The organism is Streptomyces sp. NPDC034099, assembly GCF_055575415.1.
In genome coordinates this window covers 1-57,532 of sequence record NZ_JBVISR010000023.1, presented here as the reverse complement: position 1 = coordinate 57,532, position 57,532 = coordinate 1, and the positions used below count along the sequence as shown (strand labels likewise).

Annotated in this window: 43 protein-coding genes, 3 tRNA genes and 1 riboswitch (1 of these 47 cut by a window edge); of the genes, 16 read left to right on the top strand and 30 right to left on the bottom strand. The window is 73.3% G+C overall.

What is annotated here, in order from left to right; translation table 11 throughout:
- A protein-coding gene (locus ACZ56V_RS37600) for a sigma-70 family RNA polymerase sigma factor (RefSeq protein WP_468948171.1) crosses the window boundary here: on the top strand, window positions 1-346 show its end. Its footprint begins 1,682 nt before the window's first position; the window shows 346 of its 2,028 coding nt (coding positions 1,683-2,028); its start codon lies beyond the left edge, outside the window; the stop codon is at window positions 344-346.
- On the opposite strand, the gene ACZ56V_RS37595 is transcribed toward ACZ56V_RS37600, so the two are convergent.
- Both ACZ56V_RS37595 and ACZ56V_RS37590 read right to left on the bottom strand, forming a co-directional pair.
- Window positions 333-3,635 (bottom strand): BTAD domain-containing putative transcriptional regulator, encoded by a 3,303-nt coding sequence (locus ACZ56V_RS37595; protein WP_468948169.1) that lies wholly within the window; start codon window positions 3,633-3,635, stop codon window positions 333-335. The genes ACZ56V_RS37600 and ACZ56V_RS37595 overlap by 14 nt on opposite strands.
- A gap of 523 nt (window positions 3,636-4,158) precedes the next feature.
- Window positions 4,159-6,276, bottom strand: a complete 2,118-nt coding sequence (locus tag ACZ56V_RS37590; protein WP_468948167.1) for an asparagine synthase-related protein — start codon at window positions 6,274-6,276, stop codon at window positions 4,159-4,161.
- A 713-nt stretch (window positions 6,277-6,989) separates the two neighbouring features.
- Here ACZ56V_RS37590 and ACZ56V_RS37585 point away from each other — a divergent pair.
- Both ACZ56V_RS37585 and lhgO read left to right on the top strand, forming a co-directional pair.
- Window positions 6,990-8,411, top strand: a complete 1,422-nt coding sequence (locus tag ACZ56V_RS37585; RefSeq protein ID WP_356370229.1) for an MFS transporter — start codon at window positions 6,990-6,992, stop codon at window positions 8,409-8,411.
- 76 nt (window positions 8,412-8,487) lie between these two features.
- On the top strand, window positions 8,488-9,690 hold the full coding sequence (lhgO, locus tag ACZ56V_RS37580) for an L-2-hydroxyglutarate oxidase (RefSeq protein WP_468948165.1): 1,203 nt from the start codon (window positions 8,488-8,490) through the stop codon (window positions 9,688-9,690).
- A 21-nt stretch (window positions 9,691-9,711) separates the two neighbouring features.
- Here lhgO and ACZ56V_RS37575 read toward each other — a convergent pair whose 3' ends face one another.
- A complete protein-coding gene (locus tag ACZ56V_RS37575) occupies window positions 9,712-10,122 on the bottom strand; it encodes a Dabb family protein (RefSeq protein ID WP_398918674.1) in 411 nt (136 codons plus the stop codon).
- Window positions 10,123-10,235: 113 nt separating this feature from the next.
- On the opposite strand from ACZ56V_RS37575, the gene trmB reads away from it, so the two are divergent.
- Both trmB and ACZ56V_RS37565 read left to right on the top strand, forming a co-directional pair.
- Window positions 10,236-11,072, top strand: a complete 837-nt coding sequence (gene trmB, locus ACZ56V_RS37570) for a tRNA (guanosine(46)-N7)-methyltransferase TrmB (protein ID WP_468948162.1) — start codon at window positions 10,236-10,238, stop codon at window positions 11,070-11,072.
- Window positions 11,073-11,082: 10 nt separating this feature from the next.
- The gene (locus tag ACZ56V_RS37565) at window positions 11,083-12,489 is read left to right on the top strand and encodes a PrsW family intramembrane metalloprotease (RefSeq protein ID WP_467378512.1); all 1,407 of its coding nucleotides are present in this window, start codon (window positions 11,083-11,085) and stop codon (window positions 12,487-12,489) included.
- A gap of 19 nt (window positions 12,490-12,508) precedes the next feature.
- Here ACZ56V_RS37565 and ACZ56V_RS37560 read toward each other — a convergent pair whose 3' ends face one another.
- The 5 genes from ACZ56V_RS37560 to ACZ56V_RS37540 form a co-directional block, all read right to left on the bottom strand.
- Window positions 12,509-13,453: an aldo/keto reductase gene (locus tag ACZ56V_RS37560; protein ID WP_398918671.1), complete on the bottom strand. Its 945-nt coding sequence runs from the start codon at window positions 13,451-13,453 to the stop codon at window positions 12,509-12,511.
- A gap of 138 nt (window positions 13,454-13,591) precedes the next feature.
- Complete coding sequence (locus ACZ56V_RS37555) at window positions 13,592-14,635, bottom strand: M23 family metallopeptidase (RefSeq protein ID WP_468948159.1); 1,044 nt, start codon at window positions 14,633-14,635, stop codon at window positions 13,592-13,594.
- 10 nt (window positions 14,636-14,645) lie between these two features.
- Window positions 14,646-14,803: riboswitch (cyclic di-AMP (ydaO/yuaA leader) on the bottom strand.
- A gap of 224 nt (window positions 14,804-15,027) precedes the next feature.
- Window positions 15,028-16,263 carry a PP2C family protein-serine/threonine phosphatase gene (locus ACZ56V_RS37550; protein WP_467378516.1) on the bottom strand — a complete coding sequence of 412 codons (1,236 nt, stop codon included), beginning with the start codon at window positions 16,261-16,263 and terminating at the stop codon, window positions 15,028-15,030.
- A 171-nt stretch (window positions 16,264-16,434) separates the two neighbouring features.
- A tRNA-Met gene (locus tag ACZ56V_RS37545) sits at window positions 16,435-16,508 on the bottom strand.
- A gap of 67 nt (window positions 16,509-16,575) precedes the next feature.
- Window positions 16,576-17,706: a dihydrofolate reductase family protein gene (locus ACZ56V_RS37540; protein WP_468948157.1), complete on the bottom strand. Its 1,131-nt coding sequence runs from the start codon at window positions 17,704-17,706 to the stop codon at window positions 16,576-16,578.
- A 166-nt stretch (window positions 17,707-17,872) separates the two neighbouring features.
- Here ACZ56V_RS37540 and ACZ56V_RS37535 point away from each other — a divergent pair, with 166 nt between their 5' ends.
- The 3 genes from ACZ56V_RS37535 (at window position 17,873) to ACZ56V_RS37525 (ending at window position 20,853) form a co-directional block, all read left to right on the top strand.
- The gene (locus ACZ56V_RS37535) at window positions 17,873-18,529 is read left to right on the top strand and encodes a trimeric intracellular cation channel family protein (protein ID WP_467378519.1); all 657 of its coding nucleotides are present in this window, start codon (window positions 17,873-17,875) and stop codon (window positions 18,527-18,529) included.
- 24 nt (window positions 18,530-18,553) lie between these two features.
- Entirely contained in the window at window positions 18,554-19,819 is a 1,266-nt protein-coding gene (locus tag ACZ56V_RS37530; protein ID WP_468948156.1) for a M20 family metallopeptidase, read from the top strand.
- A 62-nt stretch (window positions 19,820-19,881) separates the two neighbouring features.
- Window positions 19,882-20,853, top strand: a complete 972-nt coding sequence (locus ACZ56V_RS37525) for a MerR family transcriptional regulator (protein WP_467378523.1) — start codon at window positions 19,882-19,884, stop codon at window positions 20,851-20,853.
- Here ACZ56V_RS37525 and ACZ56V_RS37520 read toward each other — a convergent pair.
- From ACZ56V_RS37520 to ACZ56V_RS37510, 3 genes are read right to left on the bottom strand one after another with little or no spacing between them, the layout of a single operon-like run.
- A complete protein-coding gene (locus tag ACZ56V_RS37520) occupies window positions 20,834-21,217 on the bottom strand; it encodes a hypothetical protein (protein WP_468948154.1) in 384 nt (127 codons plus the stop codon). The two genes, ACZ56V_RS37525 and ACZ56V_RS37520, sit on opposite strands and share 20 nt — an antisense overlap.
- Before the next feature lie 6 nt (window positions 21,218-21,223).
- Entirely contained in the window at window positions 21,224-21,580 is a 357-nt protein-coding gene (locus tag ACZ56V_RS37515) for a hypothetical protein (protein ID WP_468948152.1), read from the bottom strand.
- A 40-nt stretch (window positions 21,581-21,620) separates the two neighbouring features.
- On the bottom strand, window positions 21,621-22,265 hold the full coding sequence (locus ACZ56V_RS37510) for a TetR/AcrR family transcriptional regulator (protein ID WP_468948150.1): 645 nt from the start codon (window positions 22,263-22,265) through the stop codon (window positions 21,621-21,623).
- A 101-nt stretch (window positions 22,266-22,366) separates the two neighbouring features.
- On the opposite strand from ACZ56V_RS37510, the gene ACZ56V_RS37505 reads away from it, so the two are divergent.
- Window positions 22,367-23,056, top strand: coding sequence for a CatB-related O-acetyltransferase (locus tag ACZ56V_RS37505; protein WP_468948148.1), 690 nt, complete (start codon window positions 22,367-22,369; stop codon window positions 23,054-23,056).
- A 16-nt stretch (window positions 23,057-23,072) separates the two neighbouring features.
- On the opposite strand, the gene ACZ56V_RS37500 is transcribed toward ACZ56V_RS37505, so the two are convergent.
- From ACZ56V_RS37500 to ACZ56V_RS37480, 5 genes are all read right to left on the bottom strand, one after another.
- Window positions 23,073-23,145 (bottom strand) — tRNA-Lys (locus tag ACZ56V_RS37500).
- A 107-nt stretch (window positions 23,146-23,252) separates the two neighbouring features.
- Window positions 23,253-24,788 (bottom strand): amino acid permease, encoded by a 1,536-nt coding sequence (locus ACZ56V_RS37495; RefSeq protein WP_356370277.1) that lies wholly within the window; start codon window positions 24,786-24,788, stop codon window positions 23,253-23,255.
- A gap of 129 nt (window positions 24,789-24,917) precedes the next feature.
- Window positions 24,918-27,119 carry a DEAD/DEAH box helicase gene (locus tag ACZ56V_RS37490; protein WP_467378530.1) on the bottom strand — a complete coding sequence of 734 codons (2,202 nt, stop codon included), beginning with the start codon at window positions 27,117-27,119 and terminating at the stop codon, window positions 24,918-24,920.
- 289 nt (window positions 27,120-27,408) lie between these two features.
- The gene (locus ACZ56V_RS37485; RefSeq protein ID WP_467378532.1) at window positions 27,409-27,963 is read right to left on the bottom strand and encodes a hypothetical protein; all 555 of its coding nucleotides are present in this window, start codon (window positions 27,961-27,963) and stop codon (window positions 27,409-27,411) included.
- Between the two features lie 96 nt (window positions 27,964-28,059).
- Window positions 28,060-28,410: a metallopeptidase family protein gene (locus ACZ56V_RS37480; RefSeq protein ID WP_011029427.1), complete on the bottom strand. Its 351-nt coding sequence runs from the start codon at window positions 28,408-28,410 to the stop codon at window positions 28,060-28,062.
- Between the two features lie 71 nt (window positions 28,411-28,481).
- On the opposite strand from ACZ56V_RS37480, the gene ACZ56V_RS37475 reads away from it, so the two are divergent.
- A complete protein-coding gene (locus ACZ56V_RS37475; RefSeq protein ID WP_468948145.1) occupies window positions 28,482-30,113 on the top strand; it encodes a metallophosphoesterase family protein in 1,632 nt (543 codons plus the stop codon).
- 80 nt (window positions 30,114-30,193) lie between these two features.
- Window positions 30,194-30,269: transfer RNA gene (locus ACZ56V_RS37470), tRNA-Glu, on the top strand.
- A gap of 40 nt (window positions 30,270-30,309) precedes the next feature.
- On the opposite strand, the gene trpC is transcribed toward ACZ56V_RS37470, so the two are convergent.
- The 7 genes from trpC to ACZ56V_RS37435 all read right to left on the bottom strand — a co-directional run bounded on the left by trpC (window position 30,310) and on the right by ACZ56V_RS37435 (window position 37,745).
- On the bottom strand, window positions 30,310-31,095 hold the full coding sequence (gene trpC / locus ACZ56V_RS37465) for an indole-3-glycerol phosphate synthase TrpC (protein WP_467378538.1): 786 nt from the start codon (window positions 31,093-31,095) through the stop codon (window positions 30,310-30,312).
- Between the two features lie 312 nt (window positions 31,096-31,407).
- Window positions 31,408-32,055, bottom strand: a complete 648-nt coding sequence (locus ACZ56V_RS37460; protein ID WP_468948143.1) for an LmbU family transcriptional regulator — start codon at window positions 32,053-32,055, stop codon at window positions 31,408-31,410.
- A 295-nt stretch (window positions 32,056-32,350) separates the two neighbouring features.
- Window positions 32,351-33,079: a response regulator transcription factor gene (locus ACZ56V_RS37455; protein ID WP_468948141.1), complete on the bottom strand. Its 729-nt coding sequence runs from the start codon at window positions 33,077-33,079 to the stop codon at window positions 32,351-32,353.
- A 166-nt stretch (window positions 33,080-33,245) separates the two neighbouring features.
- A complete protein-coding gene (locus tag ACZ56V_RS37450; RefSeq protein ID WP_467378540.1) occupies window positions 33,246-33,548 on the bottom strand; it encodes an acyl carrier protein in 303 nt (100 codons plus the stop codon).
- Window positions 33,549-33,896: 348 nt separating this feature from the next.
- Entirely contained in the window at window positions 33,897-35,246 is a 1,350-nt protein-coding gene (locus ACZ56V_RS37445) for a lysine N(6)-hydroxylase/L-ornithine N(5)-oxygenase family protein (RefSeq protein WP_468948138.1), read from the bottom strand.
- A 77-nt stretch (window positions 35,247-35,323) separates the two neighbouring features.
- Entirely contained in the window at window positions 35,324-36,160 is an 837-nt protein-coding gene (gene ddaH, locus ACZ56V_RS37440; protein ID WP_356370303.1) for a dimethylargininase, read from the bottom strand.
- A 349-nt stretch (window positions 36,161-36,509) separates the two neighbouring features.
- Entirely contained in the window at window positions 36,510-37,745 is a 1,236-nt protein-coding gene (locus ACZ56V_RS37435; RefSeq protein WP_468948136.1) for an arginine deiminase, read from the bottom strand.
- Window positions 37,746-38,019: 274 nt separating this feature from the next.
- On the opposite strand from ACZ56V_RS37435, the gene ACZ56V_RS37430 reads away from it, so the two are divergent.
- The 4 genes from ACZ56V_RS37430 (at window position 38,020) to ACZ56V_RS37415 (ending at window position 46,382) form a co-directional block, all read left to right on the top strand.
- Window positions 38,020-38,673 (top strand): FMN-binding negative transcriptional regulator, encoded by a 654-nt coding sequence (locus ACZ56V_RS37430; RefSeq protein ID WP_398918641.1) that lies wholly within the window; start codon window positions 38,020-38,022, stop codon window positions 38,671-38,673.
- 8 nt (window positions 38,674-38,681) lie between these two features.
- Window positions 38,682-38,810 (top strand): hypothetical protein, encoded by a 129-nt coding sequence (locus ACZ56V_RS37425; RefSeq protein WP_274543299.1) that lies wholly within the window; start codon window positions 38,682-38,684, stop codon window positions 38,808-38,810.
- A 61-nt stretch (window positions 38,811-38,871) separates the two neighbouring features.
- Window positions 38,872-40,302 carry a serine hydroxymethyltransferase gene (locus ACZ56V_RS37420; protein ID WP_398918639.1) on the top strand — a complete coding sequence of 477 codons (1,431 nt, stop codon included), beginning with the start codon at window positions 38,872-38,874 and terminating at the stop codon, window positions 40,300-40,302.
- Window positions 40,299-46,382, top strand: a complete 6,084-nt coding sequence (locus tag ACZ56V_RS37415; RefSeq protein ID WP_468948133.1) for an amino acid adenylation domain-containing protein — start codon at window positions 40,299-40,301, stop codon at window positions 46,380-46,382. Before ACZ56V_RS37420 ends, ACZ56V_RS37415 begins: the two co-directional genes overlap by 4 nt.
- Window positions 46,383-46,756: 374 nt before the next feature.
- On the opposite strand, the gene ACZ56V_RS37410 is transcribed toward ACZ56V_RS37415, so the two are convergent.
- From ACZ56V_RS37410 to ACZ56V_RS37400, 3 genes are all read right to left on the bottom strand, one after another.
- Entirely contained in the window at window positions 46,757-47,632 is an 876-nt protein-coding gene (locus tag ACZ56V_RS37410) for a DUF4097 family beta strand repeat-containing protein (protein ID WP_104636546.1), read from the bottom strand.
- Window positions 47,633-47,723: 91 nt separating this feature from the next.
- On the bottom strand, window positions 47,724-48,512 hold the full coding sequence (locus tag ACZ56V_RS37405) for an ABC transporter permease (RefSeq protein ID WP_356368789.1): 789 nt from the start codon (window positions 48,510-48,512) through the stop codon (window positions 47,724-47,726).
- Window positions 48,509-49,498 carry an ATP-binding cassette domain-containing protein gene (locus ACZ56V_RS37400; RefSeq protein WP_356368791.1) on the bottom strand — a complete coding sequence of 330 codons (990 nt, stop codon included), beginning with the start codon at window positions 49,496-49,498 and terminating at the stop codon, window positions 48,509-48,511. Before ACZ56V_RS37400 ends, ACZ56V_RS37405 begins: the two co-directional genes overlap by 4 nt.
- Window positions 49,499-49,628: 130 nt before the next feature.
- Between ACZ56V_RS37400 and ACZ56V_RS37395 the strand changes: the two genes are divergently transcribed.
- Window positions 49,629-50,360 carry a TetR/AcrR family transcriptional regulator C-terminal domain-containing protein gene (locus tag ACZ56V_RS37395; protein ID WP_467378550.1) on the top strand — a complete coding sequence of 244 codons (732 nt, stop codon included), beginning with the start codon at window positions 49,629-49,631 and terminating at the stop codon, window positions 50,358-50,360.
- Window positions 50,361-50,543: 183 nt separating this feature from the next.
- On the opposite strand, the gene ACZ56V_RS37390 is transcribed toward ACZ56V_RS37395, so the two are convergent.
- From ACZ56V_RS37390 to ACZ56V_RS37375, 4 genes are all read right to left on the bottom strand, one after another.
- Window positions 50,544-51,734 (bottom strand): cytochrome P450, encoded by a 1,191-nt coding sequence (locus ACZ56V_RS37390; RefSeq protein ID WP_468948130.1) that lies wholly within the window; start codon window positions 51,732-51,734, stop codon window positions 50,544-50,546.
- The gene (locus ACZ56V_RS37385; protein WP_467378554.1) at window positions 51,731-52,939 is read right to left on the bottom strand and encodes a cytochrome P450; all 1,209 of its coding nucleotides are present in this window, start codon (window positions 52,937-52,939) and stop codon (window positions 51,731-51,733) included. Before ACZ56V_RS37385 ends, ACZ56V_RS37390 begins: the two co-directional genes overlap by 4 nt.
- Before the next feature lie 64 nt (window positions 52,940-53,003).
- Complete coding sequence (locus tag ACZ56V_RS37380) at window positions 53,004-53,222, bottom strand: MbtH family protein (RefSeq protein ID WP_467378556.1); 219 nt, start codon at window positions 53,220-53,222, stop codon at window positions 53,004-53,006.
- Window positions 53,219-57,532, bottom strand: a 4,314-nt coding sequence (locus ACZ56V_RS37375) for an amino acid adenylation domain-containing protein (protein WP_468948127.1), incomplete at its 5' end; no start/stop codon positions are given. The genes ACZ56V_RS37375 and ACZ56V_RS37380, both read right to left, overlap by 4 nt.

Genomic DNA, 57,532 nt, shown 5'->3' with positions numbered 1-57,532 from the left:
GTGGCAGCGCTCCGCCCTGACGATCGACGACGTGTCGTACCCGCACGGCGTCACCGTCCACGGACGCTCCTCGGTCACCATCGACCTCAACCGCGCGTGCTCGTCCTACGACGCCCTCGCCGGCATCGACGACCTGACGATGAAGCTGGGCAAGGTCCACTTCTCGGTGTACGCCGACGGCGTCCGGCTGTGGAACTCGGGGATGGTCAAGGGTGGGGACCCTGCGGTGCCGGTCCACCTGGACATCACGGGGCGCGAGACGCTGCGGCTGGTGACCGAGCCGCACAGCCCCTTCGACACGGTGGCCCTCGCGGACTGGGCCCAGTCCCGCTTCACCTGCGCGTAGGGGCCTGCGGGACCGGCTGCCCCACCACCGCCGCCAGCTCCCCGATGACGTCGCGGGGCGTGAGGACGGCCCCCTCGGCCAGTTCCACGGCGTACCGCTCACCGCCGAGGGCGGCGCGGGCGGCGGCCTCGGCGCGCTCGGCGTGCGCGCGGTCCGGCATGGGGCGCGGGCGGTCGCCGCGCCAATGGCCCGCGGCCCCGAGCAGCCGTACCGCACGGGCCTGGTCGCCGAGGTCGCTCAGCAGGCCCGCCGCGCTGTCCACGAGGGTCGCGACGACCAGGTCGGCGCACCGCTCCTCGACGGCCGTCCGGATGGTGCCCGCCAGCAGCGACAAGGCCTCCCCCGGACCGGACTCGCCCGCCGTCACGAGCGCGTCCACCAGGCCCAGCATGGCCAGGAACTGCGGTGGCGGCGTGCCACGCAGGCACTCCTCGCGGGCGGCCTCCCACAGGAGGCGCGCCCGCGCGAAGTCCTCCTCCACCACCGCGAGCCCGGCCCGCAGCATCAGGACGAAGGCCTTGGAGTCCACGACGCCGTACCGGTCCGCCGCGGCGCCGGCCTCGTCGAGTACGCCGAGTGCCGTGCCGTGGTCCCCCTCGCGGTAGGCGATCTCGGCGAGCCGGGCGATGAGGAACGGCGCCTCCGCGAAGGCGCCCACCTCCTCGGCGAGCCGCAGGGCCTCCTCGTACTCGGCCCGGGCCTCCTCGTAGCGGCCGCGCACCATGGCGGCCTCGCCGAAGGCGCTGCACACCTGGGCCTCCACCAGACGGTCGCCGACGCGGCGGCTGAGCACGCGCATCTCCGCGAGGTCGTCGTCGATGCCGACCGGGGTGCCCGAGAGGTCGACCACCGCGTGGGTGCGGAACATGAGGCTCGCGGCGATCTCCCACTCGCCCCCGTACACACGGCAGTTGGCGACGGAGGCGTCCATGGAGCCGCGGACGTCGCCCGAGTCGCTGACGAAGAACTCGGTCAGCGGCCACACGAGACCGGGCACCCGGGCCGCTTCGGGGCCGCCCGCGGCGAAGTGGTCCCGCACCCGCCGGACGTACCGCCGCATGCGCTCGTCCAGCAGCCCCTCCCTCGGCGCGGTCTCGAAGGTGAGGAGGATGTGCATCATCCGCACGTGCATGCGCAGGGAGCCGAGCGGGTGCGGCGGGCCGTCCTCAGGCAGGGCCAGCAGCGCGTCGACGGGGTCCGCGGCAGCCGTACGGCGGGCGAGGACGTCCGGCGCCGGCACCCGGCCGTCCCCCGCGTCCAGGGCGGCTCCGAGGCGCAGCACCCGGTCCAGCCATCTGACGCCCTCGTGGCGGTAGTTGCGCAGCCACCAGAACCACCCCATGGCGAGCGCGAGGGCGGCGGCCTCCGGCTCCTCGCCCGCGGTGAGCGAGCGGTCGAGGGCCGCGCGGATGTTGTCGTGCTCGGTCTCCAGGCGGGAGATGTACGGCAGTTGCCCGGCCGAGCGCAGCCGCGGGTCGGCCTCCTCGGCCAGGGCGCGGGCCCACGCGCGGTGGGCCCGTTCGGCGGCGGCGCGCAGCCCGGGGACCTCGGCGGCGCGTTCCTCGGCGTACTCGTGGATGGTCTCCAGCATGCGGTAGCGCATGCCGGCGCCGTCGGCGCCCGGGTCGGCGACGACCAGGGACTTGTCGACGAGGGCCCCGACGAGCTCCGCCGCGGGCCCGGTGGTCACGGCCTCCGCGGCCGCGAGGTCCCAGCCGCCCGCGAAGACGGACAGCTCGCGCAGCATCGTGCGTTCCGCCTCGTCGAGGAGGTCCCAGGACCAGTCGACGACCGCGCGGAGGGTCTGCTGGCGGGGCAGGACGGTACGGCTGCCCGAGGTGAGCAGGCGGAAGCGGTCGTCGAGCCGGTCGGCGATCTCCCGCGGGGTGAGCAGCCGCAGCCGGGCGGCCGCCAGTTCGATGGCCAGCGGCAGGCCGTCGAGGCGCCGGCAGATCTCGGCGACCGCCTCCTCGTCACGCAGGGCCGCGTCCGCGTCGGGGCGTACGGCGCTCGCGCGCGCGGTGAACAGGCGCCGCGCCTGCTCGGGGGTGAGCGGCTCGACCGGGCGGACCGACTCGCCGGGCACGCCCAGGGGTTCCCGGCTGGTGGCGAGGACGGTGAGGCCCGGACAGCGGGTCAGCAGGGTCTCGGCGAGCCGGGCCGCCGCGCCGATGACGTGTTCGCAGTTGTCGAGGACCAGGAGCAGGCTGCGCGGGGCGCAGTACTCGACGAGCAGGGCGACGGGGTCGTCCTGCACGGTGGGCCGGTCTCCGGTCATCAGCACGGTCTCGCGCAGCCCGAGGGCGTTGACGACCGCGCCGGGCACGGCCTCCGGGCGGTCGAGCGGGGCGAGTTCGACCAGCCACGCCTGGTCGAGCCCGGCGGCGGCCTGCTCGGCGAGGCGGGTCTTCCCGGACCCGCCCGGTCCGGTGAGGGTGACGAGGCGGGCCGCACGCAGTTCGGAGCGGATGGCGTCGAGTTCGCGTTCCCGTCCCACGAAGGTGGTCAGCCGGGGCCTGATGTTGCCGCGGCGGCCGTCGGGAGCCCGCTCGGGTGCCTGGGAGGTGGTCACCGCGCCCTGGGCGCCGAGCAGTTCGGCGTGCAGGGCGCGCAGCCGGGGGCCGGGTTCGGTGCCGAGGCCTTCGGCGAGGGTGCGGCGGGTGCGCTCGTAGGCGGCCAGGGCGTCGGCGTCGCGGCCGGTGGCGCGCAGGGCGCCGATGAGGAGGGCGTGCAGCGGTTCGTCGTACGGGTGGGCGGCGGTCAGTTCGCGCAGCCGCGGTACGGCGTCGTGGGCGTCGCCCAGGCGCAGCCCTGCCTCGATCCGGGTGCGGGTCGCCTCCAGGTGCAGGGCCTCGGGGCCGGCGGCATGTCCGGGGAGGTCGGCGAGGGCGGGGCCGCGCCAGAGGGCGAGTGCCTCGTCCAGGTGCCGGGCGGCGGTCGAGGCGTCGCCGCGTCCGAGGGCGGTGGTGCCTTGGTGGACGAGGCGCTCGAAGACGAACAGGTCGACGTCGTCGCGGGTCGCCGCGAGCCGGTAACCGCCGGGGGCGGAGTCGACGGCCTCCTTGCCGACGGTACGGCGGAGGCGGCCGACCAGGGCCTGGAGGGCGGCGGGGGCGTCCTGCGGCGGGTCGTCCTCCGCCCAGACCTCGTCGATCAGGGTGGCGGGCGTGACGACGTCACCGGGGCGGAGGGCGAGGGCGGTGAGCAGCGCGCGCAGGCGGGGGCCGCCGGGGTTCGCGACGGTGCCGTGGTCCTCCGTCTGGGTGACGCCCAGGATTCTGTACCGCACGGGGCCATTGTCGCCGTAGCGGTGGGGTGGGGGCACCCGGCGCGGGGGCGATCAGTGATCCGGGGGTCGTCCTCTTACCCGGCGGGCGTGTGCAGAGGGGTCCGCGTTGCCATGGGTCCCGGCGTCGGGGTGGGCGCGGGGGTGGGGTCGCAGCCCGGCGTTGCCGCCGCGCCCACCCGTGCCGCCTGGGGGCACCTCCCAGGCCGTTCAGGCACTGGGGGAGGCACGACTGCCCGCAGCTGGGGCGGGAGAGCCGCGTACGGCGGGACGGGCCCCGCAGGGATGGCGGCCCGCAGACGCGTACGGCGGGAAGGGGCCGTGTCGGGGGGTGTCCGCCCGCAGCGGTTGGCGCGTCAACGGAGTTCACTTCTGTGTCCGACCCATTCCGCGCCGTTCCGAGGACGGACACCCCCCGGCGCGGCCCCGACCCACCCACCGAACCCAAGGCGCTACGCGCACCCCCACCGAACCCGCACAGGCGCCGCAGGCACCCGCACCCCCGCTCAACCGCCGGAGGCACCCCTCAGACCCGCCGCGCGACCGTCCCGGCGCCGCCCAGCGCCCCCCGCTGCGGCGCGATGCCCGCGGGTACCGCGCGTTGGCGGGCCGGGGTGCCGGTCCAGCAGGTGCCGCGGCGGGCGAGGAGACGGCCGAGCCACAGCTCCAGCGAGACGAGGTCGGCCAGCCCGTCCAGCGGCAGCGGCTCACCCGCGGCCGCCGCCCGCACCGCCTTGCGCACGACCCGCGCCTCCACGAGCCCCGCCTCCGCGAGCAGCGGCGTGTCGAACAGCCCCAGCAGCGAGTCCGCGGCGACCCGCAGCCCCGTGCGTGCGGCGGAGGCAGCCACCGCCTGGGTGGGCGCCCCCCACCCGCTGGGCAGCTCGCTCACCCCCGCCCCCTCCAGCACCGTCCGCAGGATCGCCGCCCGCGCCCCCGGCTGCACCCGCAGCGCCTCCGGCAGGGCACGGCAGGCCCGGACGACCTGGTTGTCGAGGAACGGCGTGTGCAGCCGCTGGAAGCGGATCTCCGCGGCCTGCTCGAGGACCCGCACCTCCGCCGCCTGCCGCGCCAGCGCCGACCGCGCCCGGAAGTCCCCCGGCCGCTGCCCCGGACCCACCCCCGACCGCTGCGAGGACGTCTGGAGGCGAACCGATACTTCAGCCAGCGCCTCTCCGGTCAGCCACCGCGCCGCCGGCCCCGCCCCGGCCCAGGTCAGCGCGGCCAGCGAGGCGTCCATCGCCCCGTCGCCCGGCGTGTCGAAGCGTCTGCGCAGCAGCCGCTCGGCGAGCACCTCCAGGCCGCTCCGGTACGGCGTGCGCGCCAGCCGCCGCGCCGCCGCGTACACGCGCGCGGGAACCAGTACCGACCCGTCGGCCTTGGCGAGCGCGGCGACCGGCCGGACCAGGTGCCGCCGCTTGCGGTCCATGAGCAGATCGGCGAGGCGCGCCGGATGCGCGTCGAGGACCTGCCGCGCCCCGTACCCGGTGAAGTGGTCCGCGCTCCCCGCGGCCAGCCGCGCCCGGTGCCGCGCGGCGGCGACCAGGATGGAGCCCGGTTCGTCGGTCAGCGGCCCGTCGAGCGCGGTGAACGGCAGCATGTCCTCGCCGCCGGTGACCACCACGTGGTGCAGCCGCGGGTTGGCCGCCAGCGCGCCCGCCCGCGCCAGCTCGGGTTCCTGCCCGCCGACGGCGAGGTCGTTGAAGGTGACGGCCAGCAGCCGCTCCCCCGCCCCGGTGCCGTGTCCGAGCACGGTCCCCGGCATCCCCGGCAGCCCGGCCGCCAGCAGCGCCAGCGTGCCCGAGGCCGGCCCGCCGGACAGGTCGGCCCCGATCCCCGGCACCGGCATCCCGCGCGCCGCACGGCGCTCCGCGGGCCCCATGCCCGGGACCGGCCCGGGGTCGATGCCGTCCCCGGGGACGTGCCGGGGTGCGGCGAGCCGGGTGCGCACCGCCTCCACCAGGGCGTCCCGCACGCCGTCCACCGCGCGGCCGGGGTCCGCCGCGGGCGCCGCGACGGCGAGCGAGGCCACCGGCTCGTACCCCGCGATCTCCCGCGCCCCGGCGCGCAGGATCAGCGCATGCCCCGGCGGAACGCGCTTCACGCCGTCGTACGGGGTGGAGTCGTCCAGCGCGGCCGGCACGTCGGGCGTGGCGAGCAGCGCGGCGAGGTGGCCGAAGTCGAGGTTGGCCTCGACGAGGTCGGCGAGCGGCAGTGCGGCGGTCGCGTAGGCGGTGCCGCCCGCCCAGGGGGTGTGGAAGACCGGCCGCGCGCCCGCGAGGTCGCCGCAGACGGTGATCCGCCGCCCCACCTGGACGACGGCCGTGTAACTGCCGGGCCACGCCGTCAGGTGCCGGAGCGCGCCCCCGCGCGCGGCGAACAGCGCGACCCGCAACTGCTCGTCGCTCGCGCCGCAGATGCCGAGGACGGCGATCCGGGTCTGCGGGTCGGCGCTGACGACGCGCACCTCGTCGGGGCGCCAGTCGCCGACCGCCCACAGGGGATCCGGGTCGCCCCACAACGGCTGGGCGCCCACGGGCTGCACGGTCTCGCCGTCGTAGCCGGTGGCCCCCGCGGAACCGGCCGCCCCGGCGATCCCGGCTGCTCCCACGGCGGCGCTGCTCCACCCCACCAACCACCGCATCGACGCCTCCACAGGCTGGGGACAACCAGTGCACCGTACGAACTGGTTCCCCATGCTGCCATGAAGGGCGCGCCACAGAGCGACGGCGGAGCCGCATGTGCTCCCTGCGGGCGTTCTCGCGGAGACTCACACGAGAACGCCGGCTCCCTCGCACCGCCCCTCGGACACCGTCCGGGAGGAGGTGAAGACGACGCGAATGCGCCCCCGCAACGCGCCCCTTGGCTCCCCCACGCGCCCTCAACTGCCGTGGTGAGGGCGGTAGTACCCCGAAATCACCAGAGGTGATTTTCAGCCAAATCGGCGTCACGCAGTCGCACCCGAACACGCTCCGTACAAACCCTGCGCCCCGCTGGGCGGCATGCCGCCGGCGCGCGGTCCGGGGGACGGGACTCGCCCCCCGGACCGGTCCGCCGCCCGCGGGGATGTAGGCGGCGGTGTCCCCCAGCCCACTGGATCCAGTACAGCGGGCCGACCCACGCATCGCCCATGGAATCGCTCCCGCCGTGGCCGGAGAAGAGCGCACGCACGGGCGCACGGCCACACATCGGGAGCACGCGGCAACAGACCGTACATACACCGCACTTGAGTACGGACCACAATCCCGCCATCCGGAACAATGCCTCTTAACGCCTGGGATGCGGCGAACTACGCTGGGTTTACGAATGCCGCGTGGTTATGCCAGCGCGGCAGCCGTCTGTGTCGAGGGGTGGCGCATGTCCAGGGAGCAACGCGGGCCGAACGAAAAGCTCGGCACCGTTCTCGCCCTCGCGGGAATCAGCAACGCAGGACTCGCCCGGCGCGTCAACGACCTCGGCGCCCAGCGCGGGTTGACACTTCGCTACGACAAGACGTCGGTGGCGCGCTGGGTGTCGAAGGGCATGGTGCCGCAGGGCGCGGCGCCGCACCTCATCGCCGCCGCCATCGGCCAGAAGCTCGGCCGCCCGGTGCCGCTCCACGAGATCGGCCTGGCGGACGCGGACCCCGCCCCCGAAGTGGGCCTCGCCTTCCCCCGGGACGTCGGCCAGGCGGTCAGGTCCGCCACCGAGCTGTACCGTCTCGACCTCGCCGGCCGCCGGGCCGGCGGCGGCATCTGGCAGTCGCTCGCCGGGTCGTTCGCGGTGAGCGCCTACGCGACGCCCGCCTCACGATGGCTGATAACCCCGGCCGACAGCTCGGTGGCGCGCGAGGTGGGCCCGGCCGAGGGCTCCGGCGCACCGCTCAAAGTCGGCCACAGTGACGTGCAGAAGCTGCGCGAGGCCGCCGAGGACGCCAGACGCTGGGACTCCAAGTACGGCGGCGGCGACTGGCGTTCGTCGATGGTCCCCGAGTGCTTACGCGTCGAGGCGGCGCCGCTGCTCCTCGGCTCCTACTCCGACGAGGTCGGCCGCGCCCTGTTCGGCGCCTCGGCCGAACTGACCCGCCTGGCCGGGTGGATGGCCTTCGACACCGGCCAGCAGGAGGCCGCCCAGCGGTACTACATCCAGGCCCTGCGCCTGGCCCGCGCGGCGGCCGACGTCCCGCTCGGCGGCTACGTGCTGGCCTCCATGTCCCTCCAGGCGACCTACCGCGGCTTCGGCGACGAGGGCGTGGACCTCGCCCAGGCCGCCCTCGAACGCAACCGCGGCCTGGCCACGGCCCGCACCATGAGCTTCTTCCGGCTGGTGGAGGCGCGGGCCCACGCGCGCGCGGGCGACGCGGTGGCGGCCGGGGCCGCCCTGAAGGCCGCCGAGAGCTGGCTGGAGCGCGCCCGCCCGGGCGACAGCGACCCCTCGTGGCTGGGTTTCTACTCCTACGACCGGTTCGCCGCCGACGCGGCCGAGTGCTACCGCGACCTGAAGGCACCACGCCAGGTCCGCCGCTTCACCGAGCAGGCGCTGTCGCAACCGACGGAGGAGTTCGTACGCTCGCACGGCCTCCGGCTCGTCGTCTCGGCGGTGGCCGAGCTTGAGTCGGGCAATCTGGACGCGGCCTGCGAGCAGGGCGTGCGGGCGGTGGAGGTGGCCGGCCGCATCTCCTCGGCCCGCACCACCGAGTACGTGAAGGACCTCCTGCACCGCCTGGAGCCGTACGGCGACGAGCCGCGCGTGGTGGAGCTGCGCGAGCGCGCCCGCCCCCTGCTGGTGACTCCGGCCTGACGGACCGCCCGCTTCCGGGTTTGAAGGCATTGTCAGTGGCGCAGTGCACTATCGAAGTCGGGAGGTGGACCGGGACATGGAACAGGCGTTCGACTGTGAGGTGCTGGTGATCGGCGGCGGGATCGTCGGCCTGTCCACGGCGTACGCGATCACGCGCGCCGCCCCGGGCACCCGCGTCACGGTCCTGGAGAAGGAGCCGGGCCCCGCCCGCCACCAGACGGGCCGCAACAGCGGGGTCATCCACAGCGGTGTCTACTACCGCCCGGGTTCCCTGAAGGCGCGCTACGCGGTCCGGGGCGCCGCCGAGATGGTCAAGTTCTGCGCCGAGTACGGCATCGCCCACGCCGTCACCGGCAAGCTGATCGTGGCCACCGACCGCGCCGAGCTGCCCCGCCTGCACGCCCTCGTCCAGCGCGGCCGGGAGAACGGCATACCGGTGCGCGAGCTGAGCGGCGCCCAGATCCAGGAGTACGAGCCCGAGGTCCGGGGCCTGGCCGCCATACACGTCGGCACCACCGGCATCTGCGACTACGGCGCCGTGGCCCGGCAGCTCGCCCGCGCGTCCGGGGCGGAGATCCGCTACGGCGCCGAGGTATACCGCATCGACCGGCGCCCCGGTCTGGGGGTCGCCGTCCGCACCCGCGCGGGGCACGTGCTCCGCGCCCGGGTCCTGGTCAACTGCGGGGGGTTGCACTGCGACGAGATCGCCCGGCTGACCGGGGACGACCCCGGCATGCGGATCGTCCCCTTCCGGGGCGAGTACTACGAGCTGGCGCGACCGGAGCTGGTACGGGGCCTGGTGTACCCGGTGCCGGACCCGGCGTTCCCGTTCCTCGGGGTGCATCTGACCCGGGGCATCGACGGCGGCGTGCACGTCGGGCCGAACGCGGTGCCGGCACTGGCGCGCGAGGGCTACGGCTGGGGCGTGGTGCGCCCCCGTGAGCTGGGCGCGACGCTGGCCTGGCCGGGTTCGTGGCGGATAGCCCGGCGGCACTGGAGGTACGGCGCGGGCGAGCTGCGGCGGTCGCTGTCCAGGACCGCGTTCACGACGGCGGTCCGCAGGCTGCTGCCGGCGGTGACGGAAGGCGACCTGGTCGCCGCCCCGGCCGGGGTGCGGGCGCAGGCGGTGCTGGCCGACGGCACCCTGGTGGACGACTTCCTGATCAAGGAGGGCGCCCACGCGGTGCACGTCCTGAACGCGCCGTCGCCCGCGGCGACCGCGTCCTTGCCCATCGGCCGGGAGGTGGCACGCCGGGCGCTGGCGATGCTGGCGGACTAGGGCACCTCAGGCGCCCTCTCCCTAGTCCCGCCCGGGCGCGCTGCTGCCCTGGTACGAGCCGAGGCCCTCGATCAAGGCCACCAGGGCCGGGTCCCCCGCGAAGCGCTCGGCGTGGATCTGCCGGATGAGTTCGCCCGTGGCCGGGTCCTCGCCGTCGGTCAGGTCGTGCGAGACCATGTGCCGCACCAGCGGCAGCCCGATCTCGTCGACCCGCCGGTGCAGCGGAGCGAGCATGTACGCCCGGTAGGCCGCGATGTCCTCGACCGCGAACATCGCGCCGTAGTCGAAGTCACCGCCCACGTCCCGCCCGACCGCCCAGTACGAGACGGCGTCGATCTCACGCCCCATCCTGCGGAGCATCCCGAGCGCCTCCTCGACCTTGTCCTGCGGCGCGTCGGGGCGCATGGCGAGGCGGATCTGGTGGTGAATCACGGCGTCTCTCCTCCACGGTACGGCGAATGACTTCATGCTATCGCTTGAGTTATAGACTCTAACTAGCCCGATAGGTCATCGCAACCGCGTGCGCGGACTAAAATCGACGCATTGTGTCTGACTTCCACCACACCCCCGAGGCCGAAGACGCTTCCCCGCACGCGGCCGGGACCTCCCTGCGCCACGTCCGCGCCAAGGGCGAGCCCCGTTTCCCCGACGGCCCGAAGGCCGATCCCGCCGGGTCGCACTTCGAGCGGCGGATCCGGAGTTTCCAGCCCCGGCGGAGCCGGGTGACCACCGGGCAGGCGGACGCGTTGCAACGGCTGTGGCCCGTGTGGGGGCTGGACATCGACGGACAGCGACTCATCGACCTCGCCGAACTCTTCGGCAACGACCGCCCCGTGGTCCTGGAGATCGGCTTCGGCATGGGCGAGGCCACCGCCCGGATGGCCGCCGACGACCCGGGCACCAACATCCTCGCCGTCGACGTCCACACCCCCGGCCAGGGAAACCTGCTCGGTCTCGCGGAGCGGAAGGGGCTGTCCAACATCCGGGTGGGCAACGGCGACGCGATCATCCTGCTGCGCGAGATGCTCGCCCCCGACTCCCTCGCCGGGCTGCGCGTCTACTTCCCCGACCCGTGGCCCAAGAAGCGGCACCACAAGCGGCGGCTGATCCAGCCGGAGTTCCTGTCCCTGGCCGCCGCCCGGCTCGCCCCCGGGGCCGTCGTGCACTGCGCCACCGACTGGGAGCCGTACGCCGAGCAGATGCTCGAGGTGCTCACCGCGCACCCCGGCTTCGAGAACACCGTGCCCGGCGGTGGATTCGCGCCACGTCCCGAACACCGGCCGCTGACCCGTTTCGAGGGCCAGGGACTGGACAAGGGACATGTGGTGAACGACCTGCTCTTCCGTCGCGTACAGCACAAGGAGCTGCCCCCCACCGGTTAGGGTCCATGCCGTGGCCACCTGTCCCCCGCACCCGACCCGTGCGCACCGGCATACGCACTGGTGGCAGCGCACCTGGGTCCGTTACGGCGCGCTGATCACCCTGCTCGCGCTCTCCGGGCTGGTGATCCTGGCCCTGGTGCGCGAACAGACCGGCACGCAGGGCTTCCTGGTGGGACTGGGCCTGGCGGTACTGCCCGTGCCGCTGCTCATAGCCGCGTTCCGCTGGCTGGACCGGGTGGACCCCGGCCCCTGGCGGAACCTGCTCTTCTGCTTCGCCTGGGGGGCCTGCGCGGCGGCGCTGATAGCGATCGTCGCCAACAGCTTCGCGACCCGCTGGATAGCGACCGCGACCGCCGACCCGGCCGGCGCGGACACCCTGGGCGCCACCGTGATAGCGCCGGTCGTCGAGGAGTCCGCCAAGGCGGCCGCCGTCCTCCTGGTCTTCCTCTTCCGCAGACGGGACTTCACCGGCATCGTCGACGGCGTCGTCGTCGCCGGGGTCACCGCCACCGGCTTCGCCTTCACCGAGAACATCCTGTACCTGGGCACCGCCTTCGGCACCGACCAGCTCACCGGCGACAGCGGCATCGCCTCCGTCACCGCGGCGACCTTCTTCGTGCGGGTCGTGCTGTCGCCGTTCGCGCACCCCCTGTTCACCGTCCTCACCGGCATCGGCTTCGGCATCGCCGCGCTCTCGGCGGGCCGGCACCGCCTGCGCCGGTCCCTGCTCCCCCTGGCCGGGCTGCTGCTGGCGATGGGCATGCACGCCCTGTGGAACGGCTCGGCCGCCTTCGGGGAGTACGGCTTCTTCGCCGTGTACGCGGCGTTCATGGTGCCGTCCTTCGGCCTGCTGACCTGGCTGGTGATCTGGACCAGGCAGCGCGAACTGCGCACCGTACGGGCGGAACTGCCCGCGTACGTCGTCGCCGGATGGCTCACGCCCGCGGAGCCGTACGCGCTCGGCTCGATGCGGGCCCGCCGGATCGCCCGGCAGTACGCCCGCCGGCACGCCGGGAAGGAAGGAGCGCGGGCGGTGGCGCGGTACGAGGCCTGCGCGACCTCGGTGGCGTTCCTCAGGCAGCGCGGGCGCCGGGGCAGGGCGGGCGCCGACTTCACCGTGCGGGAGCGGGCGCTGCTGGAGGCCCTGTGGCACCTGCGGGACGTGGCCCGCCCGGCGCTGGACTACGCGGCCCGGGCCACGGCCCCGCCGCCGCCCGTGCCGCGACCGGTGCCGCCGTGGGTGTACCCGTACGGCGGGGGGCACCCCGGGTACGCCCCCCGGACCGCGCCCGCTCCGTACGCCCCGCACATCCCGTACCCGCCCCACACCCCCTACGGACCGCAGGCGCCTCTCGTCCCGTACGGGCCGCACCCCCCGTACGCCCCGTACGCGCCACCCGGCCCGCACCGGCCGTAGGTCCGCGCCGTCCGTCCGCTCAGGCGGACGCCCGCGTCAGCCGCCCGACCTCGTCCTCCGTCAGGCTCAGCTCGGCCACGCCCAGCAGGGCCGGCAGCTGCTCCACCGTGCGCGCGGACGCGATCGGCGCCGCCACCGTCGGCTGGGCGGCCAGCCAGGCGAGCGCCACCGTGGCGACGGGAGCGTCGTGGGCCTCGGCGATCTCGTCCAGGGCGGCCAGCACCCGGCGCCCCCGTTCGGTCTCCAGGTGCTTGGCCGCACCGCCCGCCCGCGGGCTGTCCACGGCGGTGCCCGGCCGGTACTTGCCGGTGAGGAAGCCGGCCGCGAGGGCGTAGTACGGCACGGCGGCGAGACCGGCCTGCTCGGCGAGGTCGCGCAGCTCGCCCTCGTAGGTGTCGCGGGAGACCAGGTTGTAGTGCGGCTGGAGGGCGACGTACCGGGCGAGGCCCTCGCGGTCGGAGAACTCCAGGGACGCCGCGAGCCGCTCGGCGGAGATGTTGGAGGCGGCGATGTGCCGCACCTTGCCGGCCTTCACCAGCTCGTCGAGCGCGCCGATGATCTCCTCGACCGGCACCTCGGGCTTGTCGAAGTGGGTGTAGTAGAGGTCGATGTGGTCGGTGCCCAGGCGGCGCAGCGAGGCGTCGGCCGCGGCCTTGATGTTCGCGGCGGACAGCCCCGGGTACTCGGGGTGCTGGCTGACCTTGGTGGCGAGGACGACGTCGTCACGGTTGCCGCGGGCCGCGAACCACTGGCCGAGGACGGTCTCGGACTCGCCGCCGCTGTTGCCGTCGACCCAGGCGGAGTAGGAGTCGGCGGTGTCGACGAAATTGCCTCCGGCCGCCGTGTAGGCGTCCAGGACGGCGAAGGACCGGTCCCGGTCGGCGGTCCAGCCGAAGACGTTGCCGCCCAGGGCGAGGGGGAAGACCTTGAGGTCGGAGGAACCGAGTGTGCGCAGAGAAGTCATGTAAGGCGTCAACGACCGCACCGCGGCAGGCCATTCCGGCATACACGCAAAAATCCCGCAAACCGGCAGTCCTGACGTCGGGGGGTTGCCGTCAGGACCGCCGGAGGATCAGCGGGATGGATCAGGGGGCGGAGCGGATCAGGGCGTGAGCCCCTTGCTCTGGAGCCAGGCCATCGGGTCGATGCCCGAGCCGCCGGCGGTGTGGACCTCCAGGTGGAGGTGGGCGCCGGTGACGTTGCCGGTGGCGCCGACGCGGCCGATGACGTCACCGGTGGTGACCTTCTGGCCGACGCTGACGTTGATGGACGACTGGTGCGCGTACCAGAGTTCGGTGCCGTCGTCGAGGGTGAGCACGGTCTTGTAGCCGTACGAGCCGTCCCAGCCGGCCGACGTGATCGTGCCGCTGTGCACCGCCTTGAGCAGCGTGCCCGTGGGGGCGGCGAAGTCGAGGCCGGTGTGGTGGCCGGAGGCCCACAGCGAGCCGGCCTGGTTGAACGTGGAGGAGATCGTGTACGAGGAGGTCGGCAGCGTGTACTGCTTGGCCAGCTTCGCGAGCCGCTCGGCCTCGGCCTTCTTCGCGGCCTCCTCCTCCGCCTTCTTCTTGGCGGCGGCGGCCTTCTCCTGGGCTTCCTTCTCCGCCTTGGCGGCGGCTTCCGCGGCCTTCTTCTCGGCGGCGGCCCGTGCCTCGGCGGCGGCCTTCGTCTCGACCTGCGCCTGCTGCTGCTCGGCCTGCGCCATGATCCGGGCCCGCAGCGACTCACCGGCGTCGGCGGCGCCGGCGCCCTCCGCGCTGTCGGCGGCGACGGCCTGGGTGACGCCGCTGAGCGGGGTGACGGAACCCTCGGGCTCCGACGCCTCGTCGTCTCCGGGCAGGAGCGAGCCGACGTTCGGCAGGTCCGGCATGGCGATGGACACCGGCGGCTTGCCGGTCTGCGCGCTGGCCATACCGCCCGCGCCGACGGCGGCTATGACCCCGACGCCGAGGACGGTGGAGCTGCGGGCGAGCCCGCCGCGCTGCTTGGCGACGCGGTGCCGGCCGCGTACGGGGCGGATGGATTCCGCGGTGGGATTCCACTCCTCCCAGGGACCCTCTTCGGCGCGGGGGGCGTCGTAGCCGAAGGTGTCGGTGTCGTGCCCGGCGGGCACGAACGGGGCCTCGGGGGCAGGCCGGTTGGACGCCACGTGGGCGTACTCCTTTCCTTCCTTCCGCCTACCGGGTTAGCTGACGGGTTCGGAGCAGGAAGGTCTCCTACGGGTGTGCGCCGACCGTGCGGACACGGCGACATACGCCCGATTCACCCCAATGTGGTGGTTCCCCGGTTCCCTTGCGGGATTCGGCGCGTGCGCACGGAGCCGCCTTCTGTGACGGCTGGGACGACCGCGCTGCGTTATCGAACGTTAATAGACGCGGGGCTCTGTTTCCAAGCCGTTCCTCTTGATCGTTAACGGAAACGGCCGGGACGTACGCCTCACGATCGGTGAAAACCGGGCGAGTTGACCCCGTCTCAGTATTCCCTTTCACGCCACGTTGTTCTGACGGTGCATCAGTTGTTATGCGGAGGGGGTTCGCACTGTCACGGCTCGTGACAATGATCATGATCACCGCGCCGGGGCCTCCGTACGGCGAGCAGCGCCATGTCGTCCGCCATGCCGCCCCCGGAGTGCCTGCGCACCTCCTCGGCGAGGGTGTCGAGCAGGGTCGCCGGATGCCGGAAGACCCGGCCGGCCAGCCGGGCCTGCGGATCGTAGAACTCGCCCTGCGCGTCCCGGGCTTCGGTCAGTCCGTCGGTGTAGAGCAGCAGCGTGGCCCCGCCGGGAAAGGCCACCTCCTCCGCCCGGTCGGGCCACACGCCCAGCTCTCCCATGCCGAGCGGCAGCGCCGGCTCGCGGGCGGGCAGCGGGCCGAGGGTGCCGTCGGCGTAGAGCAGCAGGGGCGGCGGATGACCGCGGTTGACGATGCGGACCGTCCCCCCGCCGTGCGGGACTTCGGCGAGTACGGCGGTGGTGAAGCCCTCGAAGGCGTCCAGTCCGTCGCGCCGGGTGCCCTCGCGCGCCAGCGCCCGCTCCAGCCGCTGCGCCACCGCCTCCAGGGTCGCCTCCTGCTCGGCGGCCTCCCGGAAGGCACCGATCACGACGGCGACGGCGGCCACCGCGCCCATGCCCTTGCCGCGCACGTCCCCGACGATGAGCCGGACACCGCGGGCGCTGTCCTGCACCGCGTACAGGTCGCCGCCGATGAAGGCGTCCGCCTGCGCGGCCTCGTAGCAGACGGCGACCTCGAAGCCCGCGATCCGCTCGGCGGGCTGGGGCAGCACGGCGCGCTGGGCGGCCTCGGCGATCTCGCGGACGGAGACGAGGCGCTCGCTGCTGCGCCGGACCATGCCGTTCACGAGGACGGCGAGCGCGGCGACCGTCGCGATGGTGATCAGCTCGGTGAGGGAGTCGACGTAGTGGATGACGCCCTTGCCGAGTTGCAGCCCGATGACCGCGGCGACCACGGCGACGCCGGTGAGCGCCGTGCCGCGCCGTGAGTAGAGGGGGGCGGCGATCAGGGGCGCGGCCGTGTAGAGGGGACCGGCGGTGAAGTACCTCGGGGTGAAGATGTCGTACAGGATGGCGACGACGATCAGCAGCACGGGGAGCGCGTGCACGAAGGTGCGCCCGTACCCGGTCCGCCGGCGCGGCGGTGGGGCCGGGGCCGTGAGGGGCCGCGGCTCGTCGCCGAGGCCCGGGTCGGGCACGGGATCGCCGGGGAGCCGGCCGCCGGCTCTGGCGTACGCTCCCTCGTCGTCCACGTCACCTGGCCGCACCACTCGTCTCCCGCCGCCCCGCACGTCCGCGCCGCTTGCCGTCCCGGTCTCCAGGTTTCCGGGAGCGGGGGCGGGCGGCGAGCGGTGAGGGGCCGACCGGATGACACGGAGCGCCATGGTGAGACGCACCGAGGGCCGGAACCCTTTCGGATTCCGGCCCTCGGCCTTCAGTAGCGGGGACAGGATTTGAACCTGCGACCTCTGGGTTATGAGCCCAGCGAGCTACCGAGCTGCTCCACCCCGCGTCGTTGTGTTCACCACTGTACGTCATCCGGGGACCGGAATGCACATCGGTGTCTCCCGCCCGGCTCCCTACCCCTCCAGATGGCGGTTCGGCGCCTTCGCCCGCTCCGCGTACTCGGCCAGTACGACGACGGCGGCTCCCCCCGCGGCGAGCACCCCGCTCCCGTCCGCCCCCGCCACGAAGGTGTCCGGCTCCCGCCAGGCCGTGACGACCCGGCGCACCCCGGCGTCGAGGATCAGCCGGGCGCAGGGGGCGGGCCGGGAGGCGCGGCGGGCACAGGGCTCCAGGCTGCTGTACACGGTGGCGCCCGCGAGCCGCCGGTCGGCGGGACCGACCTTGGCGAGCGCGGCCTCCTCGGCGTGCACGACCGGATCACCGCCCTCCCGGGAGTACCCCCGCGCCAGCTCGCTCCCGTCGGCGGCGACCACGACCGCCCCCACGCTGAAGGCGGTGTCCGACGGCGGACACAGCTCGGCCAGCTCGCAGGCGAGCGCCAGCCAGTGCCGGTCGGCGGCGGCGACCCGGTCGCCGGTGCCGGGGGCGGTGGGCCGGTACCGCATCAGTACGACGTCCTCGATCCGCCGCGTCTCGACCAGCGCGAGCCGCCCGCCCCGGTAGGCGCCGGGTCCGAACAGCCGGGGCGCGGCGGGGTCCCCGACCAGGAGGGGCGCGAGGACGAGGTGCAGCTCGTCGGCGAGCTCCTGCTGGAGCAGCTGGGTGTGCACGGTCCCGCCCCCTTCGACCATGAGCCGCCGCACCCCGCGCCGGTCGTGCAGGTACTCCAGCGCCGCACGCCAGTCGAGCACCGGGCCCAGCGGCACGACATCGGCACCGATCCCGAGCGCGCGGGCCCGCCGGGCACCGTCGTCCGTGGTCAGCAGCAGCTTCTCCCCGCCCGTGTGCCAGAACCGCGCCGCCGGGTCCAGCTCGCCGCCGCCGCTGACGGTGACCTTGAGCGGGTACTCCGCCCTTCCGGCCGCGGTGCGGGCCGCCCGCCGCTCGGCCGAGTTCACCAGCAGCCGCGGATTGTCGGCCCGGATCGTCCCGGCCCCGACCAGGATCGCGTCCACGGAGGCCCGCACCTCGTCGACCCGGTCGAAGTCGGCGGGGCTCGACAGGAGGAGCCGGTCTGGGCCGGTGTCGTCCAGGTAGCCGTCCAGGGAGACGGCGGCGGAGAGGAGGACGTGGGGGAGGGGCATGGGCGGCACTCCGGTGTACGGACGGACGGACGGACGGGCTGGGCGTGGAGTGCCGCCATTGTCGGACATGGCCGGCGAGGGGTCCTTCGGCGTGGCGCGGACGCCGCGGCCGACGGGGACGAGCCCCTCCGGCTGACCGACCCGGCACCGGGGTACCCGGCGCCGCATGAGCACCGAACCCGCGCCGCTGCTCGCGCTGGATCTCACCGGCACGTTCGCGTTCGGGCTGAACGGGGCACTGACCGCGGTGCGTGCCGCGCGGCTGGACGTGGTCGGCGTGGTGGTGCTCGGGATGATCACCGCGCTGGGTGGCGGATTCATCCGTGATGTCCTGATCGACTCGCTGCCGCCCGCCACGCTCCTCGACTGGCGTTACTACACGCTGGCCGCCGTGGGTGGCCTGATCGCCTTCGCCGTCAGCAGGCACCTGCGCCGACTCGAACCGGCCATCACCGTGCTCGACGCGGTCGGTCTGAGCACCTTCGCGGTGATCGGCGCGAGCAAGGCCCTGGACGCCGGGCTGGGCGTCGTACCCGCGATGCTGCTGGGCGTGATCACCGCGGTGGGCGGAGGGACGATCCGCGACCTCCTCGTCGGCCGGATCCCGACGGTGCTGCGCACCGGCCTGTACGCCCTCCCCGCCCTGGCGGGCGCGGCGGTGACGGTCGCGACCACCGAGGCGGGGCTGTACGGCCTCCCGGCGGCGCTCGGGGCGGCGGCGGTCTGCTTCCTGATCCGCATGCTCGGACTGCACTTCGGCCTCAACGCGCCCGAACCCCCCGAGACGCGTCCGTCCGGTGGCCGAACCCGGGACCGTCAGTAGCCTCGATGGCATGGAGCAGCTTCGATGAGTGGCACCGCCCGGGCCGTCCTGGCCGGCCTCGACGCCGTCCGTCCCGGCCTGGAGGACCTCTACCGGGACCTGCACCGGCACCCCGAACTCGGCCTGCGCGAGCACCGTACGGCGAAGAAGGCGGCGGACGCCCTGCGGCAGAGCGGCTACGACGTCACCGAGGGCGTCGGCGGCACCGGCGTGATCGGGGTCCTCGCGAACGGGGACGGCCCGGTCGTCATGGCCCGCGCCGACATGGACGCCCTCCCGGTGCGGGAGCGGACCGGTCTCCCGTACGCCTCCACCGAGACGGTGACCGACGAGGACGCCCGGGAACAGCCGGTGATGCACGCCTGCGGCCACGACGTGCATGTGACCTGCCTGATCGGGTGCGCGCGGCTGATGGCCGAGCACCGGGACGCCTGGCGTGGGACCTTCGTGGCGCTCTTCCAGCCCTCGGAGGAGAACGGCGCGGGGGCCGCGGCCATGGTCGAGGACGGACTCACCGACACGTCGCCCCGCCCCGAGGTGGTGCTCGCCCAGCACGTCCTGCCGTACCCCGCCGGTTACGTCGGCACCCGTGCGGGCTCCTTCCTGTCCGCCGCGGACAGCTTCCGCGTCACCGTCCACGGCCGGGGCGCGCACGGCTCGGCGCCCCAGGCGTCGGTCGACCCCGTGGTGATCGCGGCCTCGATCGTCGTACGCCTCCAGACCGTCGTCTCCCGGGAACTGGCCGCCACCACGCCCGCCGTGGTGACCGTGGGCAGCATCCACGCGGGCAGCGGCCCCAACGTCATCCCCGACCGGGCCGTCCTCGAGATCAACGTCCGCACGTACGACGACGCCACCCGCACCCAGGTCCTGGACGCGGTCAAGCGCATCGTCCGGGCCGAGTGCGAGGCGTCCCGCTCCCCCGAGGAACCCGAGTTCGAGCGGCTCTCGTCCTTCCCGCCCACCGTCAACGACGAGGAGCCGACCCGGCGGGTCGCGGAGGCGTTCGCCGGGTACTTCGGCGACGACGCCCACACCGTGGACCTGCAGACCGCCAGCGAGGACATGAGCGAGATCCCGCAGGCCTTCGGGGTGCCGTTCACGTACTGGGCGATCGGCGGCACCGACCCGGACCGCTACGCCGAGGCCGCCAGGAACGGGACCGTGGCCCGGGACATCCCGGTCAACCACAGCGCCGCGTTCGCGCCGGTGATCCAGCCGACCCTGGACACGGGTGTGAGCGCGCTGACGGTGGCCACGCTGGCCTGGCTCGGCGACCGGGCCGCGTAGAAAGTCGCGGGCGCCCCGAGCGCCTTGACTCTCCAGTGGCTGGAGACCGGAGAGTGTGCCCCATGAACGGCGCGACGCCCCTGCACGCGAGGTACTCGATCGGTGAGCTGTCGGCCCGTACCGGCGTTCCCGTCCGGACGATCCGGTTCTACTCGGACACCGGACTGCTGCCGCCCACGGACCGCACCCCGGCCGGATACCGCCGCTACGACGACGCGGCCCTCGACCGGCTTCACCTCATCGGCGTCCTGCGGGAGCTGGACGTCGACCTCGCCACGGTCCGCCGCGTCCTGAACGGCGGCCTCTCCGTCGCCGAGGTCGCCGCCGCGCACGCCGACGCCACCGCCCTCCAGATCCGCGCCCTGCGGCTGCGCCACAGCATGCTGCGGCTCGTCGCCCGGCGCGACCCCAGTCCCGAGGAGACCGTTCTCATGCACCGGCTCACCCGGCTCACCGCCGACGAACGACGGCACCTGGTGGCCGACTTCATCGCCGGCCTCGGCGCCGACACGCCCCGGTCCCGCGACGCTGCCGCCGTCCTGCGTACGGCTCTGCCCGACCTTCCCGACGAGCCCTCCGACGCCCGGCTCGCCGCATGGGTGGAGCTGGCCGAACTCATCGCCGACGACGACTTCCGCGCGCGCATCGCGGACGCGGCGTTCCCGCCCGCCGACGAGGACGCGCTGCCGGGGGTGGCCTCCGAGCAGGCGGCCGAGCTCGTCCCCTTCGTCAGAGGGGCCGTCGCCGACGCGAGGGAGGCGGGCATCGATCCGGCGGCCGCCGACGCCGGATCGGTGGTCGACGCCGTCGCGGAGCGCTTCGCCGCCGTACTCGGCCGCGCCGACGGGCCGGAGCTGCGGGAGTGGATGGCGGGGCGTTTCGAGGCGGGCCACGACCCGCTCGTCGAGCGGTACTGGCGCCTGGTCTGGGCGGTCAACGACTGGCAGGTGATCCCGGGTCATCTGCCCTTCCAGCCCTGGATGGTCACGGCACTGCGCCGGTCCGGCGGCCGGTTCAGCCCCAGTCGCCGTTGACCCACGCGAGCAGGCGGGCGCGCTTCGTGGAGGAGCAGAACGTGTGGTCCGCGCCGGACGTGGGGTACGTCCCGGAGCCGTACCGCGCCTCGTACTCCTGGTCGCCGGGGCCGTACTCGCCGTCGCGGCGGCCGTCCAGGTCGTCGGCCCAGTCGAGGAGGCCGAAGTCGAGGCCGAGGTTCTCGAAGTAGCGGCCGGGGTCGGCCGGTTCCACCGGGGCGGGGCGATCGTCCGACGCGGCGGCGGGCCCCTCCTCCAGGCAGCCGTCGGACCGCACCGGCTGACCGAGCCACCACCCGGCCAGGAACACGGCGTACAGGAAGGTGACGACGCCGAGGCGGCGCGGGGTGATCCAGGCGGGCATCCGGCCCTACGGCCAGTCGCCCTCGGACCACGCGCCGAGACGGGGCCGTTCACTCATGTCGTTCGTGCAGGCCACGGCGTAGGACGTATACGTCAGGGACATCACGTTGTCGTTGCCCACCACCAGCGACTCGGAGGCCGGACCCACGATGGGTGCGGGCGTGGGGGACGGCTGGGTCCGGTACCGCTCGGCGGCCCGGTCGATCGCGGCCCGGTCGGCCTGGCACTCCGGCGTCACGGGCTGCCCCAGGTACCAGCCCGCGACGAACACGCCGTAGACCGCGGCGGCGGCACCGAGGCGGCGCGGGGTCACTCGACGGGGCCGGAGGGCAATCCCGCCCGCACCGCGCGGAGTTGTGCTCATGCCGGAGCACACTACCCGCCGGTCCAACGGGGGCCCGAGGTCACGCACCCTCTGCCCGGGTAACGGAGAAGGCGCCCGCGGCGGCCGCCAGCACCGCGGCCCGCGCCGCCCGTTCCGGCAGGCGCGGGTCGGGATCGGCGCGCAGGAGCACCAGTTGGTGGTAGAGCGGCGCCGTGGCGGCGATCAGCAGGCCGCGGGCGTCCACGTCCCGCGCGGGGAGTTCGCCGCGCTCGACGGCGCGTTCCACGAGGACCTCGCACTGGGCGTACCGGTCCGCCCACAGGCGCGTCTGGGCCCGCGCGGCCTGCTCGGAGTGGAACGACGCGGCCATCAGGGCGACGGCGAAGGACGGCCGTACGACGAGGGACTCCTGGATCTCCCGGTTGAGCGCGGTCAGATCGCCGCGCAGGGAGCCGGTGTCCGGCGGCTGCCAGTCCGTCTCGCCGGCGGCGTCGATGACGTCGACCAGCAGCCCGCCTACGTCGCGCCAACGCCGGTAGACCGTGGTGCGGTGGACCCCCGCGCGGGCGGCGACCCCCTCCACGGTGAGCCCTTCGTGCCCGGCCTCGGCGAGTTCGGCGCGCACCGCGTCGAGGACCTGGGCACGGACACGGGCGGTACGCCCACCCGGACGCCGCTCAGGCGTCGTGGCCGTCGTGTCTGCCGGGTCTGCCGGGTCTGTCATCGGGGGTCCACTGTCCGGTTGATCGATGGAGATGCGCCGTGCGACCCTCTTAACGCTACACCTGTCGCACTAGTGATCCGCCGAGAGGATCCGCCTTGCCGATGCCCGCGCTCCCCGCCGATCCCACCGTGCTCCACCCGATGCCCGAACAACCCCGGGTCGTGCTGCTCAAGCCCCTGGTAAGGTCCCCGCTGATCGAGGTCGGCGAGTTCTCCTACTACGACGATCCGGACGACGCGACCGCCTTCGAGACCCGCAACGTGCTGTACCACTACGGGCCCGAGAAGCTGGTGATCGGGAAGTTCTGCGCCCTGGGGACCGGCACCCGCTTCCTCATGAACGGCGCCAACCACCGCATGGACGGCCCGTCCACCTTCCCCTTCCCCACCATGGGCGGCTCCTGGGCCGAGCACTTCGATCTGCTCACCGGCCTGCCGAACCCCGGGGACACGGTGGTGGGCAACGACGTCTGGTTCGGCAACGGCGCCACCGTGATGCCCGGCGTCCGCATCGGCCACGGCGCGATCATCGCCACCGGGGCCGTGGTGACGAGCGACGTGCCCGACTACGGCATCGTCGGCGGCAACCCGGCCCGCCTGATCCGCACGCGCCACGAGGAGCAGGACATCGCGCGGCTGCTCGCGGTGGCCTGGTGGGACTGGCCCGTGGAGCACATCACCGAGCACGTCCGGACGATCATGTCGGGCACCGTCACGGAACTGGAGCGGGCCGCCGCGCGGCAGGTACGGAGCTCGCGGGACGGACAGGACCCCAGCTCGTTCCTGCGGTGAGCTGGGGTCCGGCGGGTAGGCCCTGTGGGACTCGAACCCACAACCAATGGATTAAAAGTCCACTGCTCTGCCAATTGAGCTAAGGGCCCAGACGGTGTGTTGCGTGATGTTGCCACACCGAGCATAGCCCGACGCCGCCGGGACGCCGATCGGGTATCGGGGTCACGGCCGCGTCGGAGGGGGTGGGGGCCCGGGGCTACGGGTCCACCGGCTCGGGGGTGCCCGCCCGGGCAGCGGCGCGGGCGCGGGTGCGTTCGTGGTCGGGGTTGAGGAACCAGTGCCGGGCCGAGGCCAGCCACCAGGTGGCGGCGAAGCCCAGGACGACCAGGACGGCGACGGGTGCGTAGTTGAAGGTCTCCCAGGTGACCGGGGAGACCTGGGGCAGCATGAACAGGACCGTGATGACGACGACCCACGTCACCGCGACCACCCCCACCGGCTGCGACCAGCGGCCCAGGTGCCACGGCCCGCGTTCGAAGGCGGCGCCCTTGCGGACGCGCAGCAGGGTCGGGATGACGTAGGCGATGTAGAGGCCGATGACCGCGATCGACGTCACCGCCGCGTATGCCGTGACGTTGATCAGGTACGGGAGGCCCAGGACCAGCGCGGCCAGGGCCGCCAGCCAGACCGCCGCGACCGGGGTGCGGGTGCGCGGGTTCACCGAGTGCCAGACGTGGGACCAGGGCAGCGCGCCGTCCCGGGAGAAGGCGTAGATCATGCGGCTGTTGGCCGTCACCGACGCCATCCCGCAGAAGAGCTGCGCACCGATGACGACGAGGAGGAGGAGTTTGCCCGCCGTGGCGCCCAGCGCATCCAGCAGGATCTGGGCGGGCGGCGCACCGGTCGGGGACGTCAGGGCGCCGTCGTAGGACTGGATGGCGAAGGTGAAGCCGAGGAGGAGGACGAAGCCCGCGATCCAGGAGGTCCAGATGGAGCGGACGATGCCCTTCGGGCCGGCCGTGGACGCGTCGTGCGTCTCCTCGGTCATGTGGGCGGAGGCGTCGTAGCCGGTGAAGGTGTACTGGGCCATCAGGAGACCGATGAGGACGACGTACGCCCCGCTGCTCCAGCCCGTGTTGTTCACGAACTCGCCGAAGACGAAGGACGCCGACTGGTGGTGGTCGGGCGCGAAGGTCAGCGCGCCGACGATGACCGCGACGCCGAGGACGTGCCACCACACGCTCACGCTGTTCAGCAGGCCGACGATGCGGACGCCGAAGGTGTTCAGCAGGCCGTGCAGGATCAGGATGGCCGCGAAGAGCAGGATCGTGCGGCCCGGCGTCACCTCGAAGTCGAACTGCAGGTTCAGATAGGCGCCGAGGAAGGACGCGGCGCCGAAGTCGATGCCGGCGGTGACCGCGACCTGGCCCAGCACGTTGAACCAGCCCGTGAACCAGGCCCAGGCCGCCGCCGTGCGCGGGGGTGCCAGGCGGTGCGCCCAGAAGTACAGGCCCGCCGAGGTCGGGTACGCCGAGCAGATCTCGGCCATCGCCAGCCCGACGAAGAGCGTCATCAGGCCGACGGCGACCCAGCCCCACGTGATGACGGCGGGGCCGCCCGTGTTCATGCCGAAGAGGTAGAGGGTCAGGCAGCCCGACAGGACCGAGATGATCGTGAAGGAGACCGCGTAGTTGGAGAACGCCGACATGCGGCGGGCCAGAACCTGGGTGTAGCCGAGCTGGGCCAGCCGTTCCTCGTCCGACAGCCCACTCGCCTTGGCGTCATCTGTCATGCCCCCAGCAATTCCCTCGCGGTGGGCGTGACATGCGTCACTCCATGGCCGAAACCGGACCGCAACGCGAAGCGCCGTGGCCTCCACCCGGTGGGGCGGAGGCCACGGCGCGTCTCAGCTGTTCAGGCGTCAGCCGTTGCGCTTCCAGCGCGGCTTGTCGTCACGGCGGCCGAAGGACGAACCGCGGTGGTCGTCACGGCGGCCGTTCGGACGGTCGTGACCGCCGGAGCGGAAGCCGGGGCGGTCGCCCTGGCGGTCGCGGTTGAACGGACGGTCGCTGCCCCGGTGTCCGCCGCGCTCGCCGCGGTCGTCCCGGCGGAAGCCGCCACGGTCGTCGCGGCGCTCGAACGGGCGGCCACCGCGGTCGTCACGCCGGTCGAACGAACGCCCACCACGGTCACCACGGTCACCGCGGTCGTCGCGACGCTCGAAGGAACGGCCACCGCGGTCGTCACGCCGGTCGTCGCGGCGCTCGAACGAACGCCCGCCGCGGTCGTCACGGCGCTCGAACGAACGCCCGCCACGGTCGCCACGGTCACCGCGGTCGTCACGGCGGAAGCCGCCACGGTCGTCGCGACGCTCGAACGAGCGGCCACCGCGGTCACCGCGGTCGTCGCGACGCTCGAAGGAACGGCCACCGCGGTCGTCACGCCGGTCGTCACGGCGCTCGAACGAACGCCCGCCACGGTCGCCACGGTCACCGCGGTCGTCACGGCGGAAGCCGCCACGGTCGTCGCGACGCTCGTACGAGCGCTCGCGGTCGTTGCCGCCGCCGGTGCGCTCCGTCTTCTCCACGTCCCGGGCGCCGGGCTGCTCGGGCAGCGAGACCTCGGCCTCGGACGACGCGGCGGCCACCTCGGCCAGCACCGTCTCCGGGTCCTCGCCGCGCTCCCGCGCGGCCCTGGCGACCAGGCGGTCGGCCTCCTCGCGCAGCTCGGTGGCACGGCGCTGGGCCCGCTCCAGCTCCTTGGTGAGCTGGCCGACCTCGCGCTCGGCCTGCTGCGCCGCGTTGCCCGCCGACTCGGCCTGCACCTCGGTCATCGACCGGGCGCCGGTGATCTCGGCCACCTCGGGGTCGAAGGCGGCGCCGCCCTGGATGATGTGGCGCGTGGCATCGACGCCCGCGTCCTCCATCAGCCGGAAGATCTGGCGGCGCTGGTGCGGCAGGGACAGCGAGACGACCGTGCCGGTGCGGCCCGCGCGGGCGGTGCGGCCGGCGCGGTGCAGGTAGTCCTTGTGGTCGCCGGCCGGGTCCACGTTCAGGACCAGGTCGATGCCGTCGACGTGGATGCCGCGGGCGGCGACGTCGGTGGCGACGAGCGCGTTGACGTAGCCCTTCTTGAAGTCCTCCAGCACCCGGGTACGCGCGCCCTGCGTCATGCCGCCGTGCAGCGCGTCGGCCTTCACACCGGCGTCGCAGAGCTGTTCGGCGATGCGGTCGGCGCCGAGCTGGGTGCGGACGAAGATGATCGTGCGGCCCTTGCGCGCGGCGATCGCGGCGGTGACCGGCGCCTTGTCCTTGGGCTTCACGACCAGGATGTGGTGCGACATGGTCGTCACGTTGCCCTGGGCGCTGTCGACCTCGTGCGTGACCGGGTCGGTCAGGTAGCGCTTGACCAGCGTGGAGATCTCGTTCTCCATCGTGGCCGAGAAGAGCATCCGCTGGCCGCCGGCCGGGACCTGGTCGAGCAGCTCGGTGACCTCGGGCAGGAAGCCCAGGTCGGACATCTGGTCGGCCTCGTCGAGGACCGCGATCTGCACGTTCTCCAGGGAGCAGGCGCCGCGGTTGATGATGTCGCGCAGCCGGCCCGGGGTGGCGACCAGGACGTCGACGCCGCGCTCCAGGGCGTAGATCTGGTTGCCCATCGAGGTGCCGCCGCAGACGACCTTCATCTTCAGGCCGAGGACGTCGCCGTACGGCTGGAGCGCGTCGGCGACCTGCATGGCCAGCTCGCGGGTCGGGGTGAGGATGACAGCGCGGGGCTTGTGCTTCTCGGTGCGGCCGCCGGACAGCGTGGCCAGGGTCGGCAGACCGAAGGAGAGGGTCTTGCCGGAGCCGGTGCGGCCCCGGCCGAGGATGTCCTTGCCCGCCAGCGCGTCCGGGATGGTCGCGGCCTGGATCGGGAAGGGGGTGGTCACGCCGTTCTGCGCGAGCTTGCGCACGACGCCCTCGGGCAGGCCGAGGTCGGCGAACGTCGGCTCGGGGGCCTTCGTGGGCTCCGTGGCCTCGGTGGCCGTGGAGGCGTCCACGGCCTCGACGGCCTCCGGCGCGCTCTCGACGCCCTCGGCGTTCTCGGGCACGACGACGTGGTCAGTACTGATCATGGACATGCGAATGCGAAACCTTCCGGAGTCTCTCGTCGGCACGCGCCCGTCAACTCCGTGAATCGCGATTCGCAATACGACCGCCTCGATGCGGTCCACCACGGCAGGGGGAGAGTACGCGCCACACGGCGCGCTCTGCGGTGGCGCCGGGCAAATGGGATCAAACGATCTACCACCATACGCACCCCCCACCCCCGAAGGCAAACCGGCGACACATGCGCAGGTCAGCGGCCCGTCGTCGCCCGGCCGAGCAGGCCCGGCCGTCCTCCGGCCGTCCGCACCCGGCCCGTCCGCCCTACGCCGGTGTCCCGGCCGCCGGTGCCGGCTCCCGTTGTTCGAGCTGGGTCCCGGGCGGCTCGTGCGCCGACGAGGACGGCTCGGCCACCGTCGGTTCCGGCGTCGGGGAGGCGGGCGGCTCCGCGGTCCGCGTCGGCTCCGGCTCGGCCGTCCGGGTGGGCTCCGCCGGGGGCGTCCAGGTGGGCTCGGGGCCGTGGTTCCCGCCGTTCGGCGGCGGAGCCCCGGTCGGGTGCGCGGCCGGGGGCTCCGAGGCGGACCCGGCCCTGCCCTTGCCGCCCTCGCCGCCCTTCCCCTTGTGGTCGCCCTTGCCCTTGCCCTTGGATTTCGCCTTCTTCCCCTTGCCGTGCCCGTCGTCGGCCGCCGCCGCGTCGTACCCGGCGTTCCCTCCGGAGACCGCTGGGCCGCCCCCGGGCGCCTCGCCTCCCCGCTCCCCGGCGGAGTGCGACGGCCTGGCGCCCCCGCCGGACTCGTCGCCGACGCTCATGCAGCCGGATGCGGCGGCGACGGCCAGGGCGGTGGCGGCCAGACGGACGGGTACGTACAAGGGGCGCACGGGCGGCCACCTCCGGGGGTCAAGGAGTCGACGTGCCCAACTCCCGTCACCCACAAGAGGACACGCGCCCGGCGAGGCGGACTTGACCCGGGCGCGTCACCCGTACCCGAGGGAGTGCAGCCGCGCGTCGTCGATCCCGAAGTGGTGGGCGATCTCGTGAACGACCGTCACCTCGGTCTCGGCCACGACGTCTTCACGCGTCGCGCAGAACCGCAGCGTGGGCCCCCGGTAGATGGTGATCCGGTCCGGCAGCACCCCCGCGTACCACTCCCCGCGCTCCGTCAGCGGCGTCCCCTCGTACAGCCCGAGCAGCTCGGGATCGTCCGCCGGCGGTTCGTCCTCGACGAACACCGCGACGTTGTCCATCAGCCGCGTCAGCTCCGGCGGGATCCGGTCCAGGGCCTCGGCGACCAGTTCCTCGAACTCCTCGCGCGTCATCTCCAGCACACGCCCATTGTCGGGTACGACCGTTCCGTACGACCCGCATATCCGCACCGGGGTCCGGGCATACGGGACCAATGGCCCGCGTCCCCGCCGCAGCCCCGCACGCCCTGGCCGAGGTGATGAACCGAATCCGCAACGCACCGCGCATCCTCACCCGCCGCTACCGCGACCGGCTCGCCCGCCGGGACCGGTCCCTGTCCGCCACCCCCGAGCTCGCCGCCCGCCCCCGCCCCTGGACCCGCGCCGCCGGCCTCGTCGCCGTCGTCCTGCTCGGCGCCTGGCTGGGGCTGCTGGTCGTCGGCGACGTCCGGGTCCCGGTCGGCCCCATGGACACGACGATGACCCTGCGCCCCTCGCTGGCCGGCGGCACGAAGATCAACCTCTCGCCGCTGGGCGCCCTCCAGCTCGACAGCCACGTCGCCCCGGTCCGCCTCGACGTCAACGTCGACCAGCTGGACCCCGCCCGCGCCCAGGCCCTCGTCGACCACCCCGAACGCCTCTCCGGCCTCCAGGACGAGGTCGCCCAGGACGTCGAGCACGGCACGCTGGACCTGGCCGTCCGCTCGTGCGTGGCCGTCGTCACCGGCGCCACGGCCCTCGGCCTCGTCGTCTACCGCCGCCCCCGGCGCGCGCTCGCCGCCGGGGGACTCGCGCTCACCCTGCTGGTCGCCTCCGGCGGCACCGCCTACGCGACCTGGAACCCCGACTCCGTCCTGGAGCCGAGGTTCTCCGGGCTGCTCTCCTCCGCGCCCTCCCTCGTCGGCAACGCGCGCAGCATCGTGACCGAGTTCGACGTCTACCAGAAGGAGCTGGCCCGCCTGGTGACCAACGTGACCAAGCTCTACGACGTCACCTCGACGCTCCCCGCGTACCAGCCGGACCCGACCACGATCCGCGTCCTGCACGTGTCGGACATCCACCTGAACCCGGCGAGCTGGAAGATCATCGCTTCGCTGGTGCGGCAGTACAAGGTGAACGTCATCGTCGACTCCGGCGACACGATGGATCACGGCACGGCCGCGGAGAACGGCTTCCTGGACCCCATCGAGGACCTCGGCGCCCCCTACGTCTGGGTCCGCGGCAACCACGACTCCCGCGGCACCCAGGAGTACCTGAAGCACCTGAAGAACGTGCACGTCCTGGACGACGGCCACGCCCGGACCGTCGCGGGCCTGCGCTTCGCCGGGATGGGCGACCCGCAGTACACCCCCGACCGCTCCGAGGCGGACGGCGCCGAAGCCTCCCAGGAACTGGCCGGCGCCCGCCTCGCCTCCGCCCTGCGCGACCAGAGCGCGGCCGGCACCCCCGTGGACGTCGCCGTCGCCCACGAGCCGTCGGCCGCCCGCGAGGTCGACGGCGACGTTCCGCTGGTGCTCGCCGGGCACCTGCACCACGAGGACATGAAGGTCATGAAGTACGGCACCCGGCTGCGCGTCGAGGGCTCCACCGGCGGCAGCGGGCTGCGCGCGGTCGAGGGCAAGTACCCGGACCCCATCCAGGCGTCGATCCTCTACTTCGACCGGGACACCCGGCGCCTGCAGGCCTGGGACGAGATCGAACTGGGCGGCCTGGGCCTGACGACGGCCGAGGTCAGCCGCCACCTGCCGAAGGAGAACCAGCCGGGCGCGTCCCCGTCCCCGACCTCGACCGGGCCCTCCGCGACGGCCCCGGGCGGCCCGGCCGCCTCCGCTCCCGGCGCCCCGTGAACCGTTTTGGCGATACGTCGCGGCGTCGCCTATGCTTCTCACGTCCCCGACGCGCCGTGAGGCGCCCCGGCGGGCCGATAGCCCTCATCGTCTAGCGGCCTAGGACGCCGCCCTTTCAAGGCGGTAGCACGGGTTCGAATCCCGTTGGGGGCACCATCGTCGTTCGTCGGGTGAGCCCGCACCGTCCGGTGCGGGCTCACTCGTGTGCGTGGAGGAGTTCGCTCACCGCGAGGCGTGGACGGCCGGCGGTGACGAGGGCCTGGCCGACGAGGACCGCGTCCGCTCCGGCCCTGGCGTACTCCGCCACGTCCCGCGGGCCCCGTACGCCCGACTCCGCGATCCGGACCACCTCCGCGGGGATGTGGGGCGCGACCCGGGAGAAGGTGGTCCGGTCCACCTCCAGGGTCCTGAGGTCACGGGCGTTGACACCGATCACGGTGGCTCCGGCCGCCACCGCCTGTTCGGCCTCGGCCTCGTCGTGGACCTCGACGAGCGGGGTGAGTCCGATCTCCCGTGCCTGGTGCAGCAGGTCGGTGAGGAGCGGCCGGCCGAGCGCGGCGACGATGAGCAGCACCAGTTCGGCGCCGTTGGCCCTCGCCTCCCACAGCTGGTAGGGGTCGACGACGAAGTCCTTGCACAGCACGGGCACGTCCACGCGCGCGGCCACGGCCGCGAGGTCCGCGGGCGAGCCGCCGAACCGGCGCCGCTCGGTCAGCACGCTCACCGCGGCGGCACCGCCGGCGGCGTACTCCGCGGCGAGCGAGGCGGGGTCCGCGATGTCCGCGAGCGGCCCCGCCGAGGGGCTGGCCCGTTTCACCTCGGCGACCACCCGTACCTGTCCGCGGCCGCGCAGCAGTTCGGCGCAGTCCCGGCCGGCTCCGCGGGCGGCGGCCCGGTCCCGCAGCTCCGCGCCGGACGTGCGCGTCGTGCGGCCCGCCAGCTCCTCCCGTACTCCTACGACGATCTCGTCGAGCACGCTCATCGCGCGCCTCCCTCCCGGGGCGGGCGGCCCCTCCGATACGGCGACAAAGAATGGCCGGCGGCGCGGCGCGTACTGGTTCGCGCGAATCCGGCAGGACGGACAACTCAGGTATTGCAGGTATTGCAGGCGCCACCGGACGACTTTCGGACACCATTCACGCCGACATGGCCGAATACTTTCGGAACAGCGATTATTCGCCACCGTGGCGCGCAGACGCCGTTTCCCGGCACAGAAAAGCCGGCTGTCCTGTCGACAGGACAGCCGGCTGGGCGAACCGGCGGGAAAGGCGTGGATCCGGCCCCGCCCGGCCCGTCATCCGGCGTGCGCGACCCCGAGGCCCTTCGCGGCGGACACCGCGCCGGACGGCGGCAGACCCGCCACCGCGGCGGCCCACTCGTCCTCCCCCTCCATGACCTGCTCGGCGGCGGAGTCGAGGATGGAGAGCACCCACTCCTCGACCGCGACGCCAGTGCACTCGGCCGCCTTATGCCAGCGCTCGAACCGCTCGCGCGGTACGGCCAGCTGACGCACCGGGATCACCTTCGCGCCCTTGGGCGCCGTGTCCTCCCTGGCCTCCCGGAGGGCGTTGCGCAGCTGTTTCGTAGTCCAGCCGCGCTCCTCGGCGCGGGCCAGCCAGGTGTCCTGGTCACCGGGGGACAGCGAGGCCACCTCGGCGTGGTGCTGGAAGGTCAGCCTGGACCGGCGCCGCCCCAGCTCGAAGCGGCCCGCCACCCAGGCGTAGTTGCGCAGCGTCTGATAGCGCAGGCCGGCGGCGGCGATCCCCTGTTTGTAGCGGTCGGAGTAGTGGTCCTTGCCGTAGGTCAGCCAGTCACCGAGCCACCACGACGACGAGTCCAGTACGCCGGCCAGCTGGCGGCCCGCTCGCTCCCACTCCTCGAAGGACAGCAGGTCAGGGAGCCGTAACCCGACCCGCACGGTCAGCACCTGATCGGCGCGCATGTGCCCTCGTCCGACCCCGGCACGATGTGGTGGAACCGTCTTCGTCATGTGCGGTGGGATGGTGGGAGAAACTCTTATTCCACCATCCACGCCATTTTCCAAGCTCACGTACATGACCCCCCGTCCGGTCACCTTTGCAAGCGATTGTATTTGCTGCTTTAACTTCGGTCGGGGGTCAGCAAAACATTGACATGGAGAACATGTCAAGATCGTATGTAGACTCCAAAAATTTTTCGCTTCCTTAGCGCCTATTGCGAAGGAATCCGAGGTAATGGCCGCCATGGACCGGCGTCTGTCACGCGGCCCGGCCGAGGACCCGCCCGCGGTCCGGACGGCGCTCGAAGCGGGCCGGTGGCACGGGGATCCGGCGCTCCGTCAGATAGCGCAGCACGGCCAGCACCCGGCGGTTGTCGCTCGGGCTGCCGGGGATGTGCAGTTTCTCGAAGACGGACGCCACCCGTTTCTCCACCGTTCCCTGGGAAACGATCAGCCGGTCCGCTATGGCGCTGTTGGTGCGGCCCTGCGCCATGAGGGAGAGGACCTCCAATTCCCGTTCGCTCAATACGTCGAGCACGGCCCCTTGATCGGATACGGGTGCGGTGCCCGCCGCCAGCGAGCCGACCACGCGGGGATCGACGACGGTGCCGCCGGTCGCGACGTGCCCGAGGGCGTCCAGCAGTTCCTCGGCGTCCGTCATCCGGTCCTGGATCAGATAGCCGACACCGGCGCCGTCACCGGCGAACAGACGGGCCACGTGCTGGGGTTCGGGGCTCGCGGAGAACAGCAGGACTCCGGTGCCGGGGTGCCGCCGGCGGGCGTCCAGCGCGGCACCCACGCCCTCGTCGGTCCAGGTCGGGGCGAGCCGGACGTTGGCGACCAGGACGTCGGGGCGGTGGGTGGCCACCAGGGCGGGCAGCACTCTGGCGTCGTGGACGGCACCGGCCAGCTGGTGGCCGCGCTCACCGAGCACATGGGCCAGCCCCGCCCGCAGTACGGCGGAGCCTTCGGCGATGACCAGACGCATGGCGGATCACTTCCTGGGCCGGGTCCGGCCAGGGACGCCCGGCCGGCTCGGCGGTGTCGGAGACGGGATCAGGGACCGGGACTGCCAGTGCTGCCACAGACACGGCAATCCGGTCACGCACGGCCTCGGCGCCCCGTCGCGGGGCGCCCGTACGGAGGTCCTCATCTCATCCGCCCGCGGGCACGGGGCCGGCGGCGGGCACGGGGCCGGCGCCGTTGCGCACGTCCACCAGCTCGGCCAGCTGGGCCAGGGTCGGGGTGCGCGCGAACTCGCCGATGGTCAGGCGCCGGTCCAGCGCGATCACCAGCCGCGCCGCCGCCCTCGACGTGCCGCCGATCCGGAAGAAGTTGTCGTCGCGGCCGATCCGCTCGACCGGGACCCCGAGCGCGTCGGCCCACAGGCCCGCCAGCCGGCGTTCACTGTCGGTCGCGGGACGGCCGGAGTTCTCGAGGTTGACTGCACCGGGCATGCCTGTCGCCTCCACTGGGACGCTTGTTCCGTGAGCCGGTCCGGCATCACGTCTTCTGCCACCGAAGACGTTAGGGCGTGGCTCTATCAAAGGAATATCGGTCCAGTTTTGGCCCCGGGCCGCCCCACGCCGCCAGGGCCGCTGCCAGGCCCGACGCGGTGCTCCGCAGGTGCTTGCAGAATGAATCTACCGCGCCCGGGAAAGAATCCACCAGGATGAAAACCCTCTGCTCCCGGGAGGTTTTCCGGAATTCCGGCGGGATGCCTCGCGGTAATGGCGGACTGGCCGCACGCAAACGGAACGACCGCCGACGTCCGGCGGTCGTTCCGGGGGCCTGCGCGGCGCGGATCAGCCGCTCCGCTCCGCCACTCCCAGCGCCCCCGCGTGCGCCAGCTCCCGCGGCGCGCGGTCCCGGATGATCGAGTCCGCGATCTCGCCGCTGCGCACGGCGATGTTGGACAGCAGCGACGAGGACAGGCCGTGCGTGTGCTCCGTGCCTCCCTGGAGATAGATGCCGCAGGTCACCTCCGGCGTGGTGACCAGCCGGTAGTCGCGGGTCACCCGGTGGTGGCCGCTCTCGTCGCGCAGGCAGTGCCGGTCGAGGTCGCCGAGCAGCTCGGCCGGGTCCATGGTGTCGTAGCCCGTGGCGAACACGATCGCGTCCACGTCGAGCCACTGCGGCCCCCGCCCGTGCGACGAGGTGAGGTGCACCCGGCGCGTGGCGCCGGTTCCCTCGACGGAGCGGACCTTGGTCAGGTTGAGGTAGTGGAACCGGCGGGCGCCGGCCACGTCCTCGTCATAGGCGATCTGGTAGAGGTGCCGGATGTCGGCGTCGTCCACCACCCCGTAGTTGGTGTTGCGGTGGTAGCGCCAGAAGGCCTCGCGGCCGGTGTCGTCGCCGAAGTAGTAGTCGTCGACCGCCGCCGAGTCGAAGATCTGGTTGGCGAACGGGGTGTCGTCGGCGACCGAGTAGCCGTACGCCGGGAGGATCGCGTGCACCTGGGCGTGCGGGAGGCGCTCGTGGAAGAACGCGGTGATCTCGGCGGCGCTCTGGCCGGCCCCCACCACCGCCACGTTCCGGAGGCTCTCGGCGTCCGTGCGGCCGTAGCGCTCCAGGAACTCCGAGCTGTGCCAGACGCGCTCGTCGCGCCGCACGCCCTGGGGCATGCGGGGGCGCAGGCCCGTGGAGACGACCACGTTGCGGGCGTTGACCTGCCGGGACGTGCCGCTCAGGGTGTCCTGGATCTCCAGTTGCAGATGGTCGCCCGCCACGTCCCGCAGGTGCTCCGGCGCCTGACGTATCGCGGTGACCGCGCTGCCGTAGGAGACGACGTCAGACAGGCGCGACTCCGCCCACTCCAGGTACTGGTGGAACTCGCGCCGGGTCGGGAAGAACTCCTTGCGGTTGACGAACTGGGCGAGCCGGTCCTGGTCGTGCAGGAACGACACGAAGCTGAACCGCGACACCGGGTTGCGGAAGGTGACCAGGTCCTTCAGGAAGGAGATCTGCATGGTCGCCGACGGCAGCAGCATGCTCCGGTGCCAGCCGAAGGACGGCTGGCGTTCGAAGAACGCGGCGGTGACCGGGGCGGACAGGACGTTGGCGGGGTGCTCCTCGAGGGAGATGGCCAGCGACAGGTTGGCCGGACCGAAGCCGACACCGACCACGTCGTAGGTCTCGGGTTCACGAAGACTCATGGTTGTACTCCCGCTTGCGTGTTGACGGTGACTTGCCGTGACTGGGCGTGACGTGCCGGTTGGTGGTGGTGCACGGTTCAGGCTCTGGTCCGGTGGCGGATCTCCAACGTGCAGCACTTGACGCTGCCGCCCGCCTTGAGCAGTTCGGAGAGGTCCACGCCGACGGGCCGGAACCCGCGGCCGCGCAGCTGCCCGGCCAGCCGGGTCGCGGTGTCGGGCAGGAACACCCGCAGCCCGTCGGAGACCGCGTTGAGGCCGAAGACCTCCGCGTCCTCCTCCCCGACCAGGACCGCGTCGGGGTAGAGCGCGCGCAGGACGTCCAGGCTCCGCGCGGAGAACGCGCCCGGGTAGTACATGACCTCGGTGTCGGAGAGCACGGCCAGCGCCGTGTCCAGGTGGTAGAAGCGCGGGTCGACCAGGGTGAGGGTGACCACCTCGCGGCCCAGGGCGCGGGCCAGTTCGGCGTGGGCGCGCGGATCGGTGCGGAAGCCGGTGCCGGCCAGGATCCTGTCCCCGAGGACCATGTAGTCGCCCTCGGCCTCGTTGACGTACTCGGCGGTGTGCACCCGCGGGTAGCCGCGGGAGGTGAACCACTCGTGGTACGCCGCGGCCTCCGCGGCGCGTTCGGCGTGCCGGAACCTGGCCACCAGCACGCGGTCGTCGACGACGGTGGCGCCGTTGGCGGCGAACACCATGTCGGGCAGGCCCTCGACGGGGTCGATCACGTCGACGGTGTGGCCGTGCTCCAGGTAGAGCCGGCGCAGCGCGTCCCACTGCTCGACCGCCAGGTCGGTGTCGACCGGCTTGCCGGGGTCCATCCAGGGGTTGATCGCGTAGGTGACGTCGAAGTACGTCGGACGGCACATCAGGTAGTGGCGGGGAGTGGCCTCGCGGCCGGCCGTTGACTGGGACAAGGCCCTGCTTCCTCTCGGTCGGTGGAGCGTCTGGAACTCGGCGGGGCTGCGTCCGTACGGCCCGGTGGGACCGGTGGACGCGGTGGCTCGGTGGGGCCGAGGGCCCGCACCCTGTGGGTCGGGGGTGAGGACCCGGGCGGGGCCGGGGCCAGGTGGGCCGGTGGGTCGGTGGCACGGGGCACGGGGCTCGGGGCTCGGGGCTCGGATGGGGCAGGGCTTGCCGCAAGGTCCGGGGCGCTGGGCCGGGTGGGGTCCCGGGGCTGGGCCTTGGGCGGGGACGGGCGCCGGGCCCTGCGCGGGTCCGGACCTTGGGCGGGGACGGGCGCCGGGCCCTGCGCGGGGCCGGGCGTCAGGCGGCGTCGCGTTCGACGGGGCAGCTCATGCAGCGGGGGCCGCCGCGGCCGCGGCCGAGCTGGTCGCCCCGGATGCGCAGCACCTCGATGCCGTTGTCCTCCAGCATCCGGTTGCCGGCCTCGTTGACCTCGTAGGCGACGACCGTGCCGGGCGCGAGGGCCAGCAGGTTGCAGCCGTCGTTCCACTGCTCGCGCTGGGCGGCGTAGGAGTCCTGGGACGTCTGGAGGACCCGGACGGCGTCCAGCTCCAGGGCCGCGCCGACGGCGGAGAAGAAGTCGGGGTTCTCCGTGACCTCGGGTGCGTCGCCGGGGCCCGGGGTGAGCGTCCAGGAGCGCAGGGCGCGGGGGCCGAGGCCGGAGAACAGGGCGAAGGCGTCGGTGTCCACCATGGTGAGCACCGTGTCCAGGTGCATCAGCGCACGGGCCTTGGGCAGTTCCACCGCGATCACCCGCCGTGCCGAGCCCGCCCGGAACATCCGCCGCGCCAGGATCTCGACCCCGGCCGGAGTGGTGCGCTCGCCGAGGCCGACGAGGACCGCGCCGTTGCCGATCACCTCGACGTCGCCGCCCTCGATGGCGGCCGGGGCCATGGCCTCGCCGTCGATCCAGCGGTGCGCGCGGGCCTCGGCGAACATCGGGTGGTAGGTGTACACGGCCTCGTAGTTGACGGTCTCGGCCTTGCGTCCGGCCTTGGCCATCGGGTTCACCGAGACCCCGTCGTAGACCCAGCAGCTGGTGTCCCGGGTGAACAGGGAGTTGGGCAGGGGCGGCAGGATGAAGTCGTCGTCGGCCAGGAGGTCCAGGCCGAGGGAGCGCAGCGGGGGGTGCCGCTCGCCCAGCGCCGTCGTCAGTTCCCGCTTGTTCAGGCCGCCCAGCAGGTGGGTGGCCAGTTCGTGCGGGCCCATCGCGGCCAGTACCGCCCGGGTCGCGGCGGCCAGGCCGGCACCGAGGTGGGGCTGCCGGTCGTCCAGGACGCGGTCGAAGAGGAAGTCCACCGCCTCGTCGAGCTTGACCGTCTCGGCGAGCAGGTCGTGCAGGAGATGGACGGTGACGCCCCGCTCGCGCAGGAGTGCCTGGAAGGCCCGGTGCTCCTCCTGGGCGCGGGCCACCCACACGACGTCGTCGAAGAGCAGCTCGTCCTTGTTGGCCGGGGTCAGCCGCTCGAAGTCCAGGCCCGGTTCGTGCAGGACGACCTGCTTCAGCGCGCCGACCTCAGAATTCACATGGAACATGTTCTCTCCTGATCTCGAGCCTGGGCAGTGACTACTCGGCCTGCAATGTTGCCGCCGCTTCTTTCCTTTTCGTTATCGAACTCTTTTCGGCCAGCTGGGCGACGATTTCCGGACGAGATCATTCAGTCCCGTTTCGCCGCACCGCCGGCCAGCGCCGGCCGCACCCGGGGTGCTTTGTGCGAAACCGGATCGATAACGACCCGAAAGCCTCCGCGGCTAGCTTCCTGGACACCGCGAAGCGCAGCTCACGCCGTAGCCGAAAGGAGCGGTAACGATGTTCGTCCCACCGCCCTACCGGGAGCCCGAGAACTCCTGGCTGCTGGACCTGATCCGCACCAGCCCGCTCGCCCTGATGGTGTCGAACGGCGCCCGTGACGGCAGCCCGTTCGCCACCCACCTGCCCGTGATCCTGGACCCGGAGATCGACGGCCCGCACGCCGACGACCTGTCAGGCACCACCCTGTACGGCCACATGAACAGGGCGAACCCGCACTGGGCCGCCCTGGAGACGGGCAGCCCGGCGCTGCTGACCTTCGCCGGGCCGCACGCCTACGTGTCGCCGACGGTGTACGAGAAGACGCCGGCCGCACCGACGTGGGACTTCACCTCGGTGCACGCCCACGGCACCCTCGAAAAGATCGAGGAAGAGGCGCCCGGCGAGCAGACGCTGCACGTGGTGACGTCGACGGTGCTCGCCTTCGAGAAGGAATTCGGCGCCGACTGGGACATGACCGAGTCCCTTTCCTATTTCCGGCAGATCCTGCCCGGTGTCGGCGCATTCCGTTTCACCGTCACCGGCGCCAACGGAATGTTCAAACTCAGCCAGGAACAGGGCCGTGAGGTACGCGAGCGCGTGCACCGGTCCTTCGCCGAGCGCGGCTGCACCCGGCACCGCGCCACCGCCGAACTCATGAGCAGGCTGCCGTGATTTCTCCCATGATCGATCTGGGTTTCCGCCACACGTCCCTGACCGCCGCCCGGCTCATCTCGTCGGGCCTGCGCCGGGTCTCCCGCCGCCGGGCCGAGCGCCGTTCCGCGCCCGCGCGCCGCGCGGACACGCGCTGACGGCCCGAGTCCCGTCCGGCCCCCAGCCATCCACCCACGAGTGTGAGACGAGGTACAGCCGATGACCCATCGGACCGTGACCGCACCGGAACCGACCGTCGTGCCGGGCGAGCGGCCCCCGACCGGAGCGCAGGCGGAGCTGCTGCGCACCGGCATGGACACCCTGCACCACGCCGACCCCGAGCTGGCCGCGCTGCTGGACGCCGAGGTCGAGCAGCAGAACTCCACCCTGGCGATGATCGCCTCGGCGAGCACCGCCGACCCCACCGTCCTCGCCGTGGGCGGCGCGGCCCTGTCGAACGTGACGGCCGAGGGCTACCCGGGCGCCCGGTACCACCCCGGGGCGCGGCAGTTCGACGAGGTGGAGCGGCTGGCGGTGGAGCGCGCCAAGCAGCTCTTCGGCGCCCGCTACGCCAACGTCCAGCCGCACTCCTGCTCCTCCGCCAACCTCGCGGTGCTGTCCTCGCTGCTGCGCCCCGGCGACACGCTGCTGGGCCTGGACCTCGACGCGGGCGGCCACCTCACGCACGGCTCCCGGGCCTCGGTGAGCGGCCGCCACTACCGCGCGGTCTCCTACGGCCTGGACGACCGGGGGCTCATCGACTTCGCCCAGGTCGCGGAACTCGCCCGGGAACACCGGCCGCGGGTGCTGATCGCCGGCGCCAGCGCGTACCCGCGCACCGTCGACTTCGCCCGGTTCCGGGAGATCGCCGACCGTGTGGGCGCGTACCTGCTCGCGGACATCTCCCACATCGCCGGGCTGGTCGCCGCGGGTCTGCACCCGAGCCCCGTCGACGTCGCGCACCTCACCACGACCAGCACCTACAAGCAACTGGGCGGCCCGCGCGGCGGGCTGATCCTCGCCGGGCGGGACTTCGACGCCCCGGGCCCCGACGGACGCACCCCGCTGCACCGGCTGATGCAGCGGGCGGTCTTCCCGCAGTCCCAGGGCACGCCGAGCCCGGCGTCGATCGCGGCCAAGGCCCGCGCCTTCGCGGTGGCGGCCGAACCCGCGTTCCGGGAGACGGCCGAGCTGATCGTGGCCGACGCCCGGGCGCTCGCCGCCGAGCTGTCCGCCCTCGGGCACCGGATCCTGACCGGCGGCACCGACAACCACATGGTGCTGATGGACGTCACCGGCACCGGTCTGACCGGAGTGACCGCCGAGCGCGCGCTGGAGGAGTGCGGGATCCTCGCCAACCGCAACCGCATCCCCGGCGACACCCGGCCGCCGCTGGTCACCAGCGGACTGCGGCTGGGCACCAACATCCTCGCCCAGCGCGGGATGGGACCGGCGCAGATGCGGGCCTGCGCCCAGCTGCTGCACCTGGTGCTGACCGGCACCGACCTGGTCTCCGACACCGCCTACCGGATCGATCCGGCCCTCGTCACCACCGTCCGCGAGGAGGTCCGGTGGCTGTGCGCCCGCAACCCCCTGCCCATCGACACCGACGCAAGCGCCCCGGTTTCCCTGATCGGAGTCGGACCATGACCCCAGACCACGCCCTCGCCCCCGCCACCGGAACCCTGCCGGTGACACCCCCGGCCAACCCGTCCCTGACCACCGCAGCCCTGGTCGGCGCATCCCTGGGCGCAACCCGGGCAGACGCGCCCCCGGCCACCGTGCCCACGGTCACCGCGCCCGCGCCCGCACCCGCACCCGCACCCGCACCCGCCGAGGGTTCGAGCCGGCCTCCGGTCCTGCTCCCGGCGGACGCCCCGCGGCGCCCCGGTGCCGTCCCCTGGGCCTCGGTCGTGCTCGACGCCCCGCTGCCCTCGGGGGCGGACCCGGGGCTGGCGGCCGCCGCGCTCGCCGCGCTGCTGTACCGCTGCACCGGCCAGGAAGACATAGCCCTGGCCGGCCCGGACGGCGAGCTGCGGTTCCGGGTCACCGACGGGGCGACCCTGCGGGACCTCGCCGTCGGCGCCACCCGTACGGCCGCCACCGGCGGTACGACGGTGGCCTTCGCCACGGGCACCGACCCCGCCCCGTACGGCGCGCCCTTCGAGCTGGTCGTGTCGGTCCAGGGCGACACGGTCCGGCTGCGCCACGACCCGGAGCTGTTCGAACGCGCCACGGCGGCCCGGCTGCTGAGCCACTACGGCACGCTCCTGGCCGACGCGCTGGCACACCCCGCGCGTCCGGTGAGCCGGCTGCGGCTGCTCACCGACGCCGAGCTGCGCACCACGCTCGTCGAGTGGAACGACACGGCCACCGACCTGCCCGCCCAGGGCTGCCTGCACGAGGCCTTCGAGGCGCGGGCGGACGCGACGCCCGAGGCGGTGGCCGTCGTACAGGGCGCCGACCGCCTGACCTACGGCGAGGTCAACGCGGCGGCCAACCGCCTCGCCCACCACCTGCGTTCCCTCGGTGTCCGACCCGACGACCGGGTCGGGCTCTGCCTGGACCGCTCGGCCCAGCTGCTGGTGGCCGAACTCGCGGTCCTCAAGGCGGGCGGCGCCTATGTGCCGCTCGACCCCGACTACCCGGCATCGCGCATCGCCACGATGGTCACCGGCACCTCCTGCGCGGTCATGGTCAGCCGCACGGACCTCACCGGCAACCTGCCCGGGACGGACGGCACCCCGCTGGTGCTGCTCGACCGGGACGCGGACCTGCTGCGCGCGTTGCCCGACCACAACCCCGGGCGCCTCGCGGGCCCCGACCACCTCTGCTACATCATCCACACCTCCGGCTCGACCGGCGCACCGAAGCCGATCGCGCTGCGCCACCGCGGCGTGCTGAACAACGTCGCCGACCTCAACACCCGTTACGGCGTCGGCCCCGGCGACGCCGTGCTCGCGCTGTCCTCGCCGAGCTTCGACATGTCGGTGTACGAGTTCCTGGGCCTGACCGCCGCCGGCGGCACCGTGGTGGTGCCGGACGCCCGCCGTGCCAAGGACCCGGGGCACTGGGCGGAGCTGCTGGTCGCCGAGGACATCACCGTCTGGAACTCCGCGCCGGCGCTGCTGGGCCTGCTGACCGACCACCTGGAGCAGACCGGCGCCGAGCCGCTGCCCCGGCTGCGCCTCGCGCTGCTCGGCGGCGACTGGGTGCCGGTCACCCTGCCCGAGCGGGTGGCGGCGCTCGCCCCCGGGCTGCGGTTCGTGGTGATGGGCGGGGCCACCGAGTCGTCGATCCACTCCACGGTCTTCGAGGTGGACAAGAGCGACCCGGAGTGGACGAGCATCCCCTACGGCCGCCCCATGGCCAACCAGCGCTGCTACATCCTCGACGACGCGATGCAGCCCGTGCCCCCCGGAGTGCCGGGCGAGCTGTACCTGGCGGGCACGGGGCTGGCCCGCGGCTACCTGGACCAGCCCGAGCGGACCGCGGAACGGTTCCTCACCTGGTCGTACGGCGACGTGGTGCGCGACGAGCGCCTGTACCGCACCGGTGACGCCGCGCGGTTCGGTCCCGACGGTCTGATCGAGCTGATCGGACGCAAGGACTTCCAGGTCAAGATCCACGGCCTTCGGGTGGAGCTGGGCGAGATCGAGAGCGTGCTGCGCTCCCACCCGGACGTGCGGCAGAGCGTGGCCGTCGCCCGCGACAACCGCCTGGTCGCCTACGTGGTCGCCGAGGACGCCGAGCACGGCGGCAGGGTCGACACCGGCGCCCTGATCGACCTGGCCGCGCGCAGACTGCCCGACTACATGGTCCCGGCGGCCGTCGTCGCCCTGGAGCGGCTGCCGCTCACCCCGAACGGCAAGCTGGACCGGCTGGGGCTGCCCGAGCCGGAGTTCACCACCGCCGAGTACCGGGCGCCCCGGAGCGCCGAGGAGCGGGTCCTGACCGCCGTCTTCGCCGAGGTGCTGCACCAGGAGCGGGTCGGCGTCGACGACGACTTCCTCGTCCTGGGCGGTGACAGCATCCGGGCCATCCAGGTCGTCACCCGGGCCCGGGCCCGCGGCGTGGAGGTCACCGCGCCGCTGGTGCTGAAGTGCCGTACCGCGGCCCGGCTGGCGGCCGTGGCCACCGGCACGGACTTCACCGCGGAGCTGCTGCCGTCGGCTCCCCTGGCCGACCCGGAGTCCGCGGAGTTCCAGGCCTGGAAGGGGCGTTACCCGGGGCTGGCCGACATCTGGCCGCTGACCGCGCTGCAGTCCGGGATCCTGTTCGAGTCCGCGCTCAGCGACACCGGTTACGACGCCTACCAGATGCAGACCGTCTTCCACCTCTCCGGCCCCGTGGACGCCGGACGGATGCGCGCGGCCGGCCAGGCCCTGCTCGACCGGTACGCCAACCTGCGCGTCGCCTTCGTCCCGGACGCCGACGACACGCTGGTCCAGCTGGTGGTGGACGGCGTCGAACTCCCCTGGCGCGAACTCGACTTCGGCGCGCTGTCCGACGACGACCGCGAACGGGCGATGCGGGAGTTCCTGGCCGAGGACTACGCCGACCACTTCGACCGCACCCGCCCGCCGCTGCTGCGCCTGACGCTGGTCCGGCTCGGCGAGGAGCGCCACGACGTCGTCCTCACCACCCACCACGTACTGATCGACGGCTGGTCCGAGCCGATCCTGATGCAGGACCTGCTGCGCCTGTACGGGTCCGGCGGCGACGCCTCCGCCCTGCCCGCGGTACGCGGGTTCCGGGACTTCCTCGCCTGGCTGGACCGGCGGGACCGGGACGCCTCGGCCCGGGTCTGGGACGAGGAGCTGGCCGGTCTGGACGGGCCGACACTGCTGGTGCCGGGCGCCCCCCGGGTCGCCGCCCGCGGGGCCGGGGAACGGGCCGTCGCGCTCACGCCGGCCGAGGCCCGCCTCCTCGGCCGGCGCGCCGTGGAGCTGGGCGTCACCGTCAACACGCTGGTGCAGGGCGCGTGGGCGGTGCTCCTCGGGGCTCTCACCGGCCGCGAGGACGTGGTGTTCGGCGCGACCGTCTCCGGCCGTCCCGGCGCGCTGCCGGGCGTGGAGTCCATGGTCGGCCTGTTCATCAACACGCTGCCGGTGCGGGTCCGCTGCGCGCCCGGGGACACCCTGGCCGGTCTGCTGACCGGACTCCAGTCCCGCCAGGCGGCGCTGCTCGACCACCATCACCACAGCCTGTCCGACCTGCACCGGCAGACCGGCCTCGACGCCCTGTTCGACACCCTGGTGGCGTTCCAGTCGTACCCGGTGGACCGGGCGGGCATCACCGAGGCGAGCACCGCGGCCGGCCTGGAGGTGACGGGCGTGGACGCCGAGGGCGCGGCCGGTTATCCGCTGGCGCTGATCGTGGAGACCGACCCGGGGCTGCGGCTGACCCTCCAGTACCACCGGGAGATCCTCGCCGAGGACGCGGTGGAGGCCGTCGCCGCCCGGCTGCACCAGGTGCTGTGCGCGCTCGCCGAGGACCCCGCGCGGCGGGTCGGCGCGCTGGACCTGCTGACGGCGCCGGAGCGGGAACGGCTCGACGGCGCACGGCACGGGCACGCGGCGGTGCGCGCGGAGGAGGCGCCGCCGCGGGAGCCGCTGCCGCCGCTGGTCGAACGCTGGGCGCGGGACACTCCCGACGCCGTGGCGGTGACCTCGGAAGGGGTCTCGCTGAGCTACCGGGAGCTGAACACGTGGGCGAACCGGCTCGCGCACCAGCTGATCCGGCACGGGGTGGGTCCCGAGTCCGTGGTCGCGCTGGACGTGCCGCGCTCCGTGCAGTTGGCGGTCGCCGTGCTGGGCGTGCTCAAGTCCGGCGCCGCGTTCGTGGTGGCGGAGCCGGGCGACGCACCGGTGCCCGTGGCCGAGTTCGTGCGGCGCTCGGACGTGGACGAACTCGGCGCGCAGCCCTCGTACCCCTCGGACGACGCGGACCCGACGCGGCGCGAGCTGCGGGCCCCGCTCGACCCGCGGCACCTGGCCTGGCTGCGCCGGCCGTACGCGGCCGACGGCGGCCCGGAGGCGGTGGCGGTGGACCACCGGTCCCTGGTCGAGGGCGCGCGGCGGTTCGCCTCGGTCGCGGGCCTGGCGTCCGGCACCCGGCTGCTGGCGGCCTCGCCGCACGACGACGCGATGCTGTTCGAGGTGGTCGCGGCGCTGGTCAGCGGCGCCGGGGTGAAGGTGCCGACCGAGATCGGCACGTTCGGCCGGGACTGGGGCTGGACCGGTGACGTGATCGCCACGGTCGCCCCGTTCTTCACCGAGGCCCTCAACCGCGCGGGCCGTGCCCTGTACGCCGGCACGGTGGTCCTCACCGGGGACACCCTGCCCGAGGCACTGGTGCGGCGGGTGCGGGAGCTGATCCCGGGGGCGCGCGTGGTGGGTGCGTACGGCCCCGCCGCGACCGGTACGGCGCTGCACGTCCCGGACGCCGCCACGCGCGTGCTGCCGGCCGGTTCGGCCCGGGCGTACGTGCTGGACTCCGCGCTGCGGCCGGTCCCGGCGGGCGTGACGGGTGAGCTGTACGTCGGCGGTGCGGTGGCCCGCGGGTGGCCCGGGCGGGCCGGTGGGACCGCGCTGCGGTTCGTGCCGGACCCCTTCGGACCGGCCGGGGCCCGGATGTACCGCACCGGGGACCTCGCCCGGCGGTGCGACGACGGTGCGCTGGAGTACGCCGGACACGGCGGGCCGTGGGCCCGGGTCGGCGGGCGGCGCGTCGCGGTCACCGAGGTCACGGCCGCGCTGGCCGCGCATCCCCAGGTCGCCCACGCCGTGGCGGTGGTCCGCGAGGACGCCGGTCCGGACGGCGCGGACGGGGTCGTCGGCTATGTCTCGCCGGTGCGCGACGGCCGGGTGGACGCCGGGCAGGTACGGGAGTTCGTCGCCGGGCGGCTGACGGACGCCGCCGTGCCGGTGACGGTGGTGGTCCTCGACGAGCTGCCGCTGACACCGGCGGGTGCGGTGGACCCGGCCGCGCTGCCCGCGCCGGTCGACGCGGCGCCCGCCCCGGCCGACGGCGGCGCGCCCGCCCCGACCGCGCAGCAGGAGGCGCTCTGCGAGCTGGTCGCGGACGTCCTCGGGGTGGAACGGGTGGGCCTCGGGGACGACTTCTTCGCCCTGCGCTGCAACTCCCTCAAGGCCACCCGCATCATCGGCCGGATGCGCCGCACCCTCGGTGTCGAGGTCACCATCCGGCAGCTCTTCCAGTACCCGAACGTCGCGGACCTCTCCGCCCACCTGCGGCCCGCCACCGCCAAGAGCCGCCCGAGCCTGGGCGGCACGCTGCGGCGGGCGGGGCAGCGGGACGGTGAGGGCGCCGCGGCGGTGGCCCGGCAGATCCGCCAGAAGACGAAGGAACAGGTGACGGTCATGCGTGAGAACGCCAAGCAGGACGCCCGGCAGCTCAAGGAGCAGCTCGTCGGGCAGACCCGGGACCAGTACGGGGCGGACTTCCAGGCCCGGCTCATGGAGGACGTGGAGGAACGGGTCCGCGCGGGGATGCAGCACGGGTCGGGCCGGCCGAAGGGGCGGGACGCCAAGGAGACGCAGAAGCTGCTGAAGCGGATGCTGGAGCGGTTCGGCGACCAGGTCCGCGACGCCGGCCAGGACCGCGTCCTCACCGAGGACGACCTGGCCAAGGCCCAGGGCCTCCTCAACACCACGGCCGAATCCCTCTCCGCCCTGTTCCGCACCACCCCCCCGAAGGCGGGCTGACCTTCCCCTCGTCAGCCCCCGCCCCCGGCCCCCCGCATCCGCGGGGGGCCGGGGGTTTTCCACTGCACGCCGCCCGGCCTGGGGCGGGGGCCGCGACAGGGTGGAGGCGGGCCACGGGGGCGATGGGGAGGCCCCGGTGCGGACCGCGCGGAACGCGGAGCAGCTGGGCCCGGCAGGAGTCGCGGAGCAGGGACGGCGAGGGACGCGCACCGCCCGCACCGTGCCCGGCCGCGGCAGGCGCCCCGCCCCGCACTGCCCGGCGTACGACGCGCGCCGTCCCCGTCGTGGCGTCGCGCAGGGTGGGCTGTGCGGGGCTGGAAACGCCTCCGCCCCCGCCCTGGGGTGCGGGGCGGGGGCGGTCGGTGGAGGTGGGGTCAGGGCCAGCTCTCGCCGTCCAGGTCGTAGGAGGTCCGGCGTACGACGATGTCGCCGATGATGGTGTGGGCGTGGATGCGGACGGCGTCGGGACGGTCCGCGGAGGTGCCGGCGACGATGAGGTCCAGGGAGCGGTAGACGGTACCGACGTGCGAGTCGAGGTCGAGCAGGGTCGGCACGCCCAGGGCGACGCCGACCTCCAGCTTGCCGGACGCCGTCTCCAGCACGAGGGGCCCGCGCGTGGTCTCGTCGATGCGGATGTCGCCCTGCGAGGCCCGCGCCTCCACCTCGGCGTGCGCCCGCCCGATGTGCAGGTCGCCGCTGTCCGCGTACACGCGTACGTTGCCCCTGGCCTCGCCTATCTCGGAGTTGCCCTTGGTGCGGTTGAGCTGGACGGCCGCGTCGGCGACCCGGATGTGCACGTCGCCGCCCTCGGCCAGGGCCTCCACGTCGCCGTGGGCGTGCGCCACGGTGACGTTGCCGAGGATCGAGGTCAGGTGGAGCGGCCCCGCCTGCTCCACCTCGATGTGGCCGCAGTCGGTGCTGAGCCGGCACTCCCCCAGGCGGCCCACGCACACGAAGTCGGCGGCCAGCGCGTCCCCGCGGACCCGGGAACCGGCCGGCAGCCCGATGTCGATGACCACCGCGCCGCCGCCCAGCGCGAATCCGCGCGGGTTGGGCGCGCTCACCACGAGTTCTCCGGCCGTGAAGGAGACGTGGGCCTGCTGCGCGGTCGCCACGTCGCGCGGGTCGGAACGGTCGTTCGGACGCACCTCCACCACCGTGTCGGTGCGGGCGCCCGCGGCGATGCGGACGCTGCCGACGTTCAGCTCGATGGTGGCCAGGATCGGTTGGGGTGTCTCGAATTCCGGCATGACGAACCCTTTGGCGGATGGCAAGCAGCCCGTGGACACGCTGGGGTGCCACGGGCTGCGGGGGATGACTCGGCGGACGGGTGTCGCGCCGTCAGTTGGTGCGGTCCTTGTTGAAGTGCTTCATGGCCCAGACGAAGCCGAGGAGCGTGAGGCCGGCGCACCAGGCGACGGCGATCCACGCGTTGTTGCCGATCTCGGTGCCGAGGAGCAGTCCGCGCAGGGTCTCGATCATCGGCGTGAAGGGCTGGTACTCGGCGAAGTAGCGCAGGCCGGTCGGCATGGTGTCGGTCGGCACGATGCCGGAGCCGACGAAGGGCAGCAGGATCAGCGGGAAAGGGGCGTTGCTGGCCGCGTCCAGGGTCTTCGCGGCGAGGCCGAAGGCGACGCCGAGCCAGGTCAGGGCGAGGCTGGCGGCGGCGAGCAGCGCGAGGGCCGCGAGCCACTCGACGGCGGTGGCGTTGGGCCGGAAGCCCATGGCCCAGGCCACCGCGAGGACGAGCGCCATGCTGGTGAGGGTCTGCAGGACCGAGGAGATGACGCGGGCGATGAGGATGGCCGGGCGGAAGATGGCCATCGTCTTGAACCGCGCGATGATGCCCTCGGTCATGTCCACGGAGGTGGACACGGCGGTGCCCAGGGAGCCGGTGGCGGCGGTCATGATGATCAGACCGGGCAGGACGTAGTTGACGTAGTCGTCACCGCCGCCGAGGGGGGCGACGCCCTCGCCCAGCACGTTGCCGAAGACGTAGACGAACAGCAGCAGGAACAGGACCGGGATGCCGACGATCGACAGCGCGGTGGTGGGGTAGCGCAGCTGGTTCTTGATGTTGCGGCGCAGCAGGGTGGCGGAGTCGGCGACCGCGTAGGTGACGGTGCTCATACCAGGGCTCCATTCTCGGTGTCGGCGCCGACGGTGCCGGCGGGCTCGCTCTTGCTGGTGTCGGGGGTCTGGCCGGTCAGGGCGAGGAAGACGTCGTCCAGGTCCGGGGTCTTGAGCGACAGCTCGCCGACGGTGGTGACGTCGAGCCGGGCGAGGACGCTCTGGACGGCGGCGGCGCTGCCGTCGCTCGGCACCCGCAGCGTCATCGAGTCCTCGTCGCGGGTGAGCGGGGTGCCGTCCAGTGCGGCGGCGGCCGTGGCGAGCGCGGCGGTGCTGGTGAACCGCAGGTCGATGCTGCCGCCGGGGATCTGCCGCTTGAGCTGCTCGGGAGTGCCCTGGGCGACGAGCCGGCCGCCGTTGAGGACCGCGATGCGGTCGGCGAGCTGGTCGGCCTCCTCCAGGTACTGGGTGGTCAGGAACAGGGTGACGCCGTCGGCGACCAGGTCGCGCAGCAGGTCCCACATCGCCCGGCGCACCCGCGGGTCCAGTCCGGTGGTGGGCTCGTCCAGGAAGATCACCCGCGGTGCGCCGACCAGGGTCATCGCCAGGTCGAGGCGCCGCTTCATGCCGCCGGAGTAGGTCAGCACGGGCTTGCGCGCCGCCTCCACCAGGTCGAACTGCTCGATCAGCCGGGCGCAGCGCTCCTTGGCCACGCGCTTGTCCAGGTGCCACAGCCGGCCCATCAGCGCGAGGTTCTCCTCCGCGTTCAGGAAGGGGTCGACCGCGGAGAACTGTCCCGTGACGCCGATGCTGCCGCGGACGCCGTCGGGGTCGGCCGCCAGGTCGTGCCCGGCCACCGTCACCCGGCCCTCGTCCGCCTTCAGCAGCGTCGAGAGGATCTTCACGGTCGTGGTCTTGCCCGCGCCGTTGGGACCCAGGAGCGAGAACACCGATCCGGCCGGGATCTCGAGATCCACTCCGTCCAGTACCCGGTGCTCGCCGTACGCCTTGCGCAGACCGACAACCGAAATCGCCGTACTCACCATCTCAATCCTCCTCACTGACTTGCACGCCGTTCAAGTCCTCACCGTAGGGGCGACTTGCACAGTGTGCAAGTGCCGTTCCGGATCTGACTTGAACTTTGTGCAATCCGAATTTCTGATCTAGCCTGAGCTCATGCCCCGTGACACGCTGACCCGCGAACAGATCGTGCGCGCAGCCATCGAGCTGCTGGACGCCGAGGGTCTCGAGGGTCTGAACATGCGTAGTCTCGGCAAGCGCCTCGACTCGGCGGCCACCGCCGTGTACTGGCACGTGAAGAACAAGGACAACCTCGTCGTCCTGGCCGGGAACGAGGTGTGGAACGAGGTCGGGCTACCCGACCTGGACACCGTTGACTGGCGCACTGCGGCGGCCACGATGGCCGGTGACCTGTACCGCATGGTCACGAAGCACCCCTGGCTGGTGATGGCCTTCGCCTCGCAGCCCCTCCACGGGGAGAACAAGGCCCGCCACGACGACCACAGCCTGGCGGTCTTCGAGAAGGCGGGTTTCGTCGGTGCGGAGGCCGACCAGGCGGCGGCCACGGTCTTCACGTTCGTGCTCGGCCACTCCATCGGCCTGTCGGCCACCCTGTCGGTGAACCGGCGTCTGACCAATGCCGGCCGCAACGCCCAGGAAGCGATCAGGGAGACGATGGCGCAGGCGACGGAGATCGCGATGGGCTTCCCCCGGCTGCGCTCCCGCGTCGACTCCTATGCCGGCACCGAGTACGGCGCCGCGCCCGAGCACAGCTTCGAGTTCGGCCTCCAGGCCATCCTGGACGGTCTCGAGCGCCGGCTCGGCAGCCGGTCGCTGTCGCTGCCGGACCGGGCCGGCGCGCAGGACCTGGACCGCGTCCATCGGTGACTCCCGTCGGTCGGTGAGGGGCTCGGCCCTCCGGGTTTCGGTTCCCGCGGCATCTGTCGCCCCGGTACGACCACGACGTTATGGGGTCCGCTTATCGGTGCCTTATCGACGCGCTATCGGGCCCCGGACGTGCGAGGTCCCCGCCGGTGGCTCCGACGGGGACGGGGGGGCGGGTGCCGCGGGTCAGGAGGTGCGCACCGCCAGGGAACGCACTCCGGTGAACTCGGGCGAGCCGAAGAAGACCGGCGGGACGTCCGGGTCCACCCGGAGCGTCGGGAAGCGGTCCAGGAGCAGGTTGAAGACCACCCGGGTCTCCACCCGGGCCATCGCCGCGCCGATGCAGTAGTGGGCCCCGCGCCCGTATCCGACGTGCTGGTTCGGGGCGCGGCCCGCGTCGAAGGCGTCCGCGTCGGGGAACTGGCGCGGGTCGCGGTTGGCGGCGCCCAGCTGGATGCTGACCATCTGGTCCTTGGGGATCTTCACCCCGCCCACCTCGACGTCCACCTCGGTGGCCCGGTAGGAGGTGGTGGCCGGCGTGAAGTACCGCATGACCTCCTCGAACATGCTCGGCACCAGCGAGCGGTCGGCCCGCACCCGGGCCGCCTGGGCGGGGAAGGACTCCAGGCAGAGCATGGTGTTGCCGATCAGGATCGGGCTGGTGAGGTGGCCCGCGCCCAGCACCGCCACGGCGAAGTTGATGATCTCGTCGCGGGCCATCGGGCTGCCGTCGAGGTAGCGGAACTCCAGCATCAGGCTGAGCAGGTCCTGCCGGGGCTCCTTGGCGCGCTCGTCGATGATCTCGCCCAGGAAGTCGCGCAGCGGCAGCAGCGGGCCGAGCAGCGAGTCGAAGTACTCCTCGCCGCCCTCGCCGACCGTGCTCATCTGGACGTCCGCGTCCATCGTCTGGTCGACGGCCTTGAACATGTGCCGCTGCTCGGGCGGCGTGCCCAGCAGCTCGCTGAAGAGGATGCCCGACAGGTCGTCGATGAAGTCGCCCAGCAGGTCGAACCGGTCCCGGCCGGCCAGCGGGGCCAGCAGTTCGTCGCCCAGGCCGGTGATCCGGCCCTCCAGGTCCTCCATCCGCTTGGGGCTGAAGGCCCGGCCCACCTGGCGGCGCATGTGGATGTGCTCGGGCCCGTTCATCTGGGCCATGTCGCCCTTGATCAGCCGGGCCTGCTCCTCGTCCACGTCGAACAGGCGGGTGGAGTCGGCGGAGAACGACTCGGAGTCGTTCAGGACCTCCAGCACCTCCGGGTACCCGGCGACCTGCCACACGCCGAGCGCCTCGTCGAAGGCGACCTTCCGGTCCGGCAGCCGCCCGCGCAGCCAGTACTTGTCGGGACCGAGGCCCCAACGGTCCGCGAAGTCGGTCACCGGGCCCCGCCCCGCCCGGTCAGGACGTGCATCGAGCGCACGCCCACCATGTCCTCCGAGGGGAAGAACGTCGTCGGCCGCTCGGGGTCGGACCGGAAGTCCGGGTAGCGGTCGAGCAGGGCGTTGACGGCTATCCGCCCCTCCAGGCGGGCGAGCCGGGCGCCCAGGCAGAAGTGCACGCCGTGCCCGAAGACGACGTGCGCGTTGGGGGTGCGCTCCGGGCGGAACTCGTCGGGGCCGTCGAAGCGCAGCGGGTCGCGGTTGGCGGCGCTCACCCACGGCAGGATCATCTGCTCGGCCGGGATGGTGACGCCGCCGAGCTCCACCTCGCGGGTGGTGACCCGGGACAGGGTCGCGGCCGGCGGCAGCAGCCGCAGCGCCTCCTCGATGGCGCCCGGCACCAGCGAGCGGTCCTCGCGCACCCGGTCCCGCTTGGCGGGCTCCGTGTCCAGGCACGCCATGGTGTTGCCGACCATCATCGTGCTGGTGATGTGCCCGGTGATCAGCAGGACGTTGGCAATGTTGACGATCTCGGTGTCGGTGAGCCGGTCGCCCTCCTCCTCGGCCTGGGTGAGGTAGGTCAGGAGGTCCTCCCGGGGGTTCCTCCGCCGCTCCACCACCTGGCCGAGCATGTAGTCGAGCAGCGGCTGGAGGCGCTTCTCCGCGTCGTGGATCTGCTCCTCGATCCCGTCGCCGCCGGCGACGAAGTCGATGCCCGCCATGTTCTCGATGATGTCGAAGGCCGCGCCCTTGAACAGGTCGAAGTCCTTGCTGTCGATGCCGAGCATGTCGGCGATCACCCGCACGGGCAGCGGGTAGGCGAGGTCGGCGACCAGCTCGAAGGAGCCCTTCTCGTCGACCGCGTCGAGCAGCTCGCCGGTGATCTTCCGGATGGCGGGTTCGAGGTTGGTCACCACCCGCGGGGTGAAGGCACGTCCGATGAGCTTGCGGTACTTGGTCTGCTCCGGCGGGTCCATCTGGGAGATGTCGCCCTGCTGGAACTTCTCGTCCACCTGCACGGCGGCGTAGGCGGCGGTGCGGGCGGAGAAGGTCTCGTGGTCACCGAGTACCTGCTCGACCTCGGCGAAGCCGTAGACGTTCCAGGCGCCGAACGCCTCGCTGAACTCGACGGGCTTGTCGGGCCGGATGCCGCGCAGCCAGGGGCTGTTGGGGTGGAAGTTCCACCGCTCGACGACTTTCGACATGGCGAAGTTGATTCCTCTCGCTGGTGTCTGTGCGCTGGTGTCGCTGCTCGCTGGTGTCGCTGCGCTACTTCTCCGCGGCCATGGCCGCCCGCAGGCTTCTGGGCCGCAGGTCGGTCCAGTTCTGCTCGACGTACTCCAGGCACTCGGCGCGGCCCGCCGGACCGAAGACGGCCCGCCAGCCGGCCGGCACGTCCGAGAAGGTCGGCCAGAGCGCGTGCTGGTCCTCGTCGTTCACCACCACCTGGAACTGGCCGCTCTCGTCGTCGAAGGGGTTGCTGCTCATATGTCGAATCTCCGTTTCGTCTCCCGGCCGATGAGCCGGCAGATCTCGTCGGCCGACGCGGCGTCGATCAGGTCGTGGTGGGTGCTCTCGATGTCGTACTGCGTGACGGTCCCCGTGATGTACGGCCCCCACAGGTCCCCGTAGCGGGCGTCCGGGTTGGGCACCGCGTTGAAGAACAGCGCGTCGCCGTGGAAGACCGGTGAGGTGAACTTGGGCGTCAGCGAGGTGTGGTTGACGATGACCCGGACCGCGTCGTCGAGGAACGCCTCGTGATCCCCGGAGCCGACGCCGCTGGTGAGGTGCTCGCGGAAGTACTCCCGCAGCGCGGCCGGGGCCGGGGCAGGCTGGGTCGCCAGGTAGTCGCCGGGCACGCTGTCCAGCAGCACCAGGAACGCCACCTCGTGGCCGCGTTCCTGGAGCCGGGCGGCGACGGCCTGGGCGAGGGTGCCGCCGATGGAGTACCCGGCCAGGTGGAACGGGCCCTCGGGCTGGACGGCCAGGATCTCCCCCACGTAGTCGAGGACCATCTCGTCCAGCGACTCGGGCAGCCGGGCCGCCCCGTCGAAGCCCTTGGCCTGGATACCGTGGATCGTCCGGTACTGGGGCAGCCGGCCGCCGAAGCCCAGGTAGGGCCAGCAGATGCCGCCGCCGGGGTGCACGAACCACAGCGGCGGCCCGTCGGCGCCCGCGGCCCTGCTGCCGCCGCCCTTGATGGACAGCACCGGGGCGAAGGGGTCGCCGGACAGCCCCGAGTCGCCCTCCGCCTCCAGGAACGCGACCAGTTCGGCGACGGTCGGCGCGTCGAAGACGGCCCGCAGGGGCAGTGCGACGCCGAGGACCATCCCGATCCGGCTGATCAGCCGGGCGGCGAGCAGCGAGTGCCCGCCGCGGGTGAAGAACGAGTCGTCGATGGTGACCGAGTCGAGGCCGAGCACCTCGGCGAACAGACCGCACAGGATCTCCTCGCGGGTGGTGCGCGGCGCCCGGCCGGCCGACTCGCCCGCGTAGTCGGGGACGGGCAGCGCCCGCTTGTCGAGCTTGCCGCTCAGGGTCAGCGGCACCTCGTCGATCAGTGCCAGCGCGGCCGGCACCATGTGCTGCGGCAGCCGCGCCCGCACCAGTTCGCGCACCTCGGACACCAGGTCCGGGTCGCCGGCCCGGTCCGCGGTGGGCACCAGGTAGCCGGCCAGCCGCCGGTCGCCGCCGCTGCCGTCGACGATCACCACGGCCTGGTCCACTCCCGGATGGGCCCTCAGCCCCGCCTGCACCTCGCCCAGTTCGATGCGGAAGCCGCGGATCTTCACCTGGTCGTCGGCCCGCCCGTGGAAGACGAGCGCGCCGTCGGCGGTCCACGCCACCACGTCACCGGTGCGGTACATCCGTTCGCCGGGCCCGCCGAACGGGCAGACCACGAAGCGGGCGGCGGTCACCGTGGGCCGGCCGACGTAGCCGCGGGCGAGGCCGGGACCGGCGATGTACAGCTCGCCGGGCACCCCGGCCGGGACCGGACGCAGCGCCGCGTCGAGCACGTACAGCCGGGTGTTGTGGATGGGCGTGCCGATCGGGAACACGCGGTCGTCGGCGGTCAGCGGGGCGCTCATGGTGGCGCACACGGTGGTCTCGGTCGGGCCGTAGACGTTCATCATCCGGCGGCCCGGCGCCCACTGGGCGACCAGTTCGGGCGACGGCGCCTCCCCGCCGACCAGCAGCGAGACCACGCTGCTCAGCGACCCGGCGGGGAGCGCGGCCAGCATCGACGGCGGCAGCATCATGTGCGTGACCCGGTGCCGGTCCACCGTCGCGGCCAGCGGCGGGCCGGGCGCCAGCTCCTCCTTGTCGGCCAGGACCAGGGTGGCGCCGGACAGCAGCACCGTGAACATCTCGCACAGGGAGACGTCGAAGCTGGGCGAGACCAGCTGGAGCATCCGGCTGCCGGCGTCCACCGCCATCCGCTCGACGTGCGCGTCGACCAGGCTCGCCACACCCCGGTGGGTGACCACCGTGCCCTTGGGCAGGCCGGTCGAGCCGGAGGTGTAGATGACGTACGCGGCGCTGTCGGGGCTGCTGCCCCGGGCCACGCGCGGGACGTGCCCGCCGCCGGACGGCACCCGGTCCACCCGGACCGTGGCCAGGCCGTGCCCGTCCGTCACCGCGGCCGCGGAGGCGTCGACCACCGCGAGCCGGGCGCCGGAGTCGGCCAGCATGTAGGCGATCCGCTCGGCCGGGTAGGTGTGGTCGACCGGCAGGTACACCCCGCCCGCCTTGGCCACGCCGAGCAGGGCGACGACCAGGTCGGGGGAGCGGCGGGTGGCCACCGCCACCACGGTCTCGGCGCCCACGCCCCGCTCGCGCAGCGCGTACGCCAGCCGGTCGGCGCGCTCGTCGAGTTCCCGGTACGTCACCCGCCGGTCCTCGAAGAGCAGGGCGGTGGCGTCGGGCGTGGCGGCGGCCCGGCGTTCGAACTGGTCCGCGACGGTGCCGGGAGCCGTCGGTGCCGCCGTGTCGTTGAAGCCGTCGAGCAGCCGACGCCGCTCGTCCTCGGGCTGGAGGGCGACGGCGGCGAGGGGCACGTCGGGGTCGGCCGCGATCCGGGTGAGCACCCGGCCGAGCCGGTCCGCGATGCCCTCGGCGACCGCCGTCTCGAAGTGGTCCTGCTGGTACTCCATGACGACGTGCAGCCGGTCGTCGGCTGCGGCCGCGATACCGAGCGGGTAGTGGGTGCCGTTGCCGGTGCCGACACCGGTGATCGCGACGCCGCCGTTGGCGTCGGCGTCGGCGAGGCCGTCCCGTTCCATCGGGAAGGACTCGAAGACCACGACGGTGTCGAACAGCGTGGTGAGACCGGCGGTCCGGCAGATCTCGGTGAGCCCGACGTGATGGTGGTCCATCAGCGCGCTCTGCCGGTCCTGGAGCGCGGTGAGCACCTGGCGCAGGCTCTGCCAGGGCGACAGCTCCGCCCGTACCGGCAGGGTGTTGATGAACAGGCCGACCATGGACTCCACCCCGGGCACGGCGGGCGGCCGGCCGGAGACGGTGGTGCCGAACACCACGTCCTGCCGGCCCGTGATCCCGGCCAGGACGACCGCCCAGGCGCCCTGCACCAGGGTGCTGAGCGTGACGCCCAGCTCGGCGGCGACGCCGATCAGCGCACGGGCGGTCTCCGGGGCCAGCGGGATGTCGGCCTGCCCCACCCGCCGCGCGTCGGCCCGCACGCTCGTGTCGGTCACGACCAGCGTCGGTTCCTCCACCCCGGCCAGCTCGGTCCGCCAGGCCCGGTCGGAGGCCGCCGGGTCCTGCTCCGACAGCCAGCGCAGGAAGTCGCCGTACCGGTGGGCCCGCGGCAGGACGGAGGGGTCGCCCCCGGAGCCGTACAGCCGCAGCAGCTCGCCCATCAGGGTGCTCAGCGACCAGCCGTCCAGCAGGGCGTGGTGCGAGGTCAGCACCAGCTGGGCCTCGTCCGCTCCGGTCAGCGCGAGGCTGATCCGCAGCAGCGGGGGCCGGGCCGGGTCGAAGTGGTCGGCCTCGTCCTCGGCGAGCAGCCGCCGCAGGGCCTCGGCGCGCGCGGTGTCGTCCAGCTCCCGCAGATCGGCGAGGAGCCAGGGCAGTTCGACCTCGTCGAGCACCAGCTGCACCAGTTCGCCCGCCCGGTCCGACACGAACGCGGTGCGCAGGTTGGCGTACCGGTCGAGCAGCGCCTGCCCGGCCGCCCGCATCCGCTCGGGCTCGACGGCGCCGGACAGGCCGTAGACGACCTGGACGTGGTAGGCGTCGTACGAGGAGTCCGCGAGCATCGACTCGAAGAGCAGGCCGTGCTGGAGCGGGGTGAGCGGCCAGACGTCCGCCAGGGACGGGAAGCGTGCCTCCCAGCGTTCCAGTTCGCCCTGGCGTACGGCGACCAGCGGCACGTCGGAGGGGGTCAGCCCGCCCGCGCCCGGCCGGGCGGCGTGCCGGGCGAGACCGGTGAGGGCGGTGCCCCACAGGTCGGCCAGCTCGCCCACCTCGTCGCGGGAGAGCACCCCGGTCGGGAAGCCGAAGCGTATGGCGAGCGCCGGGCCGTCCTCGGTGTCCGTCACCGCGGCGTTGATCTCCAGGGTGGACATCACGGGCATGTCGGCGTCGGGGACGGCGATCAGCTCGTTCATCCCCGGGGTCTGGCCGAAGCCGAGCCCCCGCAGCTCCTCGGGCATGTCCGTGCCGGCCGAGAACTGGCCCAGATAGTTGAAGGCGATCTGCCCGGTCGGACGCCCGGCCAGAACGGCCGCCGTCTCCTGGTTCAGATACCGCAGCAGACCGTGCCCCATGCCCTTGTC

What these genes read in the sequence shown, in the direction of transcription:
- ACZ56V_RS37590 (WP_468948167.1), bottom strand. Translation starts at nt 6,276, where the DNA reads ATGCGGTGGTTGGTGGGGTGGAGCAGCGCCGCCGTGGGAGCAGCCGGG.
- ACZ56V_RS37585 (WP_356370229.1), top strand. Translation starts at nt 6,990, where the DNA reads ATGTCCAGGGAGCAACGCGGGCCGAACGAAAAGCTCGGCACCGTTCTC.
- lhgO (WP_468948165.1), top strand. Translation starts at nt 8,488, where the DNA reads ATGGAACAGGCGTTCGACTGTGAGGTGCTGGTGATCGGCGGCGGGATC.
- ACZ56V_RS37560 (WP_398918671.1), bottom strand. Translation starts at nt 13,453, where the DNA reads ATGACTTCTCTGCGCACACTCGGTTCCTCCGACCTCAAGGTCTTCCCC.
- ACZ56V_RS37540 (WP_468948157.1), bottom strand. Translation starts at nt 17,706, where the DNA reads ATGCCCCTCCCCCACGTCCTCCTCTCCGCCGCCGTCTCCCTGGACGGC.
- ACZ56V_RS37535 (WP_467378519.1), top strand. Translation starts at nt 17,873, where the DNA reads ATGAGCACCGAACCCGCGCCGCTGCTCGCGCTGGATCTCACCGGCACG.
- ACZ56V_RS37530 (WP_468948156.1), top strand. Translation starts at nt 18,554, where the DNA reads ATGAGTGGCACCGCCCGGGCCGTCCTGGCCGGCCTCGACGCCGTCCGT.
- ACZ56V_RS37525 (WP_467378523.1), top strand. Translation starts at nt 19,882, where the DNA reads ATGAACGGCGCGACGCCCCTGCACGCGAGGTACTCGATCGGTGAGCTG.
- ACZ56V_RS37520 (WP_468948154.1), bottom strand. Translation starts at nt 21,217, where the DNA reads ATGCCCGCCTGGATCACCCCGCGCCGCCTCGGCGTCGTCACCTTCCTG.
- ACZ56V_RS37515 (WP_468948152.1), bottom strand. Translation starts at nt 21,580, where the DNA reads ATGAGCACAACTCCGCGCGGTGCGGGCGGGATTGCCCTCCGGCCCCGT.
- ACZ56V_RS37510 (WP_468948150.1), bottom strand. Translation starts at nt 22,265, where the DNA reads ATGACAGACCCGGCAGACCCGGCAGACACGACGGCCACGACGCCTGAG.
- ACZ56V_RS37505 (WP_468948148.1), top strand. Translation starts at nt 22,367, where the DNA reads ATGCCCGCGCTCCCCGCCGATCCCACCGTGCTCCACCCGATGCCCGAA.
- ACZ56V_RS37495 (WP_356370277.1), bottom strand. Translation starts at nt 24,788, where the DNA reads ATGACAGATGACGCCAAGGCGAGTGGGCTGTCGGACGAGGAACGGCTG.
- ACZ56V_RS37490 (WP_467378530.1), bottom strand. Translation starts at nt 27,119, where the DNA reads ATGTCCATGATCAGTACTGACCACGTCGTCGTGCCCGAGAACGCCGAG.
- ACZ56V_RS37475 (WP_468948145.1), top strand. Translation starts at nt 28,482, where the DNA reads ATGGCCCGCGTCCCCGCCGCAGCCCCGCACGCCCTGGCCGAGGTGATG.
- trpC (WP_467378538.1), bottom strand. Translation starts at nt 31,095, where the DNA reads ATGAGCGTGCTCGACGAGATCGTCGTAGGAGTACGGGAGGAGCTGGCG.
- ACZ56V_RS37460 (WP_468948143.1), bottom strand. Translation starts at nt 32,055, where the DNA reads ATGCGCGCCGATCAGGTGCTGACCGTGCGGGTCGGGTTACGGCTCCCT.
- ACZ56V_RS37455 (WP_468948141.1), bottom strand. Translation starts at nt 33,079, where the DNA reads ATGCGTCTGGTCATCGCCGAAGGCTCCGCCGTACTGCGGGCGGGGCTG.
- ACZ56V_RS37450 (WP_467378540.1), bottom strand. Translation starts at nt 33,548, where the DNA reads ATGCCCGGTGCAGTCAACCTCGAGAACTCCGGCCGTCCCGCGACCGAC.
- ACZ56V_RS37445 (WP_468948138.1), bottom strand. Translation starts at nt 35,246, where the DNA reads ATGAGTCTTCGTGAACCCGAGACCTACGACGTGGTCGGTGTCGGCTTC.
- ACZ56V_RS37435 (WP_468948136.1), bottom strand. Translation starts at nt 37,745, where the DNA reads ATGTTCCATGTGAATTCTGAGGTCGGCGCGCTGAAGCAGGTCGTCCTG.
- ACZ56V_RS37430 (WP_398918641.1), top strand. Translation starts at nt 38,020, where the DNA reads ATGTTCGTCCCACCGCCCTACCGGGAGCCCGAGAACTCCTGGCTGCTG.
- ACZ56V_RS37425 (WP_274543299.1), top strand. Translation starts at nt 38,682, where the DNA reads ATGATCGATCTGGGTTTCCGCCACACGTCCCTGACCGCCGCCCGGCTC.
- ACZ56V_RS37420 (WP_398918639.1), top strand. Translation starts at nt 38,872, where the DNA reads ATGACCCATCGGACCGTGACCGCACCGGAACCGACCGTCGTGCCGGGC.
- ACZ56V_RS37415 (WP_468948133.1), top strand. Translation starts at nt 40,299, where the DNA reads ATGACCCCAGACCACGCCCTCGCCCCCGCCACCGGAACCCTGCCGGTG.
- ACZ56V_RS37410 (WP_104636546.1), bottom strand. Translation starts at nt 47,632, where the DNA reads ATGCCGGAATTCGAGACACCCCAACCGATCCTGGCCACCATCGAGCTG.
- ACZ56V_RS37405 (WP_356368789.1), bottom strand. Translation starts at nt 48,512, where the DNA reads ATGAGCACCGTCACCTACGCGGTCGCCGACTCCGCCACCCTGCTGCGC.
- ACZ56V_RS37400 (WP_356368791.1), bottom strand. Translation starts at nt 49,498, where the DNA reads ATGGTGAGTACGGCGATTTCGGTTGTCGGTCTGCGCAAGGCGTACGGC.
- ACZ56V_RS37395 (WP_467378550.1), top strand. Translation starts at nt 49,629, where the DNA reads ATGCCCCGTGACACGCTGACCCGCGAACAGATCGTGCGCGCAGCCATC.
- ACZ56V_RS37385 (WP_467378554.1), bottom strand. Translation starts at nt 52,939, where the DNA reads ATGTCGAAAGTCGTCGAGCGGTGGAACTTCCACCCCAACAGCCCCTGG.
- ACZ56V_RS37380 (WP_467378556.1), bottom strand. Translation starts at nt 53,222, where the DNA reads ATGAGCAGCAACCCCTTCGACGACGAGAGCGGCCAGTTCCAGGTGGTG.